This is a genomic window from Cellulomonas sp., from assembly GCF_015234515.1.
Taxonomy (GTDB): Bacteria; Actinomycetota; Actinomycetes; order Actinomycetales; family Cellulomonadaceae; genus Cellulomonas.
In genome coordinates, this window is record NZ_JADGMY010000021.1 from 55,991 (window position 1) to 113,661 (window position 57,671).

52 protein-coding genes, 1 other RNA gene and 2 pseudogenes (2 of these 55 running past the window's edge) are annotated in these 57,671 nt (G+C 73.6%); 12 read left to right on the forward strand and 43 right to left on the reverse strand.

The genetic code is table 11. The features are described 5' to 3' along the window. Positions 1-310: the 5' portion of a threonine/serine exporter family protein gene (locus tag IR158_RS08395; RefSeq protein WP_291811939.1), read on the reverse strand. Its footprint begins 1,631 nt before the window's first position; 310 of the gene's 1,941 nt are visible here — the first part of the coding sequence; it begins with the start codon at positions 308-310; its stop codon lies off the left edge, out of view. Between the two features lie 149 nt (positions 311-459). Here IR158_RS08395 and IR158_RS08400 point away from each other — a divergent pair, with 149 nt between their 5' ends. After that, positions 460-1,878 (forward strand): NYN domain-containing protein, encoded by a 1,419-nt coding sequence (locus IR158_RS08400; RefSeq protein WP_291811941.1) that lies wholly within the window; start codon positions 460-462, stop codon positions 1,876-1,878. A 67-nt stretch (positions 1,879-1,945) separates the two neighbouring features. On the opposite strand, the gene IR158_RS08405 is transcribed toward IR158_RS08400, so the two are convergent. Together IR158_RS08405 and IR158_RS08410 are read right to left on the reverse strand one after the other, a co-directional pair. Further along, positions 1,946-2,380 (reverse strand): DUF5684 domain-containing protein, encoded by a 435-nt coding sequence (locus IR158_RS08405; RefSeq protein ID WP_291811944.1) that lies wholly within the window; start codon positions 2,378-2,380, stop codon positions 1,946-1,948. Positions 2,381-2,423: 43 nt separating this feature from the next. Continuing rightward, positions 2,424-3,200 (reverse strand): alpha/beta fold hydrolase, encoded by a 777-nt coding sequence (locus tag IR158_RS08410; protein ID WP_291811945.1) that lies wholly within the window; start codon positions 3,198-3,200, stop codon positions 2,424-2,426. 73 nt (positions 3,201-3,273) lie between these two features. Here IR158_RS08410 and IR158_RS08415 point away from each other — a divergent pair, with 73 nt between their 5' ends. After that, complete coding sequence (locus IR158_RS08415; protein WP_291811947.1) at positions 3,274-4,308, forward strand: LLM class flavin-dependent oxidoreductase; 1,035 nt, start codon at positions 3,274-3,276, stop codon at positions 4,306-4,308. 122 nt (positions 4,309-4,430) lie between these two features. Here IR158_RS08415 and rlmC read toward each other — a convergent pair whose 3' ends face one another. Further along, positions 4,431-5,555: a 23S rRNA (uracil(747)-C(5))-methyltransferase RlmC gene (rlmC, locus tag IR158_RS08420; RefSeq protein ID WP_291811949.1), complete on the reverse strand. Its 1,125-nt coding sequence runs from the start codon at positions 5,553-5,555 to the stop codon at positions 4,431-4,433. Positions 5,556-5,751: 196 nt separating this feature from the next. Between rlmC and IR158_RS08425 the strand changes: the two are divergent. The 3 genes and pseudogenes from IR158_RS08425 (at position 5,752) to IR158_RS08435 (ending at position 8,851) form a co-directional block, all read left to right on the forward strand. Then, positions 5,752-6,550, forward strand: a pseudogene (locus IR158_RS08425) (SDR family oxidoreductase). Positions 6,551-6,657: 107 nt separating this feature from the next. Continuing rightward, complete coding sequence (locus tag IR158_RS08430; RefSeq protein WP_291811951.1) at positions 6,658-8,316, forward strand: hypothetical protein; 1,659 nt, start codon at positions 6,658-6,660, stop codon at positions 8,314-8,316. Positions 8,317-8,365: 49 nt separating this feature from the next. Next, entirely contained in the window at positions 8,366-8,851 is a 486-nt protein-coding gene (locus IR158_RS08435; protein WP_291811953.1) for a hypothetical protein, read from the forward strand. 118 nt (positions 8,852-8,969) lie between these two features. Here IR158_RS08435 and IR158_RS08440 read toward each other — a convergent pair whose 3' ends face one another. The 4 genes from IR158_RS08440 to IR158_RS08455 form a co-directional block, all read right to left on the reverse strand. After that, on the reverse strand, positions 8,970-10,457 hold the full coding sequence (locus IR158_RS08440; protein WP_291811955.1) for an endo-1,4-beta-xylanase: 1,488 nt from the start codon (positions 10,455-10,457) through the stop codon (positions 8,970-8,972). Positions 10,458-10,616: 159 nt separating this feature from the next. Next, positions 10,617-12,725 carry a family 43 glycosylhydrolase gene (locus tag IR158_RS08445; protein WP_291811957.1) on the reverse strand — a complete coding sequence of 703 codons (2,109 nt, stop codon included), beginning with the start codon at positions 12,723-12,725 and terminating at the stop codon, positions 10,617-10,619. A gap of 290 nt (positions 12,726-13,015) precedes the next feature. Then, on the reverse strand, positions 13,016-14,674 hold the full coding sequence (locus tag IR158_RS08450) for an APC family permease (protein ID WP_291811959.1): 1,659 nt from the start codon (positions 14,672-14,674) through the stop codon (positions 13,016-13,018). A 44-nt stretch (positions 14,675-14,718) separates the two neighbouring features. Then, positions 14,719-16,125 carry a glutamate decarboxylase gene (locus IR158_RS08455; RefSeq protein ID WP_291811961.1) on the reverse strand — a complete coding sequence of 469 codons (1,407 nt, stop codon included), beginning with the start codon at positions 16,123-16,125 and terminating at the stop codon, positions 14,719-14,721. A 125-nt stretch (positions 16,126-16,250) separates the two neighbouring features. On the opposite strand from IR158_RS08455, the pseudogene IR158_RS08460 reads away from it, so the two are divergent. Next, a pseudogene (locus tag IR158_RS08460) lies at positions 16,251-16,349 on the forward strand (LuxR C-terminal-related transcriptional regulator); the annotation flags it as partial. Between the two features lie 38 nt (positions 16,350-16,387). After that, complete coding sequence (locus tag IR158_RS08465; RefSeq protein ID WP_291811963.1) at positions 16,388-17,368, forward strand: DUF2891 family protein; 981 nt, start codon at positions 16,388-16,390, stop codon at positions 17,366-17,368. Between the two features lie 47 nt (positions 17,369-17,415). Here the strand turns inward: IR158_RS08465 and IR158_RS08470 are convergent, their stop codons facing one another. The 14 genes from IR158_RS08470 to IR158_RS08535 form a co-directional block, all read right to left on the reverse strand. Next, positions 17,416-18,660, reverse strand: a complete 1,245-nt coding sequence (locus IR158_RS08470; protein ID WP_291811965.1) for a VWA domain-containing protein — start codon at positions 18,658-18,660, stop codon at positions 17,416-17,418. Then, complete coding sequence (locus IR158_RS08475) at positions 18,657-21,020, reverse strand: DUF5682 family protein (RefSeq protein ID WP_291811968.1); 2,364 nt, start codon at positions 21,018-21,020, stop codon at positions 18,657-18,659. Before IR158_RS08475 ends, IR158_RS08470 begins: the two co-directional genes overlap by 4 nt. Further along, positions 21,017-22,108, reverse strand: a complete 1,092-nt coding sequence (locus IR158_RS08480; protein WP_291811971.1) for an AAA family ATPase — start codon at positions 22,106-22,108, stop codon at positions 21,017-21,019. The genes IR158_RS08475 and IR158_RS08480 overlap by 4 nt, the downstream gene beginning before the upstream one ends. Beyond that, on the reverse strand, positions 22,105-23,547 hold the full coding sequence (locus IR158_RS08485) for a DUF5691 domain-containing protein (RefSeq protein WP_291811972.1): 1,443 nt from the start codon (positions 23,545-23,547) through the stop codon (positions 22,105-22,107). The genes IR158_RS08480 and IR158_RS08485 overlap by 4 nt, the downstream gene beginning before the upstream one ends. After that, a complete protein-coding gene (locus tag IR158_RS08490) occupies positions 23,544-24,860 on the reverse strand; it encodes an SWIM zinc finger family protein (protein WP_291811975.1) in 1,317 nt (438 codons plus the stop codon). The genes IR158_RS08485 and IR158_RS08490 overlap by 4 nt, the downstream gene beginning before the upstream one ends. Before the next feature lie 115 nt (positions 24,861-24,975). Then, the gene (locus tag IR158_RS08495) at positions 24,976-26,496 is read right to left on the reverse strand and encodes a hypothetical protein (protein WP_291811977.1); all 1,521 of its coding nucleotides are present in this window, start codon (positions 26,494-26,496) and stop codon (positions 24,976-24,978) included. A gap of 628 nt (positions 26,497-27,124) precedes the next feature. Beyond that, positions 27,125-28,372 (reverse strand): TIGR03862 family flavoprotein, encoded by a 1,248-nt coding sequence (locus tag IR158_RS08500; RefSeq protein ID WP_291811980.1) that lies wholly within the window; start codon positions 28,370-28,372, stop codon positions 27,125-27,127. Between the two features lie 398 nt (positions 28,373-28,770). Continuing rightward, positions 28,771-29,138: a transfer-messenger RNA gene (gene ssrA, locus IR158_RS08505) on the reverse strand. A gap of 179 nt (positions 29,139-29,317) precedes the next feature. Then, positions 29,318-29,956 (reverse strand): hypothetical protein, encoded by a 639-nt coding sequence (locus tag IR158_RS08510; RefSeq protein ID WP_291811981.1) that lies wholly within the window; start codon positions 29,954-29,956, stop codon positions 29,318-29,320. Between the two features lie 298 nt (positions 29,957-30,254). Then, positions 30,255-30,494, reverse strand: coding sequence for a hypothetical protein (locus IR158_RS08515; protein ID WP_291811982.1), 240 nt, complete (start codon positions 30,492-30,494; stop codon positions 30,255-30,257). A 129-nt stretch (positions 30,495-30,623) separates the two neighbouring features. Then, positions 30,624-30,890 carry a hypothetical protein gene (locus IR158_RS08520; RefSeq protein ID WP_291811984.1) on the reverse strand — a complete coding sequence of 89 codons (267 nt, stop codon included), beginning with the start codon at positions 30,888-30,890 and terminating at the stop codon, positions 30,624-30,626. A gap of 15 nt (positions 30,891-30,905) precedes the next feature. Further along, positions 30,906-31,202, reverse strand: a complete 297-nt coding sequence (locus IR158_RS08525; RefSeq protein WP_291811986.1) for a hypothetical protein — start codon at positions 31,200-31,202, stop codon at positions 30,906-30,908. Next, entirely contained in the window at positions 31,199-31,678 is a 480-nt protein-coding gene (locus IR158_RS08530) for a hypothetical protein (protein ID WP_291811988.1), read from the reverse strand. The genes IR158_RS08525 and IR158_RS08530 overlap by 4 nt, the downstream gene beginning before the upstream one ends. Positions 31,679-31,744: 66 nt before the next feature. Further along, entirely contained in the window at positions 31,745-32,185 is a 441-nt protein-coding gene (locus IR158_RS08535) for a hypothetical protein (RefSeq protein WP_291811989.1), read from the reverse strand. Between the two features lie 158 nt (positions 32,186-32,343). Here IR158_RS08535 and IR158_RS08540 point away from each other — a divergent pair, with 158 nt between their 5' ends. Further along, positions 32,344-33,405 carry an ATP-dependent DNA ligase gene (locus IR158_RS08540; RefSeq protein ID WP_291811991.1) on the forward strand — a complete coding sequence of 354 codons (1,062 nt, stop codon included), beginning with the start codon at positions 32,344-32,346 and terminating at the stop codon, positions 33,403-33,405. A 6-nt stretch (positions 33,406-33,411) separates the two neighbouring features. On the opposite strand, the gene IR158_RS08545 is transcribed toward IR158_RS08540, so the two are convergent. The 3 genes from IR158_RS08545 to IR158_RS08555 all read right to left on the reverse strand — a co-directional run bounded on the left by IR158_RS08545 (position 33,412) and on the right by IR158_RS08555 (position 36,196). Continuing rightward, positions 33,412-34,191, reverse strand: a complete 780-nt coding sequence (locus IR158_RS08545) for a YwiC-like family protein (protein ID WP_291811994.1) — start codon at positions 34,189-34,191, stop codon at positions 33,412-33,414. A gap of 57 nt (positions 34,192-34,248) precedes the next feature. Next, positions 34,249-34,485 (reverse strand): DUF6480 family protein, encoded by a 237-nt coding sequence (locus IR158_RS08550; RefSeq protein ID WP_291811996.1) that lies wholly within the window; start codon positions 34,483-34,485, stop codon positions 34,249-34,251. 85 nt (positions 34,486-34,570) lie between these two features. Then, complete coding sequence (locus IR158_RS08555; protein ID WP_291811998.1) at positions 34,571-36,196, reverse strand: RecQ family ATP-dependent DNA helicase; 1,626 nt, start codon at positions 36,194-36,196, stop codon at positions 34,571-34,573. Between the two features lie 159 nt (positions 36,197-36,355). Here IR158_RS08555 and IR158_RS08560 point away from each other — a divergent pair, with 159 nt between their 5' ends. Next, complete coding sequence (locus IR158_RS08560; RefSeq protein WP_291812000.1) at positions 36,356-37,705, forward strand: NAD(P)/FAD-dependent oxidoreductase; 1,350 nt, start codon at positions 36,356-36,358, stop codon at positions 37,703-37,705. 49 nt (positions 37,706-37,754) lie between these two features. Here IR158_RS08560 and IR158_RS08565 read toward each other — a convergent pair whose 3' ends face one another. From IR158_RS08565 to IR158_RS08635, 15 genes are all read right to left on the reverse strand, one after another. Continuing rightward, positions 37,755-39,692, reverse strand: a complete 1,938-nt coding sequence (locus IR158_RS08565; protein ID WP_291812001.1) for a DUF2207 domain-containing protein — start codon at positions 39,690-39,692, stop codon at positions 37,755-37,757. Next, the gene (smpB, locus tag IR158_RS08570; protein ID WP_291812004.1) at positions 39,689-40,165 is read right to left on the reverse strand and encodes an SsrA-binding protein SmpB; all 477 of its coding nucleotides are present in this window, start codon (positions 40,163-40,165) and stop codon (positions 39,689-39,691) included. Before smpB ends, IR158_RS08565 begins: the two co-directional genes overlap by 4 nt. A 157-nt stretch (positions 40,166-40,322) precedes the next feature. Beyond that, entirely contained in the window at positions 40,323-41,732 is a 1,410-nt protein-coding gene (locus IR158_RS08575; protein WP_291812007.1) for a M23 family metallopeptidase, read from the reverse strand. Between the two features lie 2 nt (positions 41,733-41,734). Further along, positions 41,735-42,649, reverse strand: coding sequence for a permease-like cell division protein FtsX (ftsX, locus tag IR158_RS08580; protein ID WP_291812010.1), 915 nt, complete (start codon positions 42,647-42,649; stop codon positions 41,735-41,737). Positions 42,650-42,661: 12 nt separating this feature from the next. Beyond that, entirely contained in the window at positions 42,662-43,351 is a 690-nt protein-coding gene (gene ftsE, locus IR158_RS08585) for a cell division ATP-binding protein FtsE (RefSeq protein WP_291812013.1), read from the reverse strand. Positions 43,352-43,560: 209 nt separating this feature from the next. After that, on the reverse strand, positions 43,561-44,676 hold the full coding sequence (gene prfB / locus IR158_RS08590; RefSeq protein WP_291812017.1) for a peptide chain release factor 2: 1,116 nt from the start codon (positions 44,674-44,676) through the stop codon (positions 43,561-43,563). Between the two features lie 38 nt (positions 44,677-44,714). Beyond that, complete coding sequence (locus IR158_RS08595; protein ID WP_291812019.1) at positions 44,715-45,599, reverse strand: universal stress protein; 885 nt, start codon at positions 45,597-45,599, stop codon at positions 44,715-44,717. A 123-nt stretch (positions 45,600-45,722) separates the two neighbouring features. Next, a complete protein-coding gene (locus tag IR158_RS08600) occupies positions 45,723-46,139 on the reverse strand; it encodes a pilus assembly protein TadG-related protein (RefSeq protein WP_291812156.1) in 417 nt (138 codons plus the stop codon). A gap of 86 nt (positions 46,140-46,225) precedes the next feature. Further along, positions 46,226-46,690 carry a pilus assembly protein gene (locus IR158_RS08605; protein WP_291812022.1) on the reverse strand — a complete coding sequence of 155 codons (465 nt, stop codon included), beginning with the start codon at positions 46,688-46,690 and terminating at the stop codon, positions 46,226-46,228. A gap of 17 nt (positions 46,691-46,707) precedes the next feature. Further along, a complete protein-coding gene (locus IR158_RS08610) occupies positions 46,708-47,103 on the reverse strand; it encodes a TadE/TadG family type IV pilus assembly protein (protein ID WP_291812158.1) in 396 nt (131 codons plus the stop codon). Continuing rightward, entirely contained in the window at positions 47,100-47,312 is a 213-nt protein-coding gene (locus tag IR158_RS08615) for a hypothetical protein (RefSeq protein ID WP_291812025.1), read from the reverse strand. Before IR158_RS08615 ends, IR158_RS08610 begins: the two co-directional genes overlap by 4 nt. Positions 47,313-47,375: 63 nt before the next feature. After that, positions 47,376-48,305, reverse strand: a complete 930-nt coding sequence (locus tag IR158_RS08620) for a type II secretion system F family protein (RefSeq protein WP_291812027.1) — start codon at positions 48,303-48,305, stop codon at positions 47,376-47,378. Continuing rightward, positions 48,302-49,162, reverse strand: coding sequence for a type II secretion system F family protein (locus tag IR158_RS08625; RefSeq protein WP_291812031.1), 861 nt, complete (start codon positions 49,160-49,162; stop codon positions 48,302-48,304). Before IR158_RS08625 ends, IR158_RS08620 begins: the two co-directional genes overlap by 4 nt. 3 nt (positions 49,163-49,165) lie before the next feature. Beyond that, positions 49,166-50,389: an ATPase, T2SS/T4P/T4SS family gene (locus IR158_RS08630; RefSeq protein ID WP_291812034.1), complete on the reverse strand. Its 1,224-nt coding sequence runs from the start codon at positions 50,387-50,389 to the stop codon at positions 49,166-49,168. A 142-nt stretch (positions 50,390-50,531) separates the two neighbouring features. Then, positions 50,532-52,028 carry a serine hydrolase gene (locus IR158_RS08635; protein WP_291812037.1) on the reverse strand — a complete coding sequence of 499 codons (1,497 nt, stop codon included), beginning with the start codon at positions 52,026-52,028 and terminating at the stop codon, positions 50,532-50,534. Positions 52,029-52,146: 118 nt separating this feature from the next. On the opposite strand from IR158_RS08635, the gene IR158_RS08640 reads away from it, so the two are divergent. Continuing rightward, complete coding sequence (locus tag IR158_RS08640) at positions 52,147-53,055, forward strand: aldose 1-epimerase family protein (protein ID WP_291812039.1); 909 nt, start codon at positions 52,147-52,149, stop codon at positions 53,053-53,055. Between the two features lie 42 nt (positions 53,056-53,097). On the opposite strand, the gene IR158_RS08645 is transcribed toward IR158_RS08640, so the two are convergent. From IR158_RS08645 to IR158_RS08655, 3 genes are all read right to left on the reverse strand, one after another. Beyond that, positions 53,098-53,952, reverse strand: a complete 855-nt coding sequence (locus IR158_RS08645) for a M15 family metallopeptidase (protein WP_291812043.1) — start codon at positions 53,950-53,952, stop codon at positions 53,098-53,100. Positions 53,953-54,184: 232 nt separating this feature from the next. Then, positions 54,185-55,228: a hemolysin family protein gene (locus IR158_RS08650; protein ID WP_291812046.1), complete on the reverse strand. Its 1,044-nt coding sequence runs from the start codon at positions 55,226-55,228 to the stop codon at positions 54,185-54,187. After that, on the reverse strand, positions 55,228-56,544 hold the full coding sequence (locus IR158_RS08655) for a hemolysin family protein (protein WP_291812049.1): 1,317 nt from the start codon (positions 56,542-56,544) through the stop codon (positions 55,228-55,230). The genes IR158_RS08650 and IR158_RS08655 overlap by 1 nt, the downstream gene beginning before the upstream one ends. 259 nt (positions 56,545-56,803) lie before the next feature. On the opposite strand from IR158_RS08655, the gene IR158_RS08660 reads away from it, so the two are divergent. Both IR158_RS08660 and IR158_RS08665 read left to right on the forward strand, forming a co-directional pair. Continuing rightward, positions 56,804-57,565: a response regulator transcription factor gene (locus IR158_RS08660; RefSeq protein ID WP_291812052.1), complete on the forward strand. Its 762-nt coding sequence runs from the start codon at positions 56,804-56,806 to the stop codon at positions 57,563-57,565. Beyond that, positions 57,562-57,671 carry the beginning of an ATP-binding protein gene (locus IR158_RS08665; protein ID WP_291812054.1) on the forward strand. 979 nt of this gene lie beyond the right edge of the window, so the window shows 110 of its 1,089 coding nt (coding positions 1-110); the start codon lies at positions 57,562-57,564; its stop codon lies off the right edge, out of view. Before IR158_RS08660 ends, IR158_RS08665 begins: the two co-directional genes overlap by 4 nt.

The following is a 57,671-nucleotide window of genomic DNA, read 5'->3' on the forward strand; positions in this document are numbered from 1 at the left end:
TGGCCGTCGCCTGCGGCGTCGGCGTGGGGACGGTCGTCACGACGTCGGGCGTGGCCTCGAGCGTCGGTGCGGGTGAGACCGGCGGGGGCGGTGCGGGCGTGACGTCGACCGGCGGCGGCTCGGGCGCGTTCGTCGTGGCGTCGCGGGTCGGCTCGACCGGTACCGGGGCCGGAGCGGTCGTCGTGTCCGGCGCCGGGGGCGGCGTCGTCGCGGCGTCGGGGACCTCCTGGACCTCCTCGGCGTCCTGCGGGTCCACCTGGAGACCGACGAGCTGCGCACCGACGGAGAGCGGGGACGTGAGAGTCGTCACCTCCTGCTCCCGCCGCACCGGGTTCGTCGCACCGCGTCCTGGTTGCGCACCCGGTCTTCTCCCCTCGGCCACGTCCGCGGGGCTCGTCCCGCGGCCCCTCGTAGGCACGCTACCGACGCAGCGACGGCCGGGCACGGCAGGATGGGGGTGTGACCATCACCCCCGAACACACCCGCCGGCTGCGTTCCGCGCTGTTCGTCGACTTCGACAACGTCTACATCGGCCTGGCGCGCCTCGACCCGCAGGCGGCCGAGGCGTTCGCGACCGACCCCGCGCACTGGCTGTCCGAGCTCGGCCAGGGGTCCGACGTCGACGGCGACCTGACGCGCCGGTTCCTGGTGCGCGCGTGCTACCTGAACCCGTCGGTGTACTCGCGCTTCCGCCCCAACTTCACCCGCGCGGGGTTCACGGTCGTCGACTGCCCGTCCCTCACGCAGCAGGGCAAGTCCAGCGCCGACATCAACCTGGTGCTCGATGCGGTCGACGCGCTCGCGGCGACCACGCGCTACGACGAGTTCGTCATCGTCTCCGCCGACGCGGACTTCACGCCGCTGGCGCAGCGGTGCCGCGCGGACGACCGTCGCGTGACCATCATCACGGCGTCCCCCGCCGCGTCCGCGTACCGGTCGGTCGCCGACACCGTGATCGGGGCGGACGCACTCGCGGACCTCGTGACGCAGACCGCCTCGACGTTCGTGGCGGAGCCCACCCCGGAGCCCGTCCAGCCGGAGCCCGAGCCCGTCGTCGCGGAGCCCGGAGCCGCCGCACCGGAGGCTGCTCCCCCGGCGACGCGCACGGGGCGGTCGCGCCGAGCCACCCGGGCCGCGACCGCCGCGGCCCCCGTCGCGCCGGAGCCCGTCGCCGAGGAGGCACCGCCGGCCGCCCCGCGCACGACGCGGGCGCGCGTCACCGAGCGGGTCGTCGACGAGGCCGAGGCGCGCGCCCGTCGCGCTGTGCGCCGTGCGGTCCGGACCGCCGACGCACCGCTGCCGCTGGGAGCGGCGGCGCAGGTCGCGCAGACCGCCGACCCGACCCTCGCGTCGTCCCAGTGGGCGGGCACGGGCGGGTTCACGGCGTGGCTCGCGAAGGCGCTTCCCGACCTCGACGTCTCGACGCGCCCGCCGGGTCACGTGTGGGACCCCCAGCGTTTCGGTGAGGCGGACCTGCCGGGCGCGGTGGCCGACACGGCGCCGAACGAGCTGCAGCGCCAGGTCATCGCGGTGACCGACACGCCCGGCCTGAGCCAGGCGCAGTACCGCGTGGTGCTCAAGACGCTGGCCGCGGACGTCGCGGCGCACCCGTTCGACCGTGTGGCGACGTCACGTCGCGTGCACGAGGCGTGCCAGCAGTCGGGGGCGAAGGTCGGCCGCTCGACCGTCAACTTCGTGATCTCCGGTGTGCTGTACACGGGCCTGTCGCTCGACGCGAAGCCGACCCCGGAGCTCGTCGCGCGCGGCTGGGCCGACAACGTCATCGGCCTGTGCCGCGGCGCCCGCATGGAGCTGACGAACGGTGACGAGGCGGCCATCCGCGCGTGGGTGGGCGGCGGCCTGGTCAGCGCCGGCTGACGACCTGCGGACACGAGCCGGCCCGGCCGCCACGAGGGCGACCGGGCCGGGTGGTGGACGGGGAGGGTCAGGCTGCGTACGCGGTGCTGGGCGCGGTGGTCGCGAGCGCGGCCGGGCCGCGGTAGGTGCTCGAGCCCAGCCACAGGATCCACAGGAACACGACCGTCAGCAGGACGAGACCGACGGTGAAGCCGGCCTCGTGCCCGAACGACTTCGACAGGTCGTTCATGACGATGATCATGGCGACGATGTTGACGCCCGGGATCAGGAACAGCACGAGCCACCACACGGGACGACCGACGACCTCGAGCAGCACGATGAGGTTGTAGATCGGCACGAAGGCCGCCCAGGCGGGCTTGCCGGCCTTCGTGAAGACGCCCATGAGGCCGAGCGACGCGATGACGTAGCCGATGAGGCCGAGGACGAGGAACAGGACGGCGGCGCCGCCGGCAGCAGCGACGGCCTCGGCGTCGCTGATCGGGACCGCGAAGAGTGTGGACATGGCGCGCACAGTAGCGCTCCTGGGAGTTCCCTGTGTCCGAAATTCACGATTTCGTCGGGTCGTCCTCCGGCGTTCCGCCGGCCGGCCCACCGGGGAGCGGTTCGGCGAGGAAGTCGGCCACCAGGGCGCTGAGGCGCTGCGGCGCCTGGGTCGGGAGCATGTGCCCCGCGCGGGCCACGACGGCTGCGCGCGCGCCGGGTATCGACTCGACGATCAGGCGCGTGTGCTCGGGCCGGACGAGGTCGCGCTCGCCCGTCACCACCAGCGTCGGCGCGCGCACGTGGGACAGGTCCTCCGGCTCGATGCTGGGGTCGTGGACCATGAGCGCGAACCGCTCGGCGACGACCCGCAGCGGCGGCACCGCGCCCGCGAGCGCAGCCACGACGCGGTGCGTCGCCCGCAACCCGGCGAGCGACCGCGCCGTCATGCCCTCGGGGAAGAGGTTGGCCCCGACGGCGACCAGGCGTCGGACCCGATCGGGATGGCGGATCGCGAGCTCCAGGCCGATGTTGCCGCCGTCGGAGAAGCCGAGCAGGTCCGCGGCCGGCAGGCCGAGCAGCTCGAGGACGTGGGCGACGTCGTCGGCCATGGTGGCGATGCGCAGCGGACCCTCACCGCGCGCGCTGCGTCCGTGGGCGCGCGAGTCGATGCCGACGAGCATGCGCCCGACGCCCAGCGCGGGCACCATCTTGTCGAAGACGTGGTGGTCCTCGCCGTTGCCGTGCAGCATCACCAGCGGCGGCCCGGAGCCGCGCGTCACGACCCACAGCGGCCCGACGGGTCCACCGGGAGCCGGGAACCGGGGCGCGGTATCGCTCACAGGATGGACCCTAGGCCGCTCGTGGGCCGCCGCCACACGGAATGGCGCACGTGACAGGGAGGTTGGGGCGAGGGTGACCGCGATCTCCGTGCTCGACCTCGTGCCCGTCCGCTCCGACCAGACCACCGCCGACGCGATCAGCGCGACGCTCGCGCTCGCACGCGTCGCCGACGAGGTCGGCGCCCGCCGCTACTGGCTGGCCGAGCACCACAACATGCCGGCCGTCGCCGCCACGAACGCACCGCTGCTCATGTCGCTCGTCGCGGCGGCGACGACGCGGGTGCGTGTGGGCTCCGGCGGGGTGATGCTGCCGAACCACTCACCGCTGGTCGTCGCCGAGCAGGTAGCGCTCCTGGAGGCGGCGTACCCCGGCCGGGTGGACGTCGGCATCGGCCGCGCGCCCGGGTCCGACCCGGTGACCAGCCACCTGCTGCGGCGCGGGTCGACCGGTGACGGCGTCGACACGTTCGACGCCGACGTCGCCACGCTGGCCGCGCTCGTGCAGCCCGACGGCGTGCAGGTGCGCGTCGGGTCGTCCGCGTACCCGCTGCGCGCGACGCCCCGCGCGGTGTCCGCGCCCCAGCTGTGGCTGCTCGGGTCGTCGTCGTACTCCGCGCAGCTCGCCGGGCGCCTGGGGCTGCCGTACGTCTTCGCCCACCACTTCGCGGGGCAGGGGACCCACGAGGCCGTCGCGCTGTACCGCGACACGTTCGTCCCGTCCGAGACCCTCGCGGAGCCGCGGACGATCGCCGTGGCCAACGTCGCCGTCGCGGCCACCGCGCAGGAGGCGCGCCGCCTGGCGCTGCCTCAGGTGCGCTCGATGTGGCGGCTGCGCTCGGGGATGACGCTCGAGCCGCAGGAGCTCGTCGAGGATGCCGAGGCCGCTCCCCTGCCCTCGGCCGCCGACGCCCCGCTCGAGGCGATGACGTCGTCGTGGATCGTCGGCGACCCGGCGCAGGCGGCCGAGCAGGTGCGCGACCTGGCCCGACGCCTCGGCACCGACGAGATCATGGTCCAGCCCGTCGCGGGCGCCACCCGCGGCACGCCCGCGGACCGCGCCCCCGCGCGCGAGCAGACCCTCCGCCTCCTCGCCGAAGCCCTCGCCTGACCCGGCCGCCCACGCGCCGAGCGCTGTACTCCCCCGCCCAGCGCGGCACCAACGAGTACCGCGCTCGGCGGCGGAGTGCCGCGCTGGGCGAATCGGCCGGGTGCCGCGCTCAGTGAGCGAGGTCAGGTGCGTTCGAGGAGGGTGAGGACCTCGTGGTGCAGCGTGTGCGGGAACATGTCCAGGACCTGCGCCCGCACCGGGCGCAGCGACGGCATGTGCGCGAGGTCCCGTGCGAGCGAGCCCGCGTGGCACGACGAGTACAGGACGCGCGGGACGCCACTGGTCTCCAGCCACCTGCTCAGGGGCTCGCCCAGCCCTCGCCGCGGTGGGTTCACGACGACGAGGTCCGGGGCGTCACCCGCCGTGAGCGCGAACGACGTCGCATCGCCTGCGAGGAACCGCGTGCCGGGCAGACCGGCGTCGCGCGCGGTCGTCTGCGCGCTCGCGACCGCCTCGCCGCTGGTCTCGACGCCGACGACCTCGCGCCCCGGCCGCGCGAGGTGCAGCGCGAAGCCGCCCACCCCGCAGTAGAGGTCCCAGGCGGAGGTCACCTGCGCCTCGTCGGCCCACGCGACGGCCTGCCGGTAGAGCGCGGCGGCGACCTCGGTGTTGGTCTGGAAGAAGCTGCGCGGGCGCAGGTGCAGGTCGAGCCCGTTGACGCGCATGCGCAGCGTCTCGCGCTCGGTGAGCAGGATCTCGCGGTCCCCCTCGAGCACGGCCGCGTGCGCGGGCTGCACGTTGACCGACGCGACGACGAGGTGCGGCAGCGCCGCCCGGAGCGACGGCAGGTGCTTGCGGGTCCGCGCCAGCGCCTCGGTGCTGCGCAGGACGAACCGGATCATCAGCTCGCCGTCGGGCGATGCCGTGACGAGCAGGTGCTTCAGCTCGCCGGTCCGCGTCGGCACGTCGTACGGGGTGAGGCCGGCGCGCGTGACGAACTCCGCCAGCGGCGTGAAGGCCGCGCTCAGGGACGGCGGGTAGAGCGGGCAGCCCTGCAGGTCGACGCCGTGCCCGTGAGCGTCGAGGATGCCGAGCGTGGGCGCCTCGACGGTGCCCGCGACGACCATCTTCGCCTTGTTGCGGAAGCCCGCCTCGGCACTGGTGACGGTGGGAAGCCACGCGACGGAGGCCGGGTCGCCCAGCACGGTGCGGACGTGACGCTGCTGCGCGTCGACCTGCTCGGGGTACGGCTGCGGCAGGAGCGTGCACGAGCGGCACACGCCCGCGTCGAAGTACCCGCAGCGCACGGACCCAGGGTACGCACCGCGCGCGACAGGCCCGGTAGTTGAGAACTGGACAAACGTCTCATCACCGCCCGTATCGGCTTGTGGACGACCAGCGCCACGCTCTAGTGTCGCCACGGCTTGGGAGCGCTCCCGCACGCCCGCCGTCGGCGAGGGGTGCGGACGCCCCGCTCGTCGACGGCACCAGGGGGAACCACCGATGGACCGCACCACAGCGCCCGCACCGACGCGGTCGGAACTTGCCGAGGCCGGCCCCGCGCGGCGGGTCGCCCTCGTCACCGGCGCGACGTCCGGCATCGGTGCAGCGACGGCCCTCGAGCTCGCGTGGCGCGGTCTGCGCGTCGTCGTCCTCGGCCGCGACGAGGAGCGGGGCGCGGGCGTCGTCGGACGCATCCGGGCGTCCGGCGGCGAGGCGGCGCTCGTCACGGCCGACCTGTGCGACGACGACGCCCTCGCGTCGGCCCTCGATGCCGCAGCCGCCGTGTGGGGACGCCTCGACCACGCGTTCAACAACGCCGGGGTCGCCGGACCCGGGACCGTCGCGGACGCCGACGTCGAGGACTTCGACCGGGCGTTCGCCGTGAACACGCGCGCTGTGGCTGTGCATGCGCGCGGAGGTGCGCCACATGACGGCCACAGGCGGCGGCTCGATCGTCAACAACCTGTCCGTGCACTCCGTGCGCACGGTGTTCCATGGTGTGGCGCCGTACGCCGCGTCCAAGGCGGCGGCCCTGGCACTCACCCGCTGCGCCGCGGTCGAGCTGGCCGACCAGGGCATCCGCGTCAACGGCGTCGCGTCCGGCCCGGTGGACACCGGGACGTTCACGGGCCCCGGCATGGTGCCGCCCGGCGCGGACGCGTGGAGCACGCTGCTGCCCATGGGCCGCGCGGGCACCACGGGCGAGGTGGCGGACGCGGTCGCGTGGCTGTTCTCCGACGAGGCGAGGTACGTCACCGGCAACGTCATCGCCGTGGACGGCGGGTTCCTGGCGCGCTGAGCGAGCCAGGGCCGCTGTCCACAGGGGACGGACGCACGCCACCGCCCGGCGGCCGGAACTGTTAGCGTCGCGTCCGGTTTGTCCGTCTTTCATCCTCAGGGAGCCTCGTGCGCACTCTCCTCGCCGTCGTCGCGTCGACCGTCGGATGCCTGCTCCTGCTCCTCGGAGGGGCGATCGCCGCACTCGTCGGCCCGGACGACACCGCGACCCTGCCCGCCGGCCGGGTCCCCGCGGCCTCGGGCGTCGCCATCACTTCGTTCGACCTCTTCCCCGTGCGTGACCTGACCCTGCACGTCACCGCCACGTCGCAGGGCGGTCCGGTGTTCCTCGGCGCCGCGCACCCCGTCGACGCGCGCGACTACGTCACGGGCGTGGGCGCCTCGTGGGTCACGGGGGTGGACCGGTCCGGCACCCTCACGACGGACGTGATCGACGGCGAGCTGGACGCGCCCGAGGTCGACCCGACCACGGCCACCTTCTGGTCCGGGTCAGCGTCGGGTGACGGAGCGCAGTCGCTCGACGTCACGCTCACCGACGAGCCCGTGACGTTCGTCGTCGTGCCCCTCGGAGGGTCCGCGCCGACCACCCTGGCGTTCGGCGCCGTGGTCCCGGGCCTCTTCGTCCTCGCCCTCGGTGTCGCGGGGGCAGGCGCTCTGCTCGTCACAGCCGCGGTGCTCCTGCGGCGGCGGGGTCGTCGCCGCACCGCGCCGACGCCCGAGCCCGTGGCCGACGGGACCGACCCCGAGACCCTCACCGCCCCAGAACCTGAGCCGGCGGACGCCGCGCCTCGCACGGTGCGACGCCGTGCCGTCGTCCTCGGAGCCGGGCTGACCGTCGCGCTGACGGCCTGCGTGCCGCTGCCGTCCGCGGTGGAGCCGCCCGCGGAGCCCGTCAGGATCGCCGCCGACGCGGAGGAGCTCGACGCCGCCCTGGCGTCGTACGGGGAGCGCGAGAGCGCGGCGAGCGAGGTCGCGGCGCAGCTCGACCCGGGTGCCTGGGCCGACCCCGACACGGACGGTCTTCGCGCGCTCATGGAGTACCGCACCAAGCTCGACGCGGCGCGCAACCAGCCTTCCGCGCCGTACACGGTCACCTACTCCCCTCTCGACGCGGCCGTCCCCCAGTTCACGTCCTACCCCATGTGGTTCATGGCGCTCGTCGAGCCGACCACCGACGGCACCGCCTCCGACGTCCAGCTGCGGGTGTTCGAACGGGAACGTGCGGCGGCACCGTGGCGCTCCAGCTTCGCGCTCGAGGTCCCGGCCGATGCGGTCCAGCTGCCCGATCCGGGGCCCGCGAGCGCCGCCTCGCCCGACCAGCTGGCCACCGGCCTCGCCGCGGTCGAGCTGGTCCGCTCGCACCTGGAGACCGGCGCGGAAGTGGCGGTCGAGCTCGGCGAGCTGGGCACGTTCCGGGAGGAGATGCTGGGCGACGACCTCGACGGGCGCCTGCGGATCACCAACGCGCAGGTCAGGCACTTCGACGGACCGGAGGACCCGACGGCACCGGGTGGCCCCGTGCAGGTCGTGCCGGTCGAGGGTGGCGTGCTCGTCACCTCGGCCCTCAGCTACACCTTCAACCGCGCGATCGAGACGGGCTGGACCGTGAACCTCATCGACCCGGCGGTCGCGGCGGTGACCGGACAGCCCGGTGAGCGGCAGAACCTGCGCATGCTCGGGCTGGTCCAGACCGTCCTGCTCGTGCCGGACGGGGCTGCGCCGCGGGTGCTGTCGGCGGGGTGGTCCCTCCTGGCGCCGGGCGCCTGACCCGGCTCGGCCCTAGCCTCGAGGGGACGCCCCAGCCGAGGAGGACGCCGTGAGCTCTGTCCGCAACGGGAGCAGTGGGCCACGTGACGGGATCGCCCGCACGATCGGACGCGTGCTGCTCGGCGGGTTCCTCGCGTTCGCGGGCACCAGCCACCTGACCTTCGCGCGCGAGGAGTTCCAGGCCCAGGTCCCGTCCTGGGTGCCCGTCGACGCCGACCTCGTCGTCCTCGGGTCCGGTGTCGTCGAACTGACCCTCGGTGCGGCGCTGGTCGCTGCACCGCGGCGGTACCGCCCGTGGGTGGGCGCCGCCGCGGCGGCGTTCTTCGTCGCGGTCTTCCCCGGCAACGTCGCCCAGTACGTGGAGGGCAACGACGGCTTCGGGCTCGACACGGACGCCAAGCGCCTGGCGCGGCTGCCGTTCCAAGGGCTGCTCGTGCTCTGGGCGCTGTGGTCCACGGGCGCCTGGCGCGCGTGGCGGTCGTCGCGGTCTCAGCGGGTGAATCCCGTCACCGAGTCGCGCGGCGCCAGGCGGTAGAGCAGCACTGCGGGGTCGCGCGAGCCGTCTCGCCGACCCCCGGACCAGGGGCCGGGGGCGGGACCGCCCCCGCACCACGAGGGCACGGGGGCGGTCGGCACGCGGGTGGCGACGACGGTCAGCCGACGCGCACCAGCTGCCACTGCTGGTTGCTGCCGTTCCAGCCGTCGTACTGGACGACGTTGGCCCCGTCGGCTCCCGACCCTCCCTGCACCTCGAGCACCTTGCCCGAGTTGACGTTCCGCAGCGTCGCGTAGCCGTTGCTGATCGCGACGGACCACTGCTGGTTCGTCCCGTTGAGATCGGGCCACTGCACGACCTCCCCGCCGTTGGCGGTCGACCGGGCGTAGACGTCGAGCACCTTGCCCGACAGGCGCGACTTCACGCGGTAGTTGCCGTTGCCGGAGGCGACGAACTGCCACTGCTGCTGGTTGCCGTCGTTGCGCGACCACTGGACGATGTCCGCGCCGTCGGCGGTCGACAGGTTGTACACGTCGAGCGCCTTGCCGCTGCTGCGGTTGACGAGCACGTACCAGGCGTTGGTGTCGATCGACGTCGAGCCGCCGTTGTCGCCCCCGCCGTTGTTGTTGCCGGCGTTCAGCGCGTTGAGCGTCGCCGTGTAGGCGGCCTTCTTGTTGCCCGAGCCGTCGAACAGCAGCGGGTTCGCACCCCCGCGCCACGAGTCGGTGTCGCGGACGCCCCACACCGTGATGCCGGTGCACCGGGACACCGCGAGGCACGCCTCGACGACCTGGCGGTAGGCGTTGGCCTGGTTGGAGCCCTGCTCGATGTCGAGCTCGGTGATCTGCACGTCGACGCCCAGGTCGGCGAAGCGCTGCAGGTTGGCCCGGTAGTCGCTCGGGATCGTGGTGCCGAAGTGCGACTGGAACCCGACGCAGTCGATGGGCACGCCGCGCGCCTTGAAGTCCCGGACCATGGTGTAGACGCCGGTCGACTTCGCGTTGATCGAGTCGGTGTTGTAGTCGTTGTAGCAGAGCTTGGCGCCCGGGTCCGCGGCGCGGGCAGCGCGGAACGCGGCCTCGATCCAGTCGGTGCCGGTGCGTTGCAGGTTGGAGTCGCGCCGGCTGCCGCGGCCGTCGTCGGCGAACGCCTCGTTGACGACGTCCCAGCTGTGGATCTTGCCGCGGTAGTACGTCGCGACCCTGGTGACGTGGTTGATGGCCGCGTTGCGCAGCGACTGGCCGGACATGTTCTGCGCCCATCCCGGCTGCTGCGCGTGCCACAGCAGCGCGTGCCCGCGGACCTTCATGCCGCGGGAGATCGCGTGGTTCACGATCCGGTCGCCGTTGGAGTAGGTGAACTGGCCCTGGTTGGGCTCCGTCGCATCCCACTTCATCTCGTTCTCGGCGGTCACCGAGTTGAACTCCCGGTTGACGATCCCGAGGTAGGTCGAGTCGCTCATGCGTCCCGCCGCGATCGCGGCACCGAAGTAGCGGCCGCGCTCGGCGGCGGACTGGCCCAGCGTCGTGCCTGCCTGCGCGGGTGCCGCCAGTGCGAGCGCCGTCGTGGCGGCGAGGCCCGCGGTGGCCAGCAGGGCCGCTGCTCTCCTGGCCCAGCCCCTCCGGGCGATGGTGTGTGTGGTCACGTGTGCTCTCCTTCGAGGTGCGTGACGGCGCGCGGGAGCGTCCCGTCGGGTCGGGTGGTGAGGCCGGGCACCGGCGCGGCGTCTGGGCGCGGCCGGGCCCGCCGCCGTCGGGACCCGGTCGGGGACCCGACGGCGACGCGTCGGTGGTGCGTCAGGAGGTCAGGGCGTCGTGAGGTCGAAGCTGCGGACCGTCACGGCACCGCCCAGGGACGTCGTCGCGTGGTTGAAGATGCCGAAGCGGTAGCCCATGAAGAACTGCCACTCGTTGTTCAAGGTGAACGCCGGACCCAGGGTCCGGAACGTCGTGCCGTCGGTGCTGTAGGAGAAGGTCGCCTGGCGGCCCGAGCCGGGGCGGATGTCCGCCGACGTCCGCAGCCAGATCCGGCCCCCGCTGACGTCGGCGCTCGCCCGCTCACTGCCCGTGCTCGTCGTGCTCCAGGACGAGTTCATCGCCAGACCGTCCGTCATGACGACCCGCGTGGCACCGTTGCCCCCCTTGACCACGCCGATCCACGCCGACGACTGCCGCAGCATCGCGAGCCCGGCCCGGTCGCCGTTGGCCATCGCGGAGTAGTCGAGCTCGATCGTCGCCGTCGACGTCGGGCCCTGGATCCGGTGGGTGAGGGTGTTGCGGGCGGCGTACAGGTCGTTCGTCACGGTCGCCGTCTGCAGCCGCAGCCCGTTGCCGACCGAGAAGCGGCTGGTGTCGGGGTTGTGGTTCCACTCCCAGCGCGGACCCAGGCGGGTGCCGGTGAACGTGTCGCGGCCGGTCATGGGCTGCACGGTGCGGGTCGTGCTGATCGCGGGCCGCGGGTAGGTCGTCCCCCACCGGCCGTTGACGGTCTGCACGCTCGGCCAGCCGTCGTTCCAGGTGATGGGCGCCAGCGTCGGCATCCGCCCGCCCGGGTACGCGTCGGTGAACGCCATGTACCACCAGTCACCGTTCTGCGTCTGCACGATGCCGCCCTGGTGCGGGACGCCGCCGCCGCTGATCGGCCCGGGGAGGTCGAGCAGCACCTGACGCTGCTCGTACGGTCCGAACGGCGAGCGGGAGCGCAGGACGTACTGGCCGTTGGCGGGGCGCGTCAGCCAGATGTAGTAGTACCCGTCCTTCTTGTAGAAGCGCGCACCCTCGAGCGTCCCGATGCTGCTCGGCGTCTGGTAGACCTGCTGCGCCCGCACCTGCTGCGTGCCGTCGGCGTTCAGCTGCGCGACGCTGATCGTGCCGTTGCCGTAGGCGATGTACATCGTGTCGTCGTCGTCGATCAGCAGGCCGGCGTCGTAGTAGCAGCTGTTGATCCGCGCCTTCTTGGTCCACGTGCCGTCGACCGCCGACGCCGTGTACACGTATGTGCGGTTGAACTCCGTGCAGCCGTACCAGTAGTACGTCCGGTTGCTGGGCCGGTAGTTCAGCGTCGACGCCCAGATGCCCTTGACGTACCGGTGACCGCCGGTGAGGTCGTACTTCGCGTCGTCGAAGTCCAGGCGCGGCACCGAGTGGCCCGCGTACTCCCAGTTCACGAGGTCGTACGAGCGCAGGATGGGCGCACCCGGCGAGTAGTGCATGGTCGAGGCGGAGTAGTAGTACGCGTCCCCGACGCGGATGATGTCGCCGTCGGCGAAGTCCTGCCAGACGACCGGGTTGGTGAACGAGCCGGTGACCGGCGGCGTCGTGGTGGTCGGGGTCGGCGTCGGCGTCACGGGGCTCCCTACGGGCACGAGCTGCCACTGCTGGTTGGTTCCTCCCCAGGGGTTGTACTGGACGATCTCGGCGTTGTCGTCCCGCGACGCGTTCTGCACCTCCAGCGCCTTCCCGGAGTGCCGGCTGATCAGCGACACGTAGCCGTCCGCGGCGTCCTGCAGGCGCCACTGCTGGTTCGCGCCGTTGGTGTCGGACCACTGCACGACCCTGCCCCCGTCGGCCGTGGACCAGCCGCTGACGTCGAGCACCTTGCCCGAGTGCTGCGACCGGACGCGGTAGTACCCGTCCCCGGAGTCGACGAACCGCCACTGCTGGTTGGCGTTGGTGCTGCGGGTCCACTGCGTCAGGCGCGCACCGTCGGAGGTCGCGAAGTCGTAGACGTCGAGCGCCTTGCCGCTGTTGCGGTTGACCAGGACGTACGCGGTGCCCGGGTCGACGCTCGCGGCCGACGCAGCAGGTGCGCCGACGGTCGCCACCAGGCCGGCCGACGCGGCCACGACCCCGGCCGCCACGAGCGCTGACCAGCGGCGTGCGCGGTGCCGGACCTTCACGGGGGTCTCACGCATGGGTGCTCCTCGGTGCGCGGCGGGCAACACTGACCGCCTGGGTGTGATCGTTCACAACCGACCGTGAGCCAGCAGCTGTCGCTCGCTCGGGATGTGCGTCAGAGTGCCTGCACCACCCTCGTCGATCAAGACCCTGCGCGGCGTCGAAGCGTTTCACCGTCGACATCGCGGCAGGCCGGAGGTCGGCGCTGTCCTGCCTGCCGGCAGACAGCACCATCGGGCAGGGCCGGCGGCGCGTACCTGCTCGCCGCCGACCCTGCCCGTCGCGCCGCCCCCGGGCGCCCTGGGACCTATCCCGTCTCCCCAGGAGCCCCAGGAGCCCCAGGCGCCGCGGTCCTCGTGGTCGGTGCGGGTGAGGCGGGCGGCGGGTTGACGAGCACGACGTCGGCGCTCGCCTTCTCCTCGTCGGAACGGCGGTCCCACGTCGGACGTCGGAACGCGTAGAAGAGCAGCGGGGGCCCGCCGAGCACGATGACGACCACCGCCACGACGAGCGGGTACCCCGTCTCCGACAGGCCCGTGAAGCCGGACGGCCGGACGAACGCCAGCACGAAGGCGGCGACGCACGCCACCAGCCCGACGCCCGCGACGAAGTTCATCGCCGGCGTCCGGTACGTCCGCACGACGTCCGGCTTGGTGCGCCGCAGCCGGATCGCCGCGGCGAACATCAGGATGTACATCACGAGGTACAGCGCGGCCGCCATGTCGACGAGCGCGATGAACGCCGTGTTCCCGTTCGGCACCAGGACGAAGAGCAGCGCGAGCAGCGTCACGATCAGACCCTGCACGGCGAGGATGCCGACCTGGACCCCCGCCTTGTTGCGGCGCTGCAGAGCGGGCGGCAGCAGACCGGTGCGCGCGGCCGCGAGCAGACCGCGCGACGGGCCGGCGATCCACGTGACCACCGAGGCGAAGGCGCCCAGCGCGATGAGCAACGAGATCGCCGCGGTCCCCCAGTCCATGCCCCAGTGGTCGAAGAACGCCTGGAACGCCAGGTTGATCCCGTTGGTCAGACCGAGCTCGCTCTTCGGCACCGCGAGGCTGATCGCGATGGTGGGCAGGATCAGCACCAGCAGGATCAGCACCGTCGAGATCGCGATGGCCCGCGGGAACCCCTTGCCGGGGTTCTTCAGGTCGTTGGCGTGCACCGCGTTGACCTCCATGCCCGCGTACGCCAGGACGTTCGAGACGATCAGCACGATCGAGGCGAGGCCCGTCCAGGGCGGGATGACGGCCGACGCCTCGAGCGGCGTGTCCGACCGCTCCCCGGTGGCGAGCCAGATCACGCCGAAGATGACGAGCAGGGCGGCCGGGAGCAGCGTCCCGAGGATCCCGCTCCACGACCCGACCTTGGCGAACAGGTTGCCACCGGCGAGCGTGATGGCCGTCGACCCCCAGTACAGGACCAGGATGACGACCGCGGTGTAGAACCCGTTGTTCGAGAGCCCCTGGTCACCGACGACGAACGACAGGCTCGCCGCGATGAACGCGATCTGCGTGGGGTACCAGACGACGTTCTGGATCCACTGCAGCCAGATCGCCACGAACCCCAACCGGTCCCCGAATGCCTCACGCACCCAGGTGAACACCCCGCCCTTCCACCCGGTCGCGAGCTCGGCCGCGACGAGCGCTGTCGGCAGGAGGAACACGATCGCCGGGATGATGAAGAGGGTCACGGAACCCAGCCCGTAGAGCGACATCGCGGGCAACGACCGCAACGACGCCACCACGACGACGGTGAGCATCGCGAGCTGGCTGACCGACATGGCGACGGTCGCGCTCGCCGCCGGCGCCCCGATCGCGGGCCCGGAGTGGCCCGGAGGGTTGCGTGCCTCCGGCGTTCCGTACGGGTGCGGCTTGACGTGGTCGGCCGACGGCGCGTGCGTGCCGTCCGCCCGGACGTGGGTCGCCGCCTTGCGTGACCCTGGTGTGCTGCTCTGCGTGGACATGGCTCTCCCCCTGCCGGACCTGCTGGACTGTGCGGACCGCGTGGTCAGTGGTGGAATCCGGAGCGGCTGCCCTCGACGGGCATCGGGCCGGTGAGGGCGTCGAGGTAGGCGACCTCCTCGCGCAGGTCGACGAGGAACGCCGACGCCAGGTCGTGGCTGAAGCCGTTGCGCACGACGATGCGCTGCACCGTCAGGTCGGTGAGGTCGTCGGGCATCGGGTAGGCAGGAACGAGCCACCCCTTGGTCCGCAGCCTGTCCGACAGGTGGTACAGGTTCCAGTTCTTCGTGTAACCCTCGCGCAGGCTCCAGGCGAAGACCGGGATGTCCGAACCGTCGTTCCACAGGTCGAACGCCGGCATCTTCGCGATCTCCCCCGAGAGGTACAGCGCCACGTCATGCGACGTCTTCTGCACGGCGGTGTAACCGGCGCGACCGAGACGGATGAACAGGTAGTACTGCAGCAGCACCTGCGCACCGGGCCGTGAGAAGTTGAGCGCGAACGTGGGCATGTCACCGCCCAGGTAGGACACACGGAACACGAGGTCCTCCGGCAGGGACTCCAGGTCCCGCCACACGACCCACCCGAGCCCCGGGTAGACGAGCCCGTACTTGTGACCCGACGTGTTGATCGACGCGACGCGCGCCACACGGAAGTCCCACTCGAGGTCCGGCTGCACGAACGGCGCGATCATGGCGCCCGACGCGCCGTCGACGTGGATCGGCACGTCGTTGCCGGTGGCCTCCTGGATCCGGTCGAGCGCCTCGGAGATCTGCTTCACCGGCTCGTACATCCCCGTGTACGTGACGCCCATGATCGCGACGACGCCGATCGTGTTCTCGTCGACGTACTTCTCGAGCTCGAACCCGTCGAGCACCTTGTGCTCCAGCGAGATCGGGACGTAGCGCGCCTCGACCTCGAAGTAGTTGCAGAACTTCTCCCAGCACACCTGCACGGCGCTCGACAGCACGAGGTTCGGCCGGTCCGCGGCCTTGCCCGCGGCACGGCGGGCATGCTGCCAGCGCCGCTTGAGCGCCAGGCCGCCGAGCATCGCGGCCTCCGACGAGCCGATGGTCGACGTGCCGATGGTGTGCTCGGGGTCGGGCGCGTTCCACAGGTCCGCGAGCATCGTCCAGCACCGCGTCTCGACGGCCGCCGTCTGCGGGTACTCGTCCTTGTCGATCATGTTCTTGTCGGCGGCCTCGATGTAGAGGCGTGACGCGTACTCGTCCATCCACGTGCCGACGAACGTCGCGAGGTTGAGCCGAGCGTTTCCGTCCAGCATCGCCTCGTCGTGCACGATCTGGTATGCGGTCGCCGGCAGCGCCTCGTCGTCCGGCAGGCGGAACTTGGGCAACGACGTCGCCTCGCCCGGCCGGGCGAAGACCGGGTTGAGCTCGACGGTGTCGGGCTCCTCCTCGTGACGTGCGGCTCGACGCGTGTTCGTGACCATGGTGCCCCCCTGGCTACCTCAGTTGTCCCGGCTTCGCCAGGACGTCGCTGCCACGCTACGCCCGGGTGTGATCTTGCACACGCTGGGAGCGGGTGAGGGCGTGACGGGTGGACGCGCGGCCCGAGACCGTGAAGACGTACGTGTCGCGCATCCTCACCAAGCTGGACCTGCGCGACCGCGTGCAGGCCGTGGTGTGGGCGTACCGCACGAGGCTCGTGGGCTGAGGGACGACGCCGGCCGGCGCGTGCGGGAGGCTGGGACGGTGACCGACACGCCTGGGCCGCCCCTCACCCGCTACGCGAGCATCGTCGCGACCAACCTCGCGACGCCGTGGCCGTACCACCTGGTGCACCTGGCGACCGGCCCGGACGACGTGCGCGCGCCCGCCGACCTGTACCCGGCGTTCCACACGTCCTTCGACTGGCACTCCTGCGTGCACATGCACTGGCTGGGTGTCGAGGTGCTGCGCGCGGGCCACGAGGACGCGACGCTGCGTGCCCGCATCGACGCGAACCTCACGGCCGGCCGGATCGCGGGCGAGGTCGCGTACCTGCGGGCACACCCCGCCTTCGAGCGGCCCTACGGGTGGGCCTGGGCGGCGCGTCTCGCGGCCTCGTGCCGGGCCGCAGCCGACGCCGGGGACCAGGACGCGGCGCGCTGGGTGGACGCGACCGCGCCTCTCGCGGACACCGTGCTGGACCTCGCCGACCCGTGGCTCGCCCGCGTGGAGCACCCGGTCCGGCACGGCGTCCACAGCAACACCGCGTTCGGGCTCGCGCTGCTGCTCACGGCCGCCGACGACCTGGGCCGTACCGCGTCGGCCGGTGCCCTGCGCTCGCACGCGCGCCGGTTGTTCGGAACGGACCGGGACTGGCCCGCGCGCTGGGAGCGCAGCGGCCACGACTTCCTGTCCCCCGGCCTGGCCGAGGCGGACCTCATGGCGCGCGTGCTGCCGGCCGAGGAGCTGCGGCCCTGGTTCGCGGGGTTCCTCCCCCGGCCGGACGACCTGGTGTCACCCGCGCGCGTCGTCGACCCGACCGACGGGCACGCCGTGCACCTCGACGGCCTCAACCTCTCGCGCGCAGGGGCACTCTTCCGGCTCGCGCACGCGCTCGACGACCCGACGCTGCGCGACGCCGGGGACCGCCTGCTCACCGTGGGGCTCGCCGCGCTGGAGAACGAGGACTTCGTGGCGACGCACTGGCTCGCGTCGTTCGCGTGGGACGCGACGGCGAGCCGCTGAGGCACCGGCGCACCTGCTCACCGGCAGGGACCTGACCTGGTCGTCGGTCACCTGGACGTGGCGACCGCCACCACCGCCCGGTGACGGTCGACCCACGCACCGACGTCGCCACGCGCGAGCGCCACGGCCAGCAGGTCCGGGAACGCGTCCGGCGTGCACGCGAACGCCGGCACGCCCAGCGCGGCGAGGTCGGCCGCCGTCTCGCGGTCGTACGCCGGCGCGCCGGAGTCGCTGAGGGCGAGCAGCACGACGACCTGCACGCCCGACGCCTGCATCGACGCCACGCGGCGCAGCAGGCCCTCGCGGGCACCGCCCTCGTACAGGTCGCTGATGAGGACGAACAGGGTGTCGGCCGGTCGGGTGACCAGGCCCTGGCAGTAGGTGACCGCCCGGTTGATGTCGGTGCCCCCACCGAGCTGGGTGCCGAACAGCAGGTCGACCGGGTCCGAGATCCGGTCGGTGAGGTCCACGACGCTGGTGTCGAACACGACGAGCGACGTGCGCAGCGCACGCATCGAGGCCAGGACGGCACCGAACACGGCCGAGTAGACCACCGACTCCGCCATCGAGCCCGACTGGTCGACCGCGAGGACGACGTCCCGCGCGACCGTGCTCGTCGAGCGTGACCTGCCCACGAGCCGGTGCGGCACGATCGTCCGGTGCTCCGGCAGCCAGTGGCGCAGGTTCGCGCGGATCGTGGCGTGCCAGTCGATGTCCCGTGGGCGGGGGCGGTGCGTGCGCTCCCCGCGCAGCGCGCCGGTGACGGCCGAGCGGGTCGCCGTCGCGATGCGACGCTCGATCTCGGCGACCACCTGGGCGACGACGTGCCGGGCGGTGGCGCGGGTCGTCTCCGGCATCTGCCGCTGCAGCGACACGAGGGTCGAGACCAGCCCGACGTCGGGCTGGACGGCGGCGAGCAGCTCGGGCTCCAGGAGCAGCCGTCGCAGACCCAGGCGGTCGACCGCGTCCCGCTGCATGACCTCGACCACGCTCGACGGGAAGTAGGTGCGGATGTCGCCCAGCCAGCGCGCCACCCTCGGTGCGGACCCGCCGAGCCCGGCGCTGCGCCCGGCTCCGGAGCCGCTGCCCTCCCCGGGAGGCCCGTCGTAGAGCGCCGCGAGTGCGGCGTCCATGGCCCGCTGCTCGTCGGTCAGCTGAAGTCCTGCGTCCGGGGTCCCCGCCTCTCCGAGCAGCAGCCGCCAGCGGCGCAGCCGCTCGTCGTCCCCGACGGTCGCCTCGGGCTGCGTGCCGGGAACGGCAGTCTCCGGCAGAGGTGGTCTCGGTCCACTCATGTCGCAGCTCCCAGCAGGCGCAGTACGGTCGCGAGCGGTGCACGCACCAGCTCCGGGTCGAGCTCGACGTCGTCGGAGGCGGCGGCCGCCCCGGCCGTCCCGAGCTGGGCGACGGCCGTGCCGACGGCGCGCCGCTCCCCGGCGGGAAGCGCACCGAAGGTGCGCCGCAGCAGCGGCAGGACGTCCGTGAAGTCGTCGTCCCGCAGGGCGCCCACCCACGCGTCGAGCACGCCCAGGAGGCGACGGTCACCGGCGAGCAGCAGCCCGCCGCCGTCGAGGAACCCCTCGGCCCACGCGGCGGTGGTGCGCGCCGGTGTGCCGCGCGACAGCGCGCGCGAGAACCTGCCCGCCGCCTCGTCGGGATCGAGGTGCCCCGCGTCGAGCAGGAGCCGCGTGGCGCGCCCGGACAGCACCCCGGACACGTCGGTACGGTCCGCGAGCGCGGACACGGTCCGCCACCACAGCTCACTCCCCGAGGGGTCGTCCCGCAGCCGGACCGCGTCGTGCGCGGCGTCGACGTCGGCCCGCAGGACCCGCGCCGCGTCGTCGTCGATCCCGGTCACGGCGCCGGGCAGCGCCGCGCACGCCCGGACCACCAGCGCGTCCGCGACGCGTGCCAGCGCCTCGACGCGCGTCCCGCGCACGTCGCTGTACCGGTGGGCCCGCACCAGCGGGGGCACGGCACGCAGCACGTGGGCGACGTCCCCGTCCTGGGCGGCGCGCGCGTCCAGCACCGGCAGCAGCCCGTCGAGCGCGTCCGGCAGGTCCGCGACGAGGGCGCGCTCGACGAGAGCGGTCACCCCCGGCAGGTCCGAGCCGGCGGCGTCCGCCACGACGCGCGCCGCGGCGGCCGCGGGCACGGTCGCACCCCACGGTGACGCCTCGACCAGCGCGACCGTCAGCTCGGGCCGCCACAGCAGCGTCCACGTCTCGCGGAACGTGCCGGTCGCGCGGGTGCGGGACGTCTCGGTCGTCCCCCAGTCGACACCGACCAGCGCGAGCCGGTGCAGCAGGCGTGACCGCGCGAGGTCGGTGTCCTTGCGCAGGTCGAGCTCCAGCGTCCGGGGCGCGGCCTCGAACGGCAGCCGCAGCCGACGCGCGGTCGCCCGCAGGTCCGCCTCGAGCGGCACGGTCGGCACGTCGTCGGGGACGGTGCCGAGCCGCTCCCCCACGACGAGGTGCGCGGTGACGTGCGCGAGCAGCGCGTCGTCGCCCTCGCACAGGACCGCCCGTGTCGCCTCGGTGACCTCCGCCAGCCCGGGGTGCGGCCGGCCGCGCACGGCGGCGAGGACCTGCGCGAGCCGCGTCGCCTCGATGACGTGCGCCGACGAGACCGGCAGGTCACGGCGCCTCAGGACGCCCGCGACCTCGACGAGCCACCGGGCGACGACCCGGTCGGTGCACGTGAACAGGTGCTGGTACCAGCCCGGGGACGCGACGCCCGCGCCGTAGCCGGAGTGCAGCGCCAGCCGCGACGTCGTCCACGGGGACCACGTGAGGCTCACCTTGCGGCGGGGCAGGCCGCGCAGGAGGCGCGCGTCGGGGGCCGCGGCGGGCAGCCTGCCGCGCAGCACGGGCGCATGCCAGGCGCCGCACACGACGGCGACACGCTCGTGCCCCTCCCGCAGCGCGGCACGGATCTGCTGCCGCATGTGCGCCTCGCGCCGCGCCTCACGCAGCAGGTGGGCCGGGGCGTCGGACGAGCCGTCGTCGGGCAGTGCGGGCTCGTGCTCCCGCAACGCGGCCATGGCGTCGGTGACGACGTCGAACGGCGCCGCGTCGGCCGCGCGGGACTCCACGACGTCCTCCCACCAGCGCTCGGGGTCCTCGTACCCGGCGGCGTGCGCGAGCGCGGCGACGGGGTCGGTGCGCAGCTCCTGCGGCTGGTCACCGTCGCCGTCACCGTCCTCGTCCGACGCCTCGTCGGCGAGCTGGACCGCTGCGGGCAGGTCGATGAAGCGCGCCGGGACGCCCCGCGCCGCGGCCCACGTCAGGGCCTGCCACTCGGGTGAGAACACCGCGAAGGGCCACCAGGCGGCGCGCCGCGGCTCGTCGGCCGTCACCGCGAGAAGGGCGACCGGGGGTTCCATGCCGTCGCGTCCGACGAACACGGTCAACGGGTCGGCGTCGGCGGGACCCTCGATGAGGACGACCGTCGGCGACCACGCGTCCAGGGCGGCGCGGACGGCCCGCGCCGATCCGGGTCCGTGGTGGCGGACGCCGAGCACCCGCACCCGCGGCTCGCCGACGTCCTGCGGCACGACGTGCGGCAACACCTGCGTCGCGGCGTCCGCGGCGTCGTCCGGTGCCGCAGCCGCTGCGCCGCCCGCGACGGCCGGTGCCACCGCGGTGCTCGTCATCCGGTGACCTCGCGGCACGCACCGTAGAACTCGTGCCAGCCGTCGCGCTCCCGGGCGACGGACTCGAGGTACTCGACCCACACGGCGGTGTCCGCGACGGGGTCCTTCACGACGGCGCCGAGAATCCCCGCGGCGACGTCGGCGGGGCGCAGGACGCCGTCCCCGAAGTGCGCGGCGAGCGCGAGCCCGTGCGCGACGACGGAGATCGCCTCGGCGGTGGACAGCGTGCCGGACGGCTTCTTGAGCGCCTGCCGGCCGTCGAGCGTGCTGCCCGAGCGCAGCTCGCGGAACACGGTGACGACGCGGCGGATCTCCTCGGCCGCCGGGGGCGCGTCGGGGAGCTCGAGGGACGCCCCGAGCTGCGCGACCCGCCGGGTGACGATGTCGACCTCCTCGTCCGCCGTCGCCGGTAGCGGCAGGACGACGGTGTTGAACCGGCGACGCAGCGCGGAGGACAGCTCGTTGACGCCGCGGTCCTGGTCGTTGGCCGTCGCGATGACGTTGAAGCCCCGCGCCGCCTGCACCTCCGTGCCGAGCTCGGGCACCGGCAGCGTCTTCTCGGACAGCACCGTGATGAGCGCGTCCTGGACGTCCGAGGGGATGCGGGTGAGCTCCTCGACCCGGGCGATCCCCGCCTCGCGCATCGCCGTCATCACGGGCGACGCCACCAGGGCGGCCGCGGTGGGCCCCTCGGCGAGCAGGCGGGCGTAGTTCCAGCCGTACCGGATCGCGTCCTCGGAGGTGCCGGACGTGCCCTGGACGACGAGCGTCGACCGGCCGCTCACCGCGGCCGCCAGGTGCTCGCTGACCCACGTCTTGGCGGTGCCGGGCACCCCGAGCAGCAGCAGCGCCCGGTCGGTCGCCAGCGTGGCGACCGCGACCTCGACGACGCGACGCGGCCCGACGTACTTGGGTGTGATCACCGTGCCGTCCGGCAGCGTGCCACCGAGCAGGTACGTCACCACGGCCCAGGGCGACATCTGCCAGGCCGGGGGCCGCGGGCGGTCGTCCGAGGCGGCGAGCGCCGCGATCTCGTGCGCGAACGCCTGCTCGGCGTGGGGTCGCAGCAGGGTGTCGACGTCGGTCATGCCAGCTCCTCGAGGATCGCGCGGCGGGTCATCAGGGTGTCGGCGACCGCGTGCAGGACCTGCGCGGTGCCGGGGGCGGTGCAGCGGTCGGCGACGGCCCGTACCTGCTGCTCGGTGCCGGCGTCGTGGGGCAGACCGGCGGCGAGGACCGGCTCGGCACTGCGCACCTCCCAGTCGGACAGCGGCGGGTCGGGGACGATCTGCCGCAGCACGACGTCGGCGACCGCGCCGGGCCACGGCGTCGGGAGCGCGGCAGCGAGGCGGAGCATGTGCCGGGCGCTGTCACGGGTCACGGGCTCGCGGCGCGGCAGGGCGGCGGCGAACGCCGCGGCGCGTGCCGCCTCGGGCAGGACGGCCAGCAGCTCGACCGCGTGCGGGTGCACCGCGAGGAGCGCCTGCGCCCACGTGGCGTCGCGCGTGCGCCGGGCGGCGTCGCGCCACCCGGCGTGCAGCTGCGCGGCGAGCTGGTCGGTCACGTCCATCCGCACGAGGTCCGCCGCATCGCGTCCCAGGTGTGCCGTCCACGCCGACGGCGGCGTGGCCGCGACGAGCGCGCGCAGCAGCCGGGCGCGCCGGCCACCGGCCCCCGTCCGCACGTCCTGGAACGGCGCCGCGGGGTCGTCCTCGGGGAGCGTGACGACCAGGACGCGGCGCAGGCGCTGCCGATCGACCGCCACGCACGCCAGGGCGCGTCCGGCGCAGTCGCGCGCGAACCGGGAGCCTGGCAGGTCGACGAGCGCCTGCGCCGCGGCCTCGCGCACGGTCACCGCTCGGTCGGTCAGGCACCGGGCCAACCGTTCCTCGTCGTCGGGACGCACGTCGCCATGGATCGCGGCGACGTCGGCGGTCCGCGCGGCGACCGGCCGCCGGGACCACTGCGGGTCGTCCACGGCCGCACGCGCGGCGTCGGCGCCGGGCGGTCCGTCCGGCGCGTCCAGCACGGCGGTCGCGACGCCGGCGGGCATCTGCGACGCGAGCCAGCGCCCACGCGCACCCAGGACCGCCGCGACGAGCGCCCGGTGCTCATGCCCCGCGGGACGTCTCACCCACCCCAGGACCTCGGGCAGCAGCGCGGGCGGCACGACGTACCCGCGCTCGGCCGCGGTCCGCAGCCAGTGCACCGTCAGCTGGTCCCCGACGACGTCGCCGCGGGTCACCAGCGCCGCCAGACGCGTGCGAGCCGCCCCACGGGCCACGCGCGACATCTCGGGCTCCGCAGGGGCCGGCAGCTCGGTCGCGTGCCGCGGCTGCACGGTGCCGGCACGGCGTGCGACCACGTCGAGCGCCGCTACGTCGAGCAGACCGGCGGGCCCCGTCGTGCGCGGTGCCTCTTCCACCGCCTGGCGCACCACCGCGGGCAACCCGTCCCCGAAGGACGCGTCCGGTGCCGCGCGCCGTAGGCCGAGCAGCGCGGCCGTCACCATGTCCTGCCGGCTCACAGCTGCACCAGCTCCCCGTCGCACCACGCCGCCACCGGCCGGACCCCGGCGACGGTCCGGTCCGCGACCACGGTCACGGGGTGTCCGCCGCTGAGCGCGACCAGTCGCCACGGGTCGTCCCGGAACACCACGGGCAGCGTGTCTCCGGCCGCGTCGGCGAGGACCCACCGCGCCGAGCCTCCGTCACCGTGCCGCAGCGGGGTCACGTCACCGAGCACCACGGGCATGGCCGTCGCCCACGGGTCCACCGCGAGCAGCGCCGACCACGCGTCGGCCACCTGTGCCAGCGTCGTCCCGTGGACCTCGCGCAGCGGGGCCGGTTCGCCGTGGCGCTCCCCCACGGACACGCGGCTCGGGTCACCGGGGTGCACGTGCAGGTCGGCGTCGACGACCGCGCCGACCGGGAGCGGCACGTCCAGCGGCTGACCCGACGGTCCGAACAGCATGACGACCGCGTCCCGCCCCGTGGTCGTCCCGCGGACGTGGACGCGGCGAGCCGCGAGCCGGTCGCGCACCGTGTCGTGCTGCGCCAGCACCTGCCACTGGTCACGCAGGCCCGGGGCGGCGAGGACGTCCTGCTGACGCTCGGGCTCCCCGACGCGCCGCCGCACGACGGCCGCGGTCGCCTCGTCCAACGTATCGAGCCGCGCGTACGCGCGGACCAGCAGGTGCAGCAGCGCGAGCTCGTCGAGCAGGCGCGCGGGCCAGCCCTCACCGCTCGCCGCTGCGGTCGCGAGGCTCCGGACCGCGGCGGCCAGGCCGGGCGCCTGCGCGTCGACGAGCCGCGCGGCGACCTGCTCGTACGGGCCGTACCCCGCCCGGTCGGCCCCGGTGAGCCCCTGCTCGACCTGGTCGTGCAGCCACCGCTCCAGGTCGGCGACGCCGTCGGCCACGCGTGCCCGGCGCCTCTCGGCGCGCCGGGCGGCCGCCTCCGGGTCCGGCGCGGCCGTGCTCGGGCGCTCCGTCCGGGCGGCCCGCTCGGCTCGCGACGCCAACCACTCCCGCGCGTGCTCCGCCGGCTCGGCGACGTCGGGTACCTGGCCGCCGGCCCAGAGCAGGAGGAGCGCGAGCGCGTGCTTGCAGGGGAACTTGCGGCTGGGACAGCTGCAGCGGAACGCGGGGCCCGCGAGGTCGACGACCGTCGCGTAGGGCGTCTTCCCCGAGCCCTGGCACAGGCCCCACACCGCCGCGGGCGCGGTGGACGCCCCCGCGTCGGACCAGGTCCGCGGCACGGCGAGCTTGCGCCCCGCGGCGACGGACGACGCGTCGGGCGCCAGCGCCACCACCTGCTCCGCCGACCATCTCTCCGACACGGACGGCGACGCTAGCGCCTCGCACCGACACGCGGGGCAGGTTCCGTCCTGATCCACCCGTCCGCGCGGAGCACGCCGGGCGGCCGTCCGGCTGGGGGTGTCGCGCGGCGTGCCGCTACGAGAAAGCCAACCCGAGCGCGGCCACGATCCCGAGGACGGCGACACCGAAAGCCAGCGCCAGAACGGCAACACGCACCCACGCCTCGGTGGCCGCCAGCGGATCGACCTCCTCCGGTGCTCCCTGTGGCTGGACCCCCTCGCCCTCAGGGGCCCACACCTTGCCGGTGGCCAGGTCGTGCACCTTCTGCTTCGCCCGGTGCTGCGCGCCGCCCACGAGCGTGCCGTCCCGGACGTCGAGCAGCGCCCAGGCCGCACTTGCGGTGCCGAGGTAGAAGACACGCCCCGACGAGCCGAGCACCGAACGGCGCGTCACCATCTCGGCCCCCACCTGGGTGGGCCGCACGTGCAGGACGTGGGTCACCGGGCGGCCCTCCTGGGAGTGCAGGGCCTCGCGCGCACAGGCGCGCGCCAGAGGAGACACACCCGTGCTGTCCACCGTTGTCACGGCCACCATCTCGGCCCGCGCGGCGTCGACGCGCGCCGTCGCGACCGCGAGGACCGCTTGCGCCGGTGCGACTGCCGCCTGTCGCCGGGCGACGTCAGCGGTGAGCCGGTCGAGGTGCTCCCTGAGCAGCTGGATCCGGTCGGCGGTGGCCTCCTTGCCTCCGACAGCGTCCGCCCAGGCCGACTGCGCTGCTGTGACGGCTCCCCGCCGGTCGCCCAGCTCTGCGGCGACGGGCGCGACGAGCTGGCTGAGGACGAGCGTCTCCTCGGCGAGGACCGCCACCGCCGCGGCGAGGCGGTGCAGCGCGGCCACGGTCGGCCCGGCAAGATGGGCGACGTCGAACCCATCGAGGGTGGCCCGGTTGCGGGCACCGGCGAGAGACCCCACGGCTCCTGCAGTGAGCGTCGCGAGCAGCGCCGCGTCAGCGCTCACATCGACGGCACTCACGCTGAAGTCCGTCGCGGTCAGCTGCACCAGCTCGACTGCGGCGCCGAGGGCAGAGCCTGCGGGCGCCGGCGCCTCACCCGTGCCTGCTGGCGCCGGCGCCTCGCCCGTGTCCGGGTTCAAGCGAGCTCTGCCACCCGAGTCGCTGACGTCGTTCTCCCGCGATCGCAGTTGCTCCTCGTGAGCGGCGTACCGGTCGACGGCTTCGCGCAGTGCGGTCGTCGCCGCGCGCACAGCGTCGGTCACCCGGGCCTGATCTTTCGAACGCTCGGTGAGCGAGGCGAGGATGAGTGTCGCCTGCACGTCTGTGGTCAACAGGTTCGCGTCCGTGGTGACGAGCACGTGCCAGGGAGTGCCCTGAGACTTCGTCGCGGCACTGGCCGCAGCGGCGATGCCGCCAGCGATCTCCGCGACGACCTGGTGCGCGAGCCACGGACCGAGCCCACCGGCCTTCTCGCCGACGGTCACCTCTCCGGTGGGGCCGTTTGCCACGCCCGGCGCCAGTGCGCTCAAGGCGGCCGTCCTCGCCGTGGTCAGCTTCGCGCGCGCCTCGAGCACCGCGAGCTGTGCCGCCAGTTCCTTCGCCCGGTCGTCCCCCGACGTCGCGTGACTCGTCGTCTCCGCCATGTCTTCCGCCTCACTTCCCGACCCAGGAGCGGCAAGGCGTTCTGCGACGCCCGCAGACGTCACGGCCCCTTGTCCGATCGTGGACCCGTGCGCCGCCCGCACACCAGAGCTTCCATGGAAGCCGGGGCGGTTCACTCACGCGGATCGCACCGCGCTTGCTCGCATTCAGCACCCCCCCATATCGGGCATGCGCTGCGCGTCGGCGGCCTCGACGATGCGAATCACAGCGCACGCTCGGTCAGGAGCCGACGAACGTCTGAGCAGTGCGTGTGCATCCCCAAGGTCCGGTACTCCAGTGGCATCCGTCGACACACGCCGTCCCCGCTCACAGCACGGTATCGCCGCTGACGCACGCGGGCTGGTTGATGTCTCGACGGTACGAGCGGCAGGACACTCGAGCGCCTGCAACCTTCCGTTGCGCCGTCACCTCCGCGGTGGTCGCCGGGCGGCCGAGCACCTGCCGGTACCGCAGGTCCACGACGCGGTCGACGTGCGCCGGGAGTACACGATGTCGTAGACCGCCGGGGGGCGGCCGTTCGAGCCGGATACGGGCGACGCCCGGGCTCACCCGGCTCACCCCGGAGACCGACGCCGCCCGGGGCTGTCGGCCTGACGGCGCCGCCCGCCGTCAGACGTGCGCGGGGCCGTCGAGCCCGTGTCCCGACGGCGCCGTCCCGAGCCGCGCCAGCGCACCCCGGGCCGCGACGACACCCGTGCTGAACGACGCCTGCAGCAGGTAGCCGCCGGTCGGCGCCTCCCAGTCGAGCATCTCCCCGGCGACGAACGTGCCCGGCAGGGCGCGCAGCATCAGCGCCTCGTCAACCTGGGACCACGCGATGCCGCCAGCGGTCGAGATCGCCTTCTCGATCGGCATGGTGGCCGTCACCACGACCGGCACGGCCTTGATCCGCTCCGCCATCCCGGACGACGGCAGGGTGCCCGCGTCGGCCTCGCGCAGCAGCCCGATCGCGGCAGGGTCCAGTCCGACCGTGCGGCGCAGCCAGGACGAACCCGAGTCCTTGGGGCGGCGGCGCCCGAGCCGTTCGTCGAGCTGGGCGACGGTCAGGTCCGGCCGCAGGTCGATCTCGACGACGCACCGACCGTCCGTGTCGAGCGCCTCGCGGATCGCGGCGCCGATGGCGTAGACCGGGCCACCCTCGAGGCCGGTGCGGGTGAGCATCGCGTCCCCGCGGCCCCGTGCCGGGCGCCCGCGGACGGTGAGCGCGACGTTCTTCAGCGGCGTGCCGGCGAACCGCTGCGCGAACACCTCCGTCCATCCCACCCGGACGCCGACGTTGGCCGCTCGCAGCGGCGTGACCGCGATCCCGCGGTCCGTGAACGGCCCGGCCCAGCCGCCGTCGGCGCCCAGCCGCGGCCAGGACGCGCCACCGAGGGCGAACACCGTCACATCACCGCCGACCTCGATAGTCGTGCCATCAGCGCCGGTGAACAGCGACGCACCGTCGTCGGACCATCCGTCCCACCGTTGCCGCTTCTCGATCCGCACCCCGAGGTCGGTCAGGCGTGCGAGCCACGCGCGCATAAGGGGCGTCGCCCGGAACGAGCGTGGGAAGACCCGCCCGCTCGTCCCGACGACCGTCGGCTCTCCCAGCCCTGCGCACCATGTGCGCAGGTCCTCCGGGCCGAACACGTCGAGCATCGGCCGCAGCCGGGGCGCCGACTCGCCGTACCGCTCGGCGAACGCGTCCCGCCCCTCGGTGTGCGTGATGTTCAGACCGCCGTGGCCGGCCAGCAGGAACTTGCGTCCCACCGACGGCATGCGGTCGTGCACGGTGACGTCCACGCCGGTACGGGCCAGCACCTCGGCGGCGATGAGCCCCGCCGGCCCGCCGCCGACGACGGTCGCGGTGCTCATCGGCGGGAACGTCCGCGCGCGTGGTGTGTCGGCACCGGGCGAACCTAGCCGACCGGCGGACGACAGCCGTCACCCCGGTGCGCACGGCGAGGGGCATCCCACCGGTCACAGGGGCTCGACGGGATCGACGGGATCGACGAGGACGATGTCGGCAGTCGACCTTCTCCGCCTCGCTGCGGCGGGTCGAGCGCCTCGGTGCACATCCTCCCAGCGGCGCCTCCCGGCACCACAGGTCAAGGCGTCGCCTCTCCGTGCAGCAGACCCCTCCGAGGGCACTCGCCGGAGTGCTGGCGGACGTCACCGACACCCGTGCCGTGGACAGCACTGAGGCCCGCCCCAAGCGGGACGGGCCTCGGTGCAATCTACGAAGAGTGCCTTCGCAATCTACGAAGACCTCGACGTGGAGGTGGCGGGAATCGAACCCGCGTCCGATGACGTGGGACCAGGGCTTCTCCGGGTGCAGTCCGCAGTAGATTTTCTCAGCCCCCACGATCACGCGGACAAGACGTGGACGGGCTCAGTCGGCTAAGAGTCCCGCCCGCCCCACCGACGAGGACGGACAGCAGTGGCTCTCTAGATGACGCCGGGAACTAGACCGAGAGCATGTCTAGGCCGACGGACTTCGAGGCTCGCTCAGGCGGCGAGGGCGAAGTCGGTGCGATTGGAATCGGCACCTATAAGTTTGCACGGAGCGTTTACGAGATAACCGTGCATCCTCGACCCGCTTCACCTGGCTCGACGATCACCGTCGAAACCGATCACCCCCATGGGTGTATGCACTTGTCAAGCTGACCGTCCGCCCTGGCGGGGCGGAGGTAGGTCCAGCGTACTGCACAACGCGACGCCGGTCTCGAGGATTCCCCGCCCCACGACCCGGGACGCCGCCGGTCGCCGCCCGTGGGGGCGACGGCCGTGGCGATGAGCGTCGACAGGCGTCGGGGTGGGTCAGAGCCCCAGGGGGGCGGACGCCGGCGAGGTCGGTCCGTCGGTGCTGCCGTTGTCCTCGCGGTCCGGGCGCGAGCGCCGGTCACGGTCCTGTGAGCCGTCGCCGTCGCGACCGCGGTCGCGACCGCGATCCTGCTGCTGCGAGTCCTGCTCGTCCGAGCCGGAACGGTCCTCGTCGGAGCCGCTGTCGTCGTCCGGCCGAGCGCCGCGCTCGGTCTCGTCGCCCGGGCGCGCGCCGTCGTGCTCGTGGTGCAGGTCGGGCCGGCCGTCGCCGTCGCGCGTCCACCCGTGGTCCCCGTCCTCCGGGAACCCGCGCATGTCGCCGCGGTCGCCTCCGGGGAATCCCTGCGAGCTCTCGGCGAAGCGAGGGGCGTGGTCGTGCTGGACGGCCGCGACGACACCGCCGCCGGCGAGCAGTCCGACGACGAGTGCGCCGCCCGCGATCGCAGCGGTGACGCCCGTGCCGAACGCGCGTGCGGGCTTCGCCGCGACGCCCACCGGCTCGCCCGGGGCCTGCAGCGGGTTGCCCGGCGAGGCGGGGGTGCTCGACGCCGGCGCCGCAGCGCCCTGCGGAGCGGGTGCCGGCCCCTGCGAGGGGGTGGCGCTCATCGGCTGGGTCTCCTTGGTGTTGTCGTCCATGTACTCCTCCCGGACGCCTCGGTGGTGCGTGATGGGGACAAGCACACCCCCCGCAGGTGGGACGACGTTGTGGTGAGGCTGGGACGGACCTGTGAGTCGCTCCGACACGGACGGGAGCGCGCCACGACCGGGGCCGCCGCAGGTCTGGGCTCGTCAAGTCGCGCCGCCAGGAAGCCCACCGGCAGGTCCAGCCGCAGCCCGACCCTCAGCTGCCCTCCGGCCGGACAGCGACGTCGTCGACGACCTGCCCGCCTCGTCCACCTCCACCTGCGCGATGTCGTCAGCGACCCGTGCGCGGTCAGCCCAACGACGGGAAACGCACTCGGCTGGCTAGGTACTCGTCGCTCGGCACGAGCCGCGTCAGGAGCTGCTGGACCGTGCCACCTCGCCAGAGTGCGTTCGCGGACGAGGTCACCTCCGCGGTGATGGCCGGACGTCCGAGCATCTGCCGGTACCACAGGTCCACGACACCGTTGACGTGCTCCGAGGAGTAGACGATGTCGTAGACCGCTTTGGTCCGACCGTTCGTGCGGATCATGCTGACACCGGTGTTCACGTTGCCGTCACCGATCGCGACCGACCGATTGGCACGGACCTGGTAGACCTCCTCCGTCGCCTCGCTCTCAGGTTCGTCTCGTCGAGGACCAGCGCCGCCGCCTCCAGCGGCTCAGCCGCCGGCGCGCACCCGGAAGGCGTCCGGGATCTCCATGGTCACGAACCCACGGCTCCCCGACGTGCGGAACCAGTACAGCCCCCGGAACGGCTCGACGTCGGGCGTGGTCTCCACCCGCACGAGTCCGGACGCGCACGCACCGTCCTCGGGCGCGACGAACTCGATGTGGCCGCCACTCGAATAGAGCTTCAGACCGTGCTCGGCGAGGATCGCGTCGGCACCGGGGTAGGCGAAGTCCTCGACGAGCGGCGAGCCGCGCAAACGAGATCCTTCGGATCAGTCACCCACGATCCAGAAGTAACCTCCTCGTCTCGATATGACGTGAGCCATTTCTTGGAGGCGGCAGACATCGTCCTCCAGCTCGGGCTGCTCGCGCAGCAGGTGCGCAAGCTCTTCGACGAGGCGCCGAAGCTGGAACGGGTTGAACATGGTGTCGCTGTGCGGGTCCAGGTCACCCAGCAATCCACCGCGCCCGCCGGCGATGTCGGCAATCTTGTTGAGTTCACGGTCGAGTTTGACATCCTCGTAGATCTGCCGGTGCAGAAGGTCCTGGAATTTCAGATTCCGACTCACGGCGCCACCCCCGGCGGAACCACCGGATGAATCGAGACAATAAAGCCCCACTTGTCCTGCGCCACGACGTACCAGTCCATGTCAAACCCTCCGAAATCTGCGCCGAGCCCTCCGACCGATTGGCCGTCCGGCGACTGCACGCGACGTTCAAAGTTGCCATGCTCGTTCTTGAGACATGGACGCTTGTTTGCGTGATCGACGAGCGCCTGGTAGTCCGTCCCCTGGCAGAAGACGCTCTTGTCACGGGGGATGATCAGGTCCCGGTTCGCAGCGGTGGCAGTGTGCAGATTCTCGACCTTGTCGATGCTGTGGTCATCGAGATACGCGGGAAGGCACGGGTCCAGGTCGTTGTGGACGTGTACGGACGCATCACCCACCGCGACGAAGTAGGTGTGGAGATCTGCGACCGTGAGGTTGAACACCGCGACCTCACCGCGCCCGCGAGAGACGAACTCGACAACGGGTTCGGCATTCAACCCGCCGCACGCTGCACGCCATCCGCGTCGTCAGACGCTCGCCCGAGAGCGACGCCACGGAAAGACTTATCCGTACTCGTTCATGGTCAACTCGATGGTTCGGTCACCCGATGCGTCACCGCACGGACCGATAAAGACGTCGCGCCAGATGATGTCGGGGCCGAAACCTCCTCGGTCCGCCCGAAGTGTGACCTCTGCGTCGCCCTGGCGGAGGATCAGCTCTCCGTCGTCGACCGTCTCCCACTCGATATCGCCGGACATCGTGCGGAAGGCTTCGGGGTCACACCCCTCGCCCGAGCCGTAGGGAATCGCCTCGACGACGCCGACACCACCGTCCTCAAGACGCACCGCCTCGCCGTTGTCACCCTCCCAGAGCTCTCCGATCGGCACCGCGGGCGCGTCCTGCTCCACGCATCCCGCGGTGACCAGGCACAGCGAGGCCGCAGCGCCCCACGCGACAACCGAACGCAGCACTGCTCCTCCAAGGATCTCCGACGGCCTGCCCATGCTTCACACCATTCTTCGATGGACGACGACCGAGGCGGTCGTCGAACGTCTCGCCGGCGGCGTCCGGACGGACGCTATCGGCTCCCCGCCTGCGACCGCAGCGATTTCCGTGCGCGGGAGGCGGTGCACGTGGCGGTGTGGTGCCGCACGATGGCCTCATGGACCTGCCCGTGATGCCGCCCGTCGCGCCGATGCTCGCGAAGTCGGTCAAGGAGATCCCCGCCACCGGGCACGTGGAGCCCAAGTGGGACGGGTTCCGCACGATCGTGTTCCGGGACGGCGACGACGTCGAGCTGGGCAGCCGCAACGAGAAGCCCATGACCCGGTACTTCCCCGAGCTCGTCGAGTCGCTGAAGGCGAACCTGCCGCAGCGGTGCGTCATGGACGGCGAGATCGTGGTGGTGACGGGTGACCGGCTCGACTTCGATGCTCTGCAGCAGCGCATCCACCCCGCGGCCAGCCGCGTGAAGCTCCTCGCGGGGCAGACGCCCGCGTCGTTCGTGGCGTTCGACCTGCTCGCCCTGGGTGGCGACGACCTCACGGCCCGCCCGTTCTCCGAGCGCCGCGCCCTGCTCGTCCAGGCGCTCGCCGACGCCCGGCCCCCGGTGCACGTCACGCGCGCGACGTCCGACATGGCCGAGGCGCAGCAGTGGTTCATGCAGTTCGAGGGCGCCGGGCTCGACGGCGTGGTCGCCAAGCCGCTGGACGCCCCGTACCAGCCGGACAAGCGGGCGATGTTCAAGATCAAGCACGAGCGCACGGCCGACTGCGTCGTCGCCGGTTTCCGGTGGCACAAGTCCGGTGACGTGGTCGGCTCGCTGCTGCTGGGGCTGTGGAACGACGAGGGGCACCTGCAGCACGTCGGCGTCAGCGCGTCGTTCACCATGGCGCGACGCCGCGAGTTGCTCGACGAGCTCTCCCCCTACCGGGACGTCGATCTCGCCGACCACCCGTGGGGCGCCTGGGCGGACCAGCAGGCGCACGCCGACCGGCGCATGCCCGGCGCGGTCAGCCGGTGGAACGCCACCAAGGACCTGTCGTTCGTGCCGCTGCGCCCCGAGCTGGTCGTGGAGGTCGCGTACGACCACATGGAGGGCGACCGCTTCCGGCACACGGCGCAGTTCCGGCGCTGGCGGACCGACCGCGACCCGCGGACCTGCACGTACGAGCAGCTCGAGGAGCCCGTGGGGTACGACCTGGCCGACGTGCTCGGCGGCTGACCGCCGTCAGAGGGCGACGAGCAGCACCGTCGTGACCAGCAGCGTCGCGACGACCTCCCCGGCCCCGAGGACGGCGGGGCGCACCCGTGGCCACCGCCACGGCACGATCGCAGCACGCGCGGCGAGCAACGCCCCGACGACACCCAGCAGCGGGTGCACGAATGCGAACAGCGCCGCGACCATGGCGTGGTACGCCACCGACACCTGCCGCACCCGGGGGTCGTCCCGCTCCCGGATCAGCGACTTCACGTAGGGCACGGTGCCGAGGAAGTACGCCCCGAGCACGCCGGTCGCGGTCCAGACCGCCGCCGGCCGCGGGTCGCCCGCCCCCAGCGCCGCCGCGACGGGCGTGAGCAGGGCCGCAGCCACGACCGTGACGGTGTCGTTCAGCCACGACCGGTCCGCCCGGCGCAGCGACGCCACGAGCGAGATCGTCAGCAGCGGCGCGAACACGGGAGCCCACACCAGCAGGCGCGGCGCGACCCCGAGCAGCGCCCCGAGCAGCACGAGCCCGGCCGCGCCGTACGCGAGCACCGGTGCCCGGTAGCGGGCCTTGCGCCCCGACCGCAGCCACAGGCCCGCCGCGTGGTACGCGAGGTACCCGACCAGCCACGCGACCAGCAGCAGGACGTGGCGCCACGACCACCCGCAGAGCACTCCCCCGACGACGGGGGGCACGATCAGCATCGCCCACGCGCCGTGCTGCCGCGGGACCCAGCCGGGTCCAGGACGTCGACGGCGGGCCCTCGCGGCGGGCGGCGCCGCGGCGAGGGACGGGGTGCTCACCCCGGCAGGCTAGGGCGGGACGGGTCCGCGCGACGTGGGCCGGAGGTCCCCTGCCCGTCAGTCGGCGAGGCCGATCGCGTACCCGACGAAGAACAGGGCCGCGAACACCACGACGAGGCCGATGATCACGTACGCCATCCAGTTGGCGCCGCGGGAGCCCGTGCGTGGCTGGCGGTCCGAGGCGCCCGACGTCGACGACTCCCCGGGCGGCGTGTCCCCCGGTGCCACGCCGCCGCCGCTCTCGAGCCCGGGCGTGGTCGCCGGGTCCGGGTCAGGGCTCGTCGGTTGACTCATGCAGGTGCCTCCTGTCGGGTGGTGCGTTCCACCGTGCGCGCCCGGGCGCGTCGCGGCAACCGCTGGCTACCCCGCGGCGGTCTCCTCAGCGCCCGCGCACCGTGAGGAGCTTGGCGTCGAGGGCGATCTGCGTGTCGAGCGTCACGTAGCCGCGGTCCTCGAACAGCACGGTCACCCGCTCGGCCTCCACCACGGTGACGGAGCCGTCGCCGAACTCCTGGTGGTGCACCCGCTGGCCCGGTCGCACGCGCTGCGCGGAGACCGCAAGCGACGTGCCCGCGTCGCAGGTGTCGCACAGCCCGCACGGGTCGCGGCGCTCCTCGCCGAGCAGCTCCAGCAGGAGCCGACGGCGGCAGTCCGTGGTGTCCGTGTACGTGCGCACGAGGTCCACGCGTGACGCCTCGAGACGCGTCCGCCTCTCACGGGCCTCGTGCACGTCCGCGAGCACCTGCCGGGCGTCGGCGTCGTCCGCGAGCCGCAGGGTGCCCCCGTCGTCGCGCACCGCGCCGACGTGCTGCAGCGTGCCCAGCGCGCGGGCGACGGTCCGACGCCCCAGCCCGGTGGCCTCGGCGAGCGTCGCCTGGTCGCCCGGCGTCGTCGCGAGCGCGTCCAGGACGCGCAGCAGCGTGGCGGGCCGGGGGCCGCCGCCGGAGCGCTGGTACCGCGCCAGCGCGTGGTCCTCCGCCCTGACCACCACGACCGCTCGCGCGGGGTCCTCGTCGCGGCCGGCGCGGCCGACCTCCTGGTAGTACTGGTCGAGCGTCGTCGGCGGACCGGCGTGCAGGACGAGCCGCACGTCGGGGCGGTCGATGCCCATGCCGAACGCGGACGTGGCGACCACCAGGTCGTCCTCGCCGGACAGGAAGCGGTCCTGGGTGGCCGCGCGCTCCGCGGCCGGCAGCCCTGCGTGATAGACGGACGCGGGGCGCACCTCCGTGAGCCGCGCCGCGAGCTCCTCGCAGTGCGCCCGGGTCCGCGCGTACACGATGACCGCACCGGGCTCCTCGGCGGCGAGCTGGCACACCACCGCGTCCCGCTCGTCCTGGGACGCCGCGGGCCGCGCACCCAGCCAGATGTTGGGCCGGTCCGCGTCGTGCACCAGCACGCGCGGGTCGCGCATGCCCAGGCGCGCGACGATCTCCTCACGCACGTGCGTCGACGCGGTCGCCGTCAGCGCGAGCAGCCGCGGGGCGCCGAGACGCTGGACCGCGGACCCGACCAGGAGGTAGTCCGGGCGGAAGTCGTGACCCCACTCGGCGACGCAGTGCGCCTCGTCCACGACGACCAGGCCGACGTCGGCGCCGGTCAGCGCGTCGAGCACGACACTGCGCTGGAGCTGCTCGGGCCCGAGCAGCAGCACGTCGAGGCCACCGGACCCGGCCGCCTCCAGTGCGTCGCGCTGCTCGCGCGCCGTCCGGGCGGAGCTCACCGAGGCGACGCGCAGCCCGGCCTCCTCCAGGGCACGCTCCTGGTCCCGCTGCAGCGCGATCAGGGGTGAGACGACGACGGTGAGCCGCGCGGCCAGCAGGGTCGCGATCGCGTACACCGCCGTCTTGCCCGCGCCCGTGCGGGCGACGAGCACCGTGTCGTGCGCCGGCAGCCCCGCGAGCGCGTCGCGCTGCGCCTGGCGGAGCGCGGAGCCCTCGCCCAGCACGCGCTGCACCGCCTCGTCGAGCCTCGTCCCGGTCGTGCTGTCCGTCGTCGTCGTCACGCCACCGTCCTCACGGTCGATCCCCGGGTGGAGGTCTACCCGCTGCAGGCCCCGAGCGCGCGTCGAACGGGCCGCACCGGCCGACGCGCGAGGTGCGGTCTGCGGCCGTAACGTCTGGACGACACGTCCGACGCCCGACCTGAGGCCCGGGAGGACCTGATGGCATCGACGCAGCGCCCGCACGACGTGGTGGTCGTGGGATCCGGCTTCGGTGGCCTCTTCGCGACCCGGGCGCTGGCCCGCGTGCCCGGCGTGCGCGTCACGGTCGTCAGCGGCGTGAACCACCACCTCTTCCAGCCGCTGCTGTACCAGGTGGCCACGGGCATCCTGTCGGCGGGTGAGGTCGCTCCCGCGACGCGTGACGTGCTGCGCTTCCAGCGCAACGCGAGGGTGATCCTCGGTGTCGTCGAGGACGTCGACCTCGAGGCGCGCGAGGTCGTGCACCGCTCACCGATGGGCGTCAGCCGCACCCGCTACGACTCGCTCGTGGTGGCCGCCGGTGCCGGCCAGTCGTACTTCGGCAACGACCAGTTCGCCGAGCACGCGCCGGGGCTCAAGAGCCTCGACGACGCGATGGAGATCCGCGCGCGGATCTTCGGCGCGTTCGAGCTGGCCGAGATCACCGACGACCCCGAGGTCGTCGACCGGCTCCTGACGTTCGTCGTCGTCGGCGCCGGTCCGACGGGCGTCGAGATGGCCGGGCAGGTCGCCGAGCTCGCGCACCGCGTGCTGCCCGGCGAGTTCCGGCGGATCGATCCCACACGGGCCCGCATCCTGCTCGTCGACCCGGTGCCGCAGGTGCTGCCCGGCTACCCGGACGAGCTGTCGGCCGCGGCGACGCGCGAGCTCGAGCACGTCGGGGTGGAGGTCTGGACGGGGTGGAAGGTCGTCGACGTCGACGAGGTGTCGGTCAGCGTCGAGGACGACGGCGGGCAGCGGCGCGTCATCCCGTCGGCGTGCAAGGTGTGGGCCGCCGGTGTCGCGGGGGCGCCCGTGGGACGCGTGCTCGCGGAGCGCGCGGGCGTCGAGCCGACCCGCTCGGGGCAGGTGCCCGTCGAGGACGACTGCACGCTGCCGGGGCACCCTGAGGTGTTCGTCATCGGCGACCTCATGCGCCACGGCAAGCTCCCCGGCGTCGCCCAGGTCGCGATCCAGAGCGGGCAGCACGCCGCCGACCAGATCCGGCGGCGGCTGGCGGGCGAACCCACCGGTCAGGAGTTCGTGTACCGCGACAAGGGCAGCATGGCCACCGTCTCGCGGTTCTTCGCCGTGGCGCAGATCGGTTCGGTCCGCACGTCCGGCTTCGTGGCCTGGGGGCTGTGGCTGGGTGTCCACCTGGTGTACCTGGTGGGGTTCAAGAACCGGGTCACGACGCTGCTGCACTGGGCCGTGTCGTTCGTCGGCCGGGGCCGCTCCGAGCGGGCCTCGACGTGGCAGCAGGTGGTGGCCCGCAACACCCTGCGGCGCACGGGCGAGAGCGCCCTCGGGTCACGCGCGGACGGCCACTGACACCTGCTCGACGCGGGGGCCGCACGACCAGCGCCCCACCGCCGGCACGTCACCAGCCGCCGCCGCCCCCGCCACCGACGCCACCGCCCGAGAAGCCCCCACCCCCGCTGAACCCGGAGTCCCCGGACGAGCCGGGCGTCGGTGCGGAGATGGCCGCCGTCGTGATCGACTCGAACCGGTCGAGAGCCCCGACGAAGCCTGCGCCCCAGAAGCCGTCGGCCCCGGGCGGGTACGCGCCGACGTACCAGATCGGAGTCGCGACGGCGACACCCTGTGCCGCGAGCTCGGCGAACACGCGGGACCACCGGTCGGCGAGGCCGAAGACGATCGCGTACGGCAGGTAGCGGCTGAAGACGTCCTGCCCCTCCTCGAACCGGATCTGGTCGGCCTCCGCCGTGGCGAGGTAGCGGCGGAACCCGAGCGCCTGCGCGAGCACCGCGGTGCCGTCCGGCGTGCGGGCGGGGGCCGATCCGCTGAGGACGAGGACCAGCACACCCACGAGCAGCAGCGCGATCCCCACCAGTGCGAGCCCGGGAACCACCTCGATGGCCATGGCGACGATGGCGCCGAACAGCCCGATCACGGCGAGGAGGACGCCGGCCACGATCCACGCCGCGCGCACGCTCTTCGGGTTCGCCCGGAACCACCCGACGCTCGTGACGTGGTCGTAGAGCATGCTCTGCACCTTGGCGAGCGAGGAGGCGAACGTCGTCTTGAGCTCCGACAGCGTGATCTCGTCGCTCTTCTCGAAGAGGTCGCTGAGCAGCCACGCCTCGAACGGCAGCAGCCCCTCGGTCCCCGGCCGCAGGCGCACGAGCGTCCAGTCCTTCGGCTTCTTGCGCGGGTCCTCGCGGGGCACCTCCTCGATGCGGAGCCACCCACGGACGGCGAGGTCGATGATCGTCGCGGTCACGTCGACCGGGTCGGCCTTCTCGTCGACGAGCGTGCCGATCTCCCCCGGGCGAGCACCCTCGGGTGGCTGGAACTGCACGGCCACGGGTGCGCGGTGGTCCCGGTACCCGGTGGCGGGCCGCATGCCGTCGGCGGGCCGCAGGCCGGGCGTGAGGCCGAGGTACGCGCGGTCCCGGCCGGTCCGTCGCACGCGGGCGATCGCGAGACCCCCGCCGAGCAGGACCACAGCAGCTGCAGCAGCCCCGCCGAGGTTCCCCGGGCGCAGCGGCAGCACCGGGTCGGGCTTGTCGCGCAGGATCGGCTGCACGCCCGGGAAGGTCCCCCCGGCCCAGCCGGTGACGGTCGTGAACTGGTCCCCGACCGTGACGACGTCCTGCGTGAAGGTCGCGGACGTGCCCGTCGTCGTGGCGTCGTCGCACGGCGTCGTCGACCCCTCGGGCCCGACGAAGCACGCGGCTCCCTGCACCGGGGCCGGCCCCGTGACCGTCACCGACAGGTCCGACAGCGGGACCTCCCACCCGGGCCCGATCACGTTCCAGTACAGCTCGTCACCGGAGTGCTGGGCGTTGGCGGGGTTGATCCAGCCGTCCACGGTCATCTCGACGCGGTACGTCTGCACGCCCGACACGTCGTCGACGTCCTCGTCGCCGATCCGCAGGATCACCGCGGAGGTCTCGTCCTCGCGGTGCAGGTCCGCCGGGGCGCCCGTGGAGCTCGTGACCCGCACGTCGCCGTAGTCGAAGAACCGGTCCTGCTCGTCGTCGTACGACACGCGCGTGGGGAAGGTGAGGTACGGGCCGTGGCCGGGGTCGTCACCGAAGTCGAAGTCGAGGTCGATGACGAGGTCCACCGTGCCGTCGGGCGCGGCGTCGGCCGTCACGTCGTAGCGCGTGATCTCCCGACCGCTGGTCAGGTCCGCGCGCTGCGAGCCCGCGAAGGCCACCGGCGGGGCCAGCAGGATCGCGCCGAGCGCGAGCAGGACGACGAGCGTCAGGACGGCGAGGCGACGCACCGCGCGCGACAGCGCGGGGTCAGTGGGTGCGGGTCGGTCCGAGGCGAAGGGCGCGGGGCTCACCGGTCGCGGCGCTCCCGCATCGCGCGCTGCGACTCCAGGTTGTCCTGCCGCTCCCGCAGGGCCTGCCGCTTGTCCCACTCCCGCTTGCCGACCGCCAGGGCGATCTCGACCTTCGCGCGCCCGTCGAGGAAGTACAGCGCGAGCGGCACGATCGTGTGCCCCTTCTCGCGCGTCTTCGCCTCGAGCCGCTCGATCTCCTCACGGTGCAGGAGCATCTTGCGCTTGCGGCGCGGCGCGTGGTTGGTCCACGTGCCCTGCGAGTACTCGGGGATGTGCACGCCGTGCAGCCACGCCTCGCCGCCGTCGATCTCACCCCAGCCGTCGATGAGGGACGCGCGACCCGCACGCAACGCCTTGACCTCGGTGCCCGTGAGCACGAGCCCGGCCTCGAGGACGTCCTGGATCAGGTAGTCGTGCCGGGCCTTGCGGTTGGCGGCGACCATCGTGCGGCCGTCGGCCTTCGCCTTCGCCACGACACGGCCCTCCGTTCCTGGTGCTGGACCGGCGGCTGCAGGCCGCCGGGACGATCGCCCGTCAGGGGCGCGGCCCGACGGACGTCGGACCGGGGTCGAGCCTACCGGCGTGGCACCACGAGCCCCAGGCGATTGCGGTGCACGGCCCGGCGCGGACTCAGAGCCCGAGGTACGGGCGCGGGTTCACGGTGCTGCCGTTGACGTACACCTCGAAGTGCAGGTGGCACGCCGCCGACGTCCCGGTGTTGCCGGCGTACCCGAGCAGCTGGCCGGCACGCACGCGGGCACCACCTCCCACCGCGAACGACGACATGTGGTTGTAGCTCGACATGAGCGACGACCCGTTGACCCAGCCGTGGTCGACCATCACCTGACCGCCGTACCCGCTGCGGTGACGTGCCCACTGCACGGTGCCCTCGCGGCCGGCGTACACCGGCTCGCCGCAGCGGTCCCGCAGGTCGATGCCCGCGTGCAGCCGCCAGTAGCCGAGGACCGGGTGCAGCCGGTTGCCGTACTCCGAGGTCACGACGATGGGGTTGTGGGCCGTGGGGTTGGCGAACAGCGCACCGGGGCGCACACCGCCGGGCTGCGCGCTCCCGCCTCCCCCGCCGCCGCCACCGCCTCCGCCGCTGCCCCCGGCGTTCGCGGCGGCCTGCCGCGCCTCCTCCTCCTTCTGCCGCTGGACGCGCTGCTGCTCGATGATCGCCGCGAGCTCGCGCCCGACCTGGGCACGCTCCGCGTCGTTCGCCGCGACCTGCGCCTGTGCCTCCGACTTGCGCGACTCGATGTCGGCCTTGCGCTGCTGCTGCTCGGCGACGAGCCGCTCCACCTCGGCCTTGGCCGTCTCGGCCTCCGCCTGCGCCTGGCGGGCCTCCTCGAGCTTCTCGTCGGCCGCGAGCTTGAGCTCGTCGACCTTCGCCCGGACCGCGGTCTGACGGGCCTGCGCGTTCTTGTTCTTCGCCGCCAGGGCGGTCAGCTCGTCGAGCACCTGCGTCTGGGTGCGCAGCGCGGTCGACACCAGCCCGTACTTCTCGACGAAGTCCTGCGAGCTCTCGGCGTCGAGCATCACGCTCATGCCGGAGACGTCGCGCCCGCCCTTGTACGCCTCGCGGGCCATCTGGCCGATGGCCGAGCGGATCTCCTGCTCGCGCGTGTCGTCGAGCGCGATCTGCTCGGTGATCGCCGCCTCCTCGTCGCGCGCGGCCTGGAGCCTCGCGGCCAGGATCTCGGCCTCGCGCTGCGCCGCCTGCGCGGCGGCGACGGCCGCGTCGAGCCGCGCCTGCGCGGCGGGCAGCTGCGCCTCCACCTCGGCGAGCCTCGTGAGGGCCGCCGCGAGCTCGCCACTGAGCTCCTCGATCGCCTCGGCGAGGTCGGCCGCCCGCTGGTCGGCGGCCGCGGCACGCTGCTCCGTCGCCGCGCGGCGGTTCGACAGGTCGTCGGCCACGGCGGGCGCGGAGCCGGCGAGGAGGGCCGGCACCGCCACGCAGATCGCGGACAGCACCGCGACGAGCGCCTGCAGCGGTCGCCGCGGGGCGACGGTGGAGGGCGTGCGGTCGGCTCGACGCATGGTCATACCTTCGTGTATCGGCTCAGGGTGACCAGGGATGAGATCGCCGCCAGGACGAATGCCACGATCACGAGCAAGGGGGCGATCGCGAGCACGTCGGCGGTCCCCACGTACGGGATCCACGTCACGGACTGCCCGAGCCAGTCCGTCACCAGGTACTCGACCCCCAGCCAGAGCCCGCCGATCGCCATCGCGGCGCCCAGCGTCGCCGCGATGGCGCCCTCCAGCATGAAGGGCAGCTGGATGAACAGCGTCGAGGCGCCGACGAGCCGCATGATGCCGGTCTCGCGCTTGCGGCTCAGCGCCGACAGCCGGATGGTCGTCGTGATGAGCAGGACCGCGGCGAGCAGCATGATCGCCGCCAGGCCGCCGGCGGCCCAGGTGGCGCGGTCGAGCACCAGGAACAGGTTGTCGAACAGCCGGCGCTGGTCCTCCACGGACTCGACTCCCGGACGCCCCGAGACCACGTCGGCCACGACCTGGTACTGCTCGGGGTCGGTGAGCTTGATGCGCAGGGACGCGTTCATGTCGTCCGCGGTGGCGGCGGACGCCCAGAACTGGTCGCCGAACTGCCGCTGGAACGCCTCGAAGGCCTGCTCCTTGGACTCCGGGTAGATCTCCTCGACGAACTCGGCGACCTGCGGTGCATCGAGGGCCGCGAGGATGTCGTCACGCTGCTCCTGCGTCACCTCCCCGGCCGCGCACGTCGGTGCCGCGGAGTTCGACGGGCAGAGGAAGACCGAGACCTCGACCTTGTCGTACCAGTCGTCCTTCATCTTGTCGATCTGCGCCTGCAGCAGTGCGGCGGCGCCGAGGAACGTCAGGCAGACGAACGTGACGAGGACGACCGAGATCGTCATCGACAGGTTGCGGCGCAGGCCGATGCCGATCTCGGAGAGGATGAACTGGGCGCGCATCTGCCGGCCCCCTCAGCGGTCCGAGCCGTAGACGCCGCGCGACTGGTCGCGCACCATCTCGCCCGTGCTCAGCTCGATGACGCGCTTGCGCATCTGGTCGACGATCTCGTCGTCGTGGGTCGCCATGACCACGGTGGTGCCGGTGCGGTTGATGCGGTCGAGCAGGCGCATGATCCCCAGGGACGTCGTCGGGTCGAGGTTTCCGGTCGGTTCGTCTGCGAGCAGGATCGACGGCCGGTTGACGAACGCGCGGGCGATGGCCACGCGCTGCTGCTCACCGCCGGACAGCTCGTGCGGACGGCGCTTCTCCTTGCCCGCCAGGCCGACCATCTCGAGCACGTCGGGCACGGTCGTCAGGATGTGGTGGCGCGGCTTGCCGATCACCTGCAGGGCGAACGCGACGTTCTCGAAGACCGACTTGGTGGGCAGCAGCCGGAAGTCCTGGAACACGGCGCCGATCTGCCGCCGCAGGTGCGGGACCTTCCAGCTCGACAGCGAGCCGAGCTCCTTGCCCGCGACGTACACCCGGCCCGCGGACGCGCGCTCCTCACGCATGACGAGCCGCAGGAAGGTCGACTTGCCGGATCCGGAGGCCCCGACGAGGAAGACGAACTCGCCGCGTTCGACGTCGAGCGACACCCGGTCCAGCGCAGGCCTGGCGCCACGCGCGTAGACCTTCGTCACGTTCTCGAACCGGATCACAGCCGACCTCGCCTCGTCATGCCCCGGGGCACCCCCGTGGTCGCCCGCAGGCCGCGGGACTCATCGAGGGTAGGAACGTCCTCACGCGCTCGAGGGCAGGACACGCCGCCGTGCCCCCTGTGAATCGACGGACCGGCAGCGCGGTGTCCGGGTCGTCCCGGTCCGTCCCGCCGGCCCGTCCGGCGGTGGCCCCGGCGGGCCGTGCGACGTCAGTCGTCGATGCCCTGCTGGGCGCGCCGCCAGCGCACGCCGGCCTCGATGAAGTCGTCGATCTCACCGTCGAACACGGCCGACGGGTTGCCCACCTCGTGCTCGGTGCGCAGGTCCTTGACCATCTGGTACGGCTGCAGGACGTAGGAGCGCATCTGGTCGCCCCAGCTGGCCTTCACGTCGCCGGCCATCTCCTTCTTGGTGGCCCGCTCCTCCTCCTGGCGCTGCAGGAGCAGCCGGGACTGCAGGACGCGCAGCGCGGCGGCACGGTTCTGGATCTGCGACTTCTCGTTCTGCATCGACACGACGATGCCGGTGGGGATGTGCGTCATCCGGACCGCGGAGTCGGTGGTGTTGACGGACTGCCCGCCGGGGCCGGACGACCGGAACACGTCGACCTTGATCTCGGACTCGGGGATGTCGACCGAGTCGGTCTGCTCGATCAGTGGGATGACCTCGACCGCCGCGAAGGACGTCTGTCGCCGGCCCTGGTTGTCGAAGGGCGAGATGCGCACCAGCCGGTGCGTCCCGGCCTCGACCGAGAGGTGGCCGAACGCGTAGGGCGTCTTGACCTCGAAGGTCGCGCTCTTGAGGCCCGCCTCCTCGGCGTAGGACGTGTCGAGCACCGTCGTGGGGTACCCGTGCCGCTCGGCCCAGCGCAGGTACATGCGCAGGAGCATCTCGGCGAAGTCCGCGGCGTCGACGCCCCCGGCGCCGGCGCGGATCGTCACGACGGCGTCGCGCTGGTCGTACGGGCCCGCCAGCAGGGTGCGGATCTCGAGCTCACGCAGGTCCTTGCGGATGCCGACGAGCTCGGCCTCCGCCTCGGCCAGCGTGTCCTCGTCGTTCTCCTCGGCCGCCATCTCGACGAGCGTCTCGAGGTCGTCGATGCGCGAGCGGAGCCGGTTGACGCGCTCCAGCTCGGACTGCGCGGCGGACAGCGCGCTCGTCACCTTCTGACCCTCGTCGGGGTCGTCCCACAGGTTCGGCACCGAGGCCTGGTCGGAGAGCAGCGCGATCTTCGCCTCGAGGGCGGTCGGGTCGCTCACCGTCTCGATCGACTCCAGCGTGGTGCGCAGCTGGCGGAGCTCGGCGGGAAAGTCGGTGGTGGCCACGACCGACCAGGCTACCCGGTCCGCACCCCACCTCCCCCTCAGTCGGGCACGGCGCGCGACACCAGCACCGGGCACGCCGCACGCGCGACCAGCCACTGGCTCACGGAGCCCATGACCAGGCCCGCGAGCCCGCCGCGTCCCCGCGTGCCGACCACGAGCAGGTCCGCCTTCTCGGCGTGCCGCGCCAGGACGTGCGCGGCCGGCCCCTCCTCCACCCGCTGCTCGACGTCGACCTGCGGGTACCGCTCCCGCAGCCGTGCCACCGCGGCCTCCAGCGCCTCCTCGGCGCGTTGCGACGCGAGGTCCGACGTCGAGCGGTCGGGGTTCTCGCGGAGCCACGCGGCCAGGGACCGGCTGTTCGCCGGTGCCTGCCAGCAGGCCACGGCGCGCAGCCGCGCCCCGGCGCCCGTGGCGTACAGACCGGCCGCGTCCACCGCACCGAGCGAGTGCCGCGAGCCGTCGACCCCGACCACCACGAGGCCGGTCGACGCCCGGTCGACCTGCGTCCGGGGCACGATGACGACGGGGCACGGGGCGTGCTGCACGGTGCCCAGCGCGACGGAGCCCAGGAGCACGCCGGACAGGCGCGCCGAGCCCTGCCGCCCCAGGACGACCAGCCGTGCACCGGCGGCCCGCCGGACGAGCGCCCGCGCGGGTGGCCCGTCGTCGAGCACACCGGCGACCTGGATCTCCGGCACCGCGGAGCGGGCCACCTCGGCCCCCTCCTCCGCGACCTCCTGCGCGCCGGCACGCACGTACGCGGACGCCGCACTCAGCGGCGGGCTGTCCAGGTGCCCGGCGATCCCCCAGACGTGGACCACCTCCAGCGGGGCACCGAGGCGTCCTGCCGACCCTGCCGCCCACCGGACGGCCGCCACCGACTCCGGCGACCCGTCGTACCCCACGACCACGTGCCCGTCCATCGCGTCCTCCTCGACGCTCGGTGACACCCCGATCGTGCCGCCGCGCACCGAGGACGACAACCGGGGCCCTCCCCCGACGTGCGGCACGCGCCCGGCACCGAGACCCCCGCGAGGCGGGCGACGTCAGGACGCGCGGGCGCTGGCGTCGACGACGAGCTCGATCCCCTCGCTCCACGGCGCCAGCACCCAGGTGACCAGCGGCGGGCGCGTCACCGCCCCCAGCCGGACGACGGCGGAGCGCCCGTCCGGCGTCGTGGCCTCGAGCACGCGGACACCGTCCCAGCGCGCCGCCGGCTCGGGGTGGTCGCGCACGTACTCCTCGACCGCCGCCCGGACCGTCGCGTCCGTGAGCGGCACACCACCCGAGGCGCGCGCGCCGTCCGGACCGAAGTACGTGCTGCTCACCTGGTCCGCGGCCGACAGTGCCGCGAGGTCGGCCAGCGCCAGCAGCCGCTTGCGGTCGAGGTGCACCCCGGTGGCGGCCGTGATGACCAGCACCAGCAGGATCGCGACCACGCCGAACCCGAGGGACAGAATCATCACCTGCCCCTCGTCACGCCCCCGGCCCTCGTCATGCGCCCGGGCATCGCCCCGCGCCGCGCGCCGGTGCCCGGCCGGCACGCGCCTCACCGCGCGACCCGGTAGGTGTCGACCGGTGCCACACGCTCCGCGGTCACCGGCACCTCGAGCGGGACGACGTCACGCACGAACGTCGGCACGAACGGCAGCGGGACCCGCACCTGCACGGTCGCGGCGACCTCGGCGCCGGGCGTCAGGCACGGGTCGGCCGAGCAGCGCACGTCGAGCGCACCGGCCGGGTCGTCGTCGAAGCCCTGGTCCGCGAGCGCGATGCCCACAGCCGTCACCGCCCGCACCGCGCCCTGCTCCGCGTCGTCGGCGGCGACGTACACGCGCGCCGCCTCACGCGCGGCACCCTCGGCGGCGAACGTCGCGGCCTGGATCCGCCCCAGCACGAGCACGAGGTAGACGATCGGGACGAGGAGCACGAGCGAGATGCCGAGGAACTCGACCAGCGCGCTGCCCCCGTCACCGTCACCGCGTGCCCGCGCGGCAGCCCACGGGCGAGCCACGCGACGCACCGCCCTCCTCACGGCCACTCCACCGGTGCGTGCCCGTCGAGCTCCATCACGCCGCCGGGGCCGAGCAGGCCGACCACGGGCAGCGGCACCCGCACGGTCACCTCGACGACGGCGAGTCCCGCTGCGTCGACGCGCCGTGCCGTCACGTCCTGCGCGTACCGCTCGGCGAGCGACGCGCGCAGCAGGTCGGCCGTGCGCTGCGCGCCGTCGGTCGGCGTACGCCCCACCTGGGCGGCGTACCGCGCTCCCTCGGCTGCCGCGTCGACGCACGTGTTGCGGACGTGCTGGACGAGCGCGAGCTGCAGCACGGACGCGAACAGCACGACCACGAGTCCCCCGACGAGGGTGAAGTCGACGATCGCGGAGCCGCGGTCCCCGGCGCACGCCCGCGCGCGCGTCGTCAGGTCCCGGGTTGCGGGCTGACGTCCGAGATGGCGTCGACGAAGAGCCGCTGCAGCGCGTCGCCCGCCACGAACCAGAGCACCGAGACCAGGCCGGCCGTCATCAGGGTGACGAGCACCCAGCCGGGGACGTCCCCGCGCTCCGGGTCGTCCTGCGTCGCTGCTGCCGTCCGCTGCAGGACCGCGCACCACGTCCGAGCCAAGAACCTCATCGTCGACCTCCGTCGTCGTCCGGAGCGCGCCGGGCGGCGCCTCCGCATGTGTCGCGGCCGGGGTCACAGCCCCACCCGCAGGACCACCGCGCTGGGGAAGACGGCGAACAGGACGGTCACCGGGAGGATGAGGAACACCACCGGGACCATCATGAGCACCTCCTTGCGCCCACCCGTCTGCATGAGGGCGCGGCGTCCCTCCTCACGCACGTCCTGAGCCTGGGCGCGCAGCACGTCGGCGAGCGGCGAACCGCGCTCCACGGCCACGGCGACGCCCTCGGCGAACCGCGCGAGCGCGGGCAGACCCGTCCGGTCCGCGAGCCCGTGCAGCGCCTCGGTCAGCGGTGCACCGGCACGCGCGTCGGCCAGCGTGCGCGCGAGCTCGTCGGCGAGCTCGCCCTGGGTCTGGCGCACGACGCGCTCGAGCGCGCCCGTGGCTCCCTCGCCTGCGCTCACCGCGAGCGCCAGCAGCTCGGTGACCGTCGGCATCTGGGCGAGCAGGTGCGCCTCGCGCCGCGCGACCTGCCGCCCCAGCCACCAGTCGGGCGCGAGCGCGCCGACGAACCCGACGACGAGGACGAGGGCGACGAGCGGCACGAGCGCCCCGCCGCGGGTCGCGGCGAGCATGACGGCGAGGAGCAGCCCGAGGGCCAGCCCGACCACACCGCACACCACCTGCTGCGCGCGGAACTGCTCGACCGTCTCGGAGCGGGCGGCGCGCGCGAGCCGCTGACGCACCTCGGCTGCAGGTGAGCCGATGCGCGCGACGAGCCGCACGCCGTCGGCGAGGAAGGGAGCGACGAGCCGTTCGACCGTGCCCCAGGGCCCGCCGCCAGTCTCCACGCGCAGCAGCGACGACGTGCCGCGCGTGCGCAGGTACGGCCCCACGCGCTGCTCGAGCGTGATGCGGCGCGCCCGCAGCCGCAGCAGGACGAGAGCGAGCCCGCACCCGCCGAGGAGCCCGACGAGCGCGCCGAGCAGGCCGGGGCTCACCGCAGGACCCGCGGGTCGTCGGGCAGGCGCGCGACGCGCAGCATGACGCGGTACGCGACGACCGTGCACGCCGCACCCGCGAGCAGGACGACGGCACCCGCCGTCGAGTCGTACGCGCCGATCGCCTCGGGGCGCGTCGACAGCATCGCCAGCACGACCCAGGGCGCGGCGACCGCCAGTCGCGCTGCGTAGACGGTCCACCCCTGGCGCGCCTCGATCTCGCCGCGGGTCCGCAGGTCGTCGCGCAGGAACGAGGACAGCGTGCGCAGCAGCCGGCCGAGGTCGGTACCGCCGACGTCGCGCGTGAGCCGCAGCGCCTCGATGATGCGGTCGGCGACCGGGTCGGCGAGCCGGTCCTTCAGGACGTCGAGGCTGTCGGTGAACCGACCGGTCGCGCGGTAGTCCTCGGCGAACGCCCGGAAGGGCGGCCGCAGCTCGGCCGGTCCGCGGTCGCCGAGCTGGGCGACGGCCTCGGGCAGGGAGAGCCCGGCGCGCACGCCGGACGCGAGGTGGTCGACCACGTCGGGCCAGAGCTCCCGGGTCGCGGCGAGCCGGCGTCGCGCGCGCCCGCGGACGAGCGTCCACGGCGCCATGGCGGCGAACACGCCGAAGCACAGGCTGACGGCGGCCACCGGGACGACGAGGAACGACACCGCTGCCACGACCAGCCCCACGAGCCCGCTCACGGCCACCAGGCCACCGGGCGTCACCCCCGTGACCTCGGCCTGCGTGAGGACGTCGTGCACTCGCGCCGACCAGCCGTCGCGCCGACCGTCGGGGGCAGGTGCCACCGGCCACCACGACCACCACAGGCAGGCGAGCCCGGCCCCGAGCAGGAGCCCCGCGACGACGCCCACGCCTCAGCCCTGCCGCAGCATGGCGACGACGTCGATGCCGGCCCGGGCGAAGCGCTCCGCGTGCGGCGGGAAGCCGTCGCCGCGCACGAGCACGCCGCCGCGCGTCGTGAACAGGTCGGCGGTCTCGACGATCCCGGCCTCCACGCGTCCGGGCACGGCCACGATCTCGCGCGTGCGGCGCCGTCCGCGTGCGTCGAGCTCCAGGTGCACGACGAGGTCCACCGACGAGGCGACCGTGGGCACGACGAACCGGTCGGAGATGTTCTCGCCCGCGAGCAGCGGCAGCGTGCACAGCTTGACCAGCGCCTCGCGCGCCGAGCTCGCGTGGATCGTGCACATGGCCGGCACGCCGCTGTTCAGCGCGATGAGCAGGTCGAGCGCCTCCGCCTCACGCACCTCCCCGACCAGCAGCCGGTCGGGCCGCATGCGCAGCGCCTCCTTGACCAGGCGCCGCAGCGTGATCTCACCGGTGCCCTCGAGGTTCGCCTGGCGCGTCTGCATCGCGACCCAGTCGCGCACCGCCGGCCGCAGCTCGAAGACCTCCTCGCAGCTGATCACGCGCTCGCGCGGGGGTACCGCGCCGACCAGTGCGTTGAGCATGGTCGTCTTGCCCGCCTGCGTCGCCCCGGAGACGAGCACGTTGAGCCCGACGCGCACGCCCGCCTGCAGGAACGCCGCGGCCTGCGGGGTCAACGACCCGAGGCCGACCATGTCCTCCATGCTCGTCGCACGCACGACGTACTTGCGGATGTTCACCGACCAGTGCCGGCGCGTGACGTCGGGGATCACGGCGTGCAGGCGCTCGCCACCGGGCAGGGAGGCGTCCACGAACGGGCTGGACAGGTCCAACCGACGTCCCGAGACCTTGAGCATCTGCTCGACGAGGTCCCGGACCTGCGCGTCGGTGAGGATCGTCGTGGTCAGCTCCGGCTCACCGCGGCGGGCCACGAAGACCTGCGACGGGGAGTTGATCCAGATCTCCTCGACCTCGTCGTCGTCGAGGTAGCGCTGCAGCGGCCCCAGCCCGGCCACGGCGTCGACCACGGCCTTGTGCGCGGCGGCGGTGTCCCCCAGCTGCGGGACCGAGCCGATCAGGGAGCGCTCGTCGTAGTCCGCCATGGCGGCGTGCACCAGGGCCACCACACCGGCGCGGTCGCGCACGGGATCGACGCCCCGCCGCCGGATGAGCTCACGGACCTCGCTCTCGAGGATCGCCACGCCGTCCACGCCCACCTCCGCTCCCCTGACCGCCGGACGCCGATGTCGGGTTCGTCCGTTTCGGGAGTGACGGTAGGGCATCGGCAGCGCCTGCGTGGAGCTTCGTCCACAGGACAGAACGGACGGGTGACACCTTCCACCCGACGCGCGCTCAGGCGTCGACGCGCAGCGGGACCTCCCCCGACGACGTCACGCCGTAGCCCACGTTCTGCTCGGCGCTCAGCGTCGCCCCACCGTCGGGCCCGACCCGCACCGTCGCGGTCCACCGGAACGGCGTGGTGACGGCACGCAGCGTCACCCGGTACTCGCCGGGGCCGGGACGGTCGGCCGACGCCAGCGTGAGCAGGTCGCGCGGCGGCCCGCCGTGCTCGCTGGGCGGCGTGGTCGTCTGCTCCACCCACGTGCCGTGCCCCACCCGGAGCACGACGTCGTCGCCGGGGGTGCGCACGAGCACGGCGTCCTCGTCGGCCCCCACGTCGATACGCAGCCCGCGCACCGGCCCCAGCGCCCGCTCCAGGACGAGCTCACGCCCCACGAGCGCGGGCACGCCGTCGCCCACGGGCTGCGCGGGCGCGGGGTGAGCGAGGCCCGCGAGCCGGCGCGTGAGCGCCCCGTGCGCAGCGGGGTCGGGTGCCAGCGCCTCGGGCGACAGCTGCGGCAGCAGGTCCCACACCCGGTCGAGGACACCCTGCATGTCCATGTTCCCGGAGGTCATCGCGACGACCAGGTCGTGCTCAGGGACGACCACGCAGAACTGGCCGAACGCACCGTCGCCGCGGAAGGCGCCGTGGCGGCAGCGCCACAGCTGGTAGCCGTAGCCCTGGTGCCACTCCGGCGGTCCGTCGTCGTGGGGCCGGGGCGCCGCGGGTCCGTCGTCACCCGGGTCCGACGCCGCCGGCGCACCGTCGGCCGTCGCCTCGGCGACCCACCCCTCGGGCAGCAGGCGGACGCCCTCCCAGACGCCGTCCTGCGCGAGCAGCACGCCCAGGGCCGCGATGTCACGCGTGCGCACCGCGAGCCCGAACCCGCCCATGTCCACGCCGCGCGGGCACTGCTCCCACGTCGCACCCGTGATCCCCAACGGGGCGAACAGGCGGGGCTCCAGGTAGTCGACCAGCCGCTGCCCGGTGAGTCGCGTGAGGATGGCGGACAGCATGTACGTCGCGGCCGTGTTGTAGACGAACCAGGTGCCGGGCTCGTGCTCGACCGGCAGCGCGAGGAATGCGCGCACGAAGTCCTCGTGCTCGAAGGTGCGATCACTCGTGTCCTCGTGGTGCCCGGTGCGCATCGTGAGCAGGTCCCGCACCCGCATCGCGGCGAGGTGCGCGGACGGCTCGGCGGGCGCCTCGTCGGGGAAGAACGACAGCACCGGGTCGTCGAAGCTCAGCAGACCCTCCTGCCGCGCGAGCCCCAGGGCGATCGCGGTGAACGTCTTCGACAGCGAGTACAGGTCGTGCGGGAGGTCCGGGCGGTACGGGTCCCACCACCCCTCGGCGACGACGGCGCCCCTGCGCACGACCATGAGCGAGTGCGTCTCGTCGTGGGCGTCGAGGGCGTCGACGAGGGCGAGCAGCGCGGCGGACGGGACGCCGACCTCCTCGGGCGTGCGACGCGGCAGGTCAGGGCTGGCGGGGCGACGGTGCTCCATCCCCGGATCATCGCCGATGCAGGTGTGACCGCCAGGGTCCATCGTCCCCGCGCGTCCCCGGACCCGGCCGTGCGGCGGGTCCCGCGGCGCGTGCCCGCTGCGCCAGTAGGTTGGGAGCGTGAACACGCCTCCCCCCACAGGTGACCAGCACGTGCTCCGGCACGCCGACCAGGTCGCCGTCGTCGCCTCCGTCGCCGCGAGCCTGCGCGAGTACCGCGTCGGTGACCGTGACGTCGTCCTGCCCTTCGCGGTCGACTCGATCGCGCCCGCGTTCTCCGGTGCGGTGTTGGCCCCCTGGCCCAACCGGCTGCGCGACGCGACCTACCGCTTCCGCGGCGTCACCTACGAGGTGCCGCTGACGGAGCACGAGCGCCTCACGGCGCTGCACGGCCTGGTGTCGTACGAGCGGTTCGCGGCCGTCGCCGTCGCGGACGACTCCGTGACGCTGCGCCACGACCTCGTGCCCGTCCCCGGGTACCCCTGGCCCCTGCGCCTCGACGTCACGTACGCGCTCGCGGACGACGGCCTGACCGTCACCGTGGAGGCGACCAACCTCGGGACGGACGTGGCCCCGTACGGCGTCGGGTTCCACCCGTGGCTCTCCCCCGGGCCCGGCCCCGTCGACGCGTGCACGCTGGAGCTCGACGCCGCGCGACGCGTCACCGTGGACGAGCGCCTGCTGCCCACCGGCACGCAGGCCGTCACCGGCAGCTTCGACCTGCGCGGCGGCCGTCCGCTCGCGGGCGTGACCCTGGACGACGCGTGGGTCGACGTGACGCCCGACCAGGACGGCCTGACGTGGGCGCGGCTCACGGGAGCGGACGGCCGCACGGTCGCCGTGTGGGCCGACGCCACGCTGCCGGCGTGGCAGGTGTGCACGGGTGACGGGATCGCGGGCATCGAACGCCGCGGCGTGGCCGTCGAGCCCATGACGTGCGTCGCGGACGCCTTCCGCACGGGCGACCGCCTGGTCGAGATCGCGCCGGGCGCGTCCCACCGGGTGCGCTGGGGCATGGGCCTGCGCTGAGACCACCGACCGGCGGGCCCGCAGCGCGGGTCCGCCGGTCCGTCAGCCGTAGAACTCGCCGTCCGCCTTGACGCCCTTGGTGTACTCCCAGTGCCAGGGCTCGTAGGGCCCCGACCCGCCCCTGACCGCCCAGTTCGGCTGCTCCCAGCCGAAGGTCGGGCCGTTGTCGTTGAGCCACGTCCACCGGGCACCCGACGTCTCGATGGAGCAGAAGTCCATCGCCAGGCCCCAGCCGTGGTTGCTCTTGCCCGGGGTGGCGGCCAGGCCGCCCTTCTGCGCCTTGACGGACCGTTGCTGCGCGAGCGTCCGGTACCCCGAGACCACGCAGAGGTCGGTGCCGAAGCGCGCGACGTGCGCCTCGTTGAGCTCGGCCAGGGCGACGGCTGCGTCGGCGCGCATCTGGGTGCGGCCGTCCCACAGCGTGCACAGGTCCTTGGTCGCCAGCAGGCCGTTCTCACCTGCGGCGCGCACGGAGCCGTCACACCCGGGGAGTGCGGAACGCTCGGCGTCGCGGGAGACCTCCGCGAGTGCGCGCAGTCGCGACGCCCCGTCGGCGGAGACCAGCGGCGTCGGCGGCAGGTCGGACAGCGGGATCGCGGTGAGCGCGGTGACCGTCGAGGGCAGGCTCGGGTCGGGCTCCGGGACCCCGGCGACGATCTCGCCGTCGGCCAGGCCCTGGGAGATCGGGACCACCACCGTCACGGCCACGAGTGCGGCCAGCACACCACCACGACCGAGCACCCGGGTGGACCGCCGGCGCTGCGCCTCGACCGCGACCGGCGGGCGCAGGCCCTCGGTGACGGGGGTGCCGGCGACGGGGACAGGGACGTCAGCGCCGGGGTGCGAACGCCGGTCCCGGCGCGCACGTGTCGTCGGCTCCGCTCGGTGGGATCCCACGACACCTCCGTCTCAGCTCGTCCCGCGTGACATCGGCCCCCCGATGCGGTCACGGAACCATAACGGCCTCAGCCGTGGACTCCAAGACCCGAACAGGTCAGGGGCAGGTGGTAAGGCGTGCTCTCGACGCGACACGCCGAGCGACACGCCGCCTGTCCACACTTCCTCCACGTGGCGGCCCACAACGCGGGGCCGCGCACAACCGTTCGGGATGCGCCCTGCACCCTCCCGGTCACCGCAGCTGGCCCCGTTGCATCGCGTCCCGCACCTCACCCACGAGCTCCTCGAGGATGTCCTCGAGGAAGACCACACCGGTGGTCCGGCCGTCCTCGTCGACGCGGGCGAGGTGCGAACCGGACCGCTGCATCGCCTCGAGCGCGGTCTCGACCTCGTCCTGCGGCCGGACCACCGCGAGCGTGCGCACGCGCCACGAGGGCACCGGAAGGGCGCGCGACGCGTCGTCGGCGTAGAGGACGTCCTTGATGTGCAGGTAGCCCGTCGGCCGGCCGTCGCCGTCGACGACGACGAACCGGCTGAACCCGGTCCGCGCCACGAGGTGCTCGATGTCGTCCGGCGTGCTCGCGCCGTCGACCGTCACGAGGTCACCGACCGCGACCATGACCTCCGCCGCCGTGCGGTCCGAGAACTCGATCGCACCCGCGAGCAGGCCCTGCTCGTCGGCCAGGAGGCCCTCGGCCTGCGAGCGCTCCACGATCGACTGCACCTCCTCGGCCGTGAACGCCGAGGCGACCTCGTCCTGCGGCTCGACGCGGAACGCCCGCAGCACGTGGTTCGCGAGCCAGTTCAGCGCGACGATCACCGGCCGCAGGACACGCGCGACCCACACGAGGGGCGGCCCGAACAGCAGCACGGCACGGTCGGGCCCCGCCACGGCGAGGTTCTTGGGCACCATCTCGCCCAGGACGACGTGCAGGTAGACCACGACCAGCAGCGCGACGACGAAGGCGATCGGGTGCGTGAACGCGTCGGGGACCCCCAGCGCGTGCAGCGGCGTCTCGATGAGGTGCGCGATCGCCGGCTCGGCGACCAGCCCGAGGCTCGTCGAGCACACCGTGATCCCGAGCTGGGCGGCCGCGAGCATGAGCGACACGTGCTCCATGGCCCACAGCACGGTGACCGCACGACGGTCGCCCGCCTCGGCCAGCGGCTCGACGGACGACCGGCGGGCGGACATGAGCGCGAACTCCGCGCCGACGAAGAACGCGTTGGCGGCGAGCAGGACGACGGCCAGGACGAGGGCGACGGTGCTGTCCATCACTCCTCACCTCCCTCGTCGTGCAGCTCGCTGACGCGCACGCGCTCGACCCGGCGGCCGTCCATCCGCTCGACGCGCAGGAGGACACGGCCCTCGACGACCTCGTCGCCGTCCACCGGCACGCGACCGAGCCGCGCCATGAGCAGACCCCCGAGGGTCTCCCACGGGCCGTCGTCGGGGACGCGCAGCGCGGTCGCCTCGTGCAGCTCGTCGGGGCGGACCACACCGGGCAGCACCCACGAGCCGTCCGCCTGCCGGGCGAGCTGCCCGCGCGAGCGGTCGTGCTCGTCGGCCACCTCCCCCACGAGCTCCTCGACGACGTCCTCGAGCGTGACGGCACCCGAGGTGCCGCCGTACTCGTCGACGACGACCGCCATCTGCAGGCCCTGCGCCCGCAGGTCGACGAGGAGCGGGCCGAGACCGACCGTCTCGGGGACGCGCGGGGCGTCCACCATCAGGGCGGCGGCGGGCACGTCGGCACGACGCTCGTACGGCACGGCCATGGCCTTGCGCAGGTGGACGAACCCCACGACGTCGTCGACGGAGTCGCCGATCACGGGGAACCGCGAGTGACCCGTCTGGCGTGCCAGCGCCATGACGTCGGCCGCGGAGTCGTCACGACGCACGACGACCAGGCGGGTGCGGTCGGTCATCACGTCGACGGCCGTGAGGGTGGAGAAGTCGATCGAGTTGGTCAGCAGCGTCGCGGTGGCCTGGTCGAGCGTGCCCTGAGCGGCGGAGCGGCGCACGAGGGACGCCAGCTCGGCCGGCGAGCGCGCGCCGGAGAGCTCCTCGCGCGGCTCGACGCCGACCCGCCGCAGCAGCGAGTTGGCGGTGCCGTTGGTCACCGAGATCACGGGCCGCAGCGCCGTGGTGAACCCGAGCTGCAGCGGGGCGACGAGCCGTGCGGTGCCCAGCGGGCGGGCGATCGCGAAGTTCTTGGGCACCAGCTCGCCGAAGAGCATGGAGAAGCCGTTGACCAGCACGAGCGCGAGCACCGCCGCGATCGCCCCCGCCAGCGCGCGGTTGGCGCCCGACGCGTCGAGCGGCACGCCCAGCAGGCGGACGACGGCGGGCTGGGTCGTGTAGCCCAGCAGCACGGTGGTGACGGTGATCCCGACCTGCGCGCCCGACAGCTGGGTGGACAGCCGGCGCAGCGCGCGCAGCACCGAGCCGCCACGGGCGTCGTCCGGGGCGGTCTGCCGCTCGACGAGACCGGGGTCGAGCGTGACCAGGGCGAACTCGGCGGCGACGAAGACCGCCGTGCCTGCCGTGAGCAGCACGCCCAGACCGACGAGCAGCCAGTCGGTCAGCACGTGGGCACCCTGACCGGGACCCGGGCGGCACGGTGTGCCTCCGGTGCAGCGGAGGAGGACGGGGGTGGGCCGGCGGTCTCGCGTCCTGGGAGGACGGGCCCTGCTCCGAGGCGCGCACGCGCGGTGCGGCGGGAGCGGGACGGGACGCGATGCCGGCAGCGACTTGAGCTGCTCATGGTGGGCACATCCTACGGACAGACCGCCGACGTGCCGAGTCCTCACCGGGACTGCTGACGGGTCCGTGTGCCACGCTGACCCCATGGTCACCACCGTGTCGCGCCCGGGTGTCACCACCGTCCTCGTCGTGGAGGACGAGCCCGCCATCGCCCAGGCCATCGTGCACCGGCTCACAGCCGAGGGCTGGGCGGTCGAGGCCGTCGGCGACGGTCACGCGGGCGTCGCCGCCGCGAGCCGCCTGCAGCCGGACGTCGTGGTGCTGGACGTCATGCTGCCGGGGATCGACGGCCTGGAGGTCTGCCGTCAGATCCAGGCCGAACGCCCTGTGCCCGTCCTCATGCTGACCGCGCGGGACGACGAGACGGACATGCTCGTCGGCCTCGGCGTCGGCGCCGACGACTACATGACCAAGCCGTTCTCGATGCGCGAGCTCGTGGCCCGCACGAAGGTGCTGCTGCGCCGCACCGAGCGCGCGGCACGCGCCGCCGAGCTGGCCACCGTCCAGCAGCCCGAGCCGCCCCTGGTGGTCGGCGACGTGACGATCGACAGCGCGCAGCGACGCGTCCAGCGGGCGGGTACCGAGGTGCACCTGACGCCGACGGAGTTCGACCTGCTGCTGACGCTCGCGTCGTCCCCGCGCACCGTCCTGACCCGCGAGCGGCTGCTCGCCGACGTGTGGGACTGGGTCGACGCGAGCGGCACGCGCACCGTCGACTCCCACATCAAGGCGCTGCGCCGCAAGCTCGGGCCGGACCTGATCCGCACGGTCCACGGGGTCGGCTACGCGTACGAGCCGGCCGGGGACGCACCGGACGAGGCGGACGAGGCGGACGAGGGCCTGTGACCTCTCCTCAGGAACCGCACGCCCGGCACGCACGCGGCGACGCCGACCGCTGGCGCCTGCCGGACGTACGGCCGCTCGACCCCCTGCGCAGCATCAAGATGAAGCT

Excerpts from the sequence above, each read along its gene's own strand:
- IR158_RS08405 (WP_291811944.1), bottom strand. The coding sequence starts at position 2,380 with ATGTCCACACTCTTCGCGGTCCCGATCAGCGACGCCGAGGCCGTCGCT.
- IR158_RS08445 (WP_291811957.1), bottom strand. The coding sequence starts at position 12,725 with ATGCGTGAGACCCCCGTGAAGGTCCGGCACCGCGCACGCCGCTGGTCA.
- IR158_RS08450 (WP_291811959.1), bottom strand. The coding sequence starts at position 14,674 with ATGTCCACGCAGAGCAGCACACCAGGGTCACGCAAGGCGGCGACCCAC.
- IR158_RS08455 (WP_291811961.1), bottom strand. The coding sequence starts at position 16,125 with ATGGTCACGAACACGCGTCGAGCCGCACGTCACGAGGAGGAGCCCGAC.
- IR158_RS08470 (WP_291811965.1), bottom strand. The coding sequence starts at position 18,660 with ATGAGTGGACCGAGACCACCTCTGCCGGAGACTGCCGTTCCCGGCACG.
- IR158_RS08475 (WP_291811968.1), bottom strand. The coding sequence starts at position 21,020 with ATGACGAGCACCGCGGTGGCACCGGCCGTCGCGGGCGGCGCAGCGGCT.
- IR158_RS08480 (WP_291811971.1), bottom strand. The coding sequence starts at position 22,108 with ATGACCGACGTCGACACCCTGCTGCGACCCCACGCCGAGCAGGCGTTC.
- IR158_RS08495 (WP_291811977.1), bottom strand. The coding sequence starts at position 26,496 with ATGGCGGAGACGACGAGTCACGCGACGTCGGGGGACGACCGGGCGAAG.
- IR158_RS08500 (WP_291811980.1), bottom strand. The coding sequence starts at position 28,372 with ATGAGCACCGCGACCGTCGTCGGCGGCGGGCCGGCGGGGCTCATCGCC.
- IR158_RS08510 (WP_291811981.1), bottom strand. The coding sequence starts at position 29,956 with ATGGACGACAACACCAAGGAGACCCAGCCGATGAGCGCCACCCCCTCG.
- IR158_RS08515 (WP_291811982.1), bottom strand. The coding sequence starts at position 30,494 with ATGATCCGCACGAACGGTCGGACCAAAGCGGTCTACGACATCGTCTAC.
- IR158_RS08535 (WP_291811989.1), bottom strand. The coding sequence starts at position 32,185 with ATGGGCAGGCCGTCGGAGATCCTTGGAGGAGCAGTGCTGCGTTCGGTT.
- IR158_RS08540 (WP_291811991.1), top strand. The coding sequence starts at position 32,344 with ATGGACCTGCCCGTGATGCCGCCCGTCGCGCCGATGCTCGCGAAGTCG.
- IR158_RS08550 (WP_291811996.1), bottom strand. The coding sequence starts at position 34,485 with ATGAGTCAACCGACGAGCCCTGACCCGGACCCGGCGACCACGCCCGGG.
- IR158_RS08560 (WP_291812000.1), top strand. The coding sequence starts at position 36,356 with ATGGCATCGACGCAGCGCCCGCACGACGTGGTGGTCGTGGGATCCGGC.
- IR158_RS08575 (WP_291812007.1), bottom strand. The coding sequence starts at position 41,732 with ATGCGTCGAGCCGACCGCACGCCCTCCACCGTCGCCCCGCGGCGACCG.
- ftsX (WP_291812010.1), bottom strand. The coding sequence starts at position 42,649 with ATGCGCGCCCAGTTCATCCTCTCCGAGATCGGCATCGGCCTGCGCCGC.
- IR158_RS08595 (WP_291812019.1), bottom strand. The coding sequence starts at position 45,599 with ATGGACGGGCACGTGGTCGTGGGGTACGACGGGTCGCCGGAGTCGGTG.
- IR158_RS08600 (WP_291812156.1), bottom strand. The coding sequence starts at position 46,139 with ATGATTCTGTCCCTCGGGTTCGGCGTGGTCGCGATCCTGCTGGTGCTG.
- IR158_RS08615 (WP_291812025.1), bottom strand. The coding sequence starts at position 47,312 with ATGAGGTTCTTGGCTCGGACGTGGTGCGCGGTCCTGCAGCGGACGGCA.
- IR158_RS08635 (WP_291812037.1), bottom strand. The coding sequence starts at position 52,028 with ATGGAGCACCGTCGCCCCGCCAGCCCTGACCTGCCGCGTCGCACGCCC.
- IR158_RS08650 (WP_291812046.1), bottom strand. The coding sequence starts at position 55,228 with ATGGACAGCACCGTCGCCCTCGTCCTGGCCGTCGTCCTGCTCGCCGCC.
- IR158_RS08660 (WP_291812052.1), top strand. The coding sequence starts at position 56,804 with ATGGTCACCACCGTGTCGCGCCCGGGTGTCACCACCGTCCTCGTCGTG.